Source organism: Deinococcus detaillensis (genome assembly GCF_007280555.1).
GTDB lineage: Bacteria > Deinococcota > Deinococci > Deinococcales > Deinococcaceae > Deinococcus > Deinococcus detaillensis.
In genome coordinates this window covers 1-47,547 of record NZ_VKDB01000024.1, presented here as the reverse complement: position 1 = coordinate 47,547, position 47,547 = coordinate 1, and the positions used below count along the sequence as shown (strand labels likewise).

The window sequence follows — 47,547 nt, the reverse complement described above, 5'->3', positions numbered from 1 at the left end:
GGCCTTTTCGCTGGAGTAGCGCAGCTCGTATTCACCCGCAACGAGCGGCACAGTAAGGCTGCCCGGATTGCCATTTTTAGTGTAAAAGTAATCCTTGTATTGACCGATGGGCGCACCCTTAGGCACGATAGTCACGTAATCGCCCTCGTTATTCGGCCCCGTCCACTTGATGGCAATGTTGCTGCCTGCTCCAGCAGTTTTAGGGCCTGAGACAGCGTACTTGCCCGTTTGAGCGCTGGCCGTCGCGCGGTTCAGTGCCTCACCGAGTTCCCTGCCACTGCGGGCATTTTCGAAAGTTCCTACACATTCAAAACTCTTGCGGGCCTTTTCGTTGAGGTCAATGCCGATGATGCGGACATCTACGTCAATGCCCAGTTTTTTGAAGAGGGCCACGGCATCATTGAGCTTGCCGCCGCAGGACTCTTCACCGTCCGTCACCAAAACAATGACTTTTTGGCTGTTGTCTTTCGGAAAATCGGCAGCCGCTTGCATCAGCGAATACACAATCGGAGTAGCACCTTTAGGCTTGGCGGCGTTGACCTGCGCTTGCAGGGCCGTTTTGTCAAAGCCCTTCATCGGCGTCACGAGTACCGAGTCTTCGCACTGCTGGCCCGCTTTGAGGCCCGCGCCGTAAATCCGCATCCCCACATTCAAGCCGGAATCGGCGTTGAGGCCCGAGAGAAACTGGGTCAAGGTGGATTGAGCCGAAGCGATGCGGGTTTGGCCGTCCGGCAGTTTGCCCGACATACTGCCCGAGGCGTCCAAAATCAGTTGAATGTTGGTGGCGCTCTGGGCAGCAGCCCAGCCTGACAAGAGACTTGATGTCAGCACCAAAAAAGGAAAAATCGGTCTAGGCATAGGGCACCTCCGCAAGGTGTTTGCTTATTGAGCGTGTTTCTCTGACCTCACCTTACCGAGGAAGCGTAGGCAGAGCGTAGGCCAGCGCCGTAAATGCCAGCCACCTCAAACGCCAGCCGCCTCTCACTCAAGGTTGCCGACACGCGCAGCGCAACCACACTCATCTGTAGGCTTTTGTGCATATTGAGCAGGTGAGGGCGAACATGCTAGGCTCAGAGCCGAAGGTGCGTGGGAGATCAGCCCCCAGCTCAGGAGTATCAATGCCCAAAAAGGAACGCAAGCGGTTACAAGTGGTCATCAGCGAGGAGCAAGACGCTTTGCTGACCAAAACCGCCTATGAACTCTCCAGCCCTGAGCGCCTGATTTCTAAGAGCGAAGTGGTGCGGCTGGCCATCGAAAAAATTGCCAAAGAACTGGGCGACGGTGAGCCGATAGATGAATACCGGGCACTGCTCGACGCCAACGATCTGCGCGACGACTGAGATCTGGACACCCTGAGCCTTCAAGCTGGGGACTGTGAAAAACCGCGCTGCCGACACCGACTTTCCTGACAGAGTGTGCCTTATTACATTCTGAGTTCAGAGCGCCCACTTCTCTCCCGAACAAGCTAGACTCGGCCCCTATGCCGCTGAGCGCAGGCCAAACTCTAACTGGACGTTATTTGCTGCACGAAATGATCGGCGAGGGCGGCAGCGCTTTGGTGTACCGCGCCACCGATTTGCACCTCGGGCGCGACGTGGCCCTCAAAGTGCTGCACGAACAAGTCCACTTTCTAGACCGGGAGCGGTTTTTGCGCGAAGTCAGGATACTGGCGCGGCTCTCACACCCCGGCGTGGTGGCCATTCACGACCTGGGACAAGATCTCGGGCGCGACTTTTTTACCATGCCGCTGCTGACCGGCGGCCCGATCAGCCTCCTCGGCCCGCTGGAAGACGCGCCGGGCAGCTTGGAGCGCTTCTTGACAGCCGCCGCCTTTGTTTCGAAAGCGCTGGCGCATATTCACGACGAGGGGCTGGTTCACCGCGACCTGACGCCGGGCAATGTGCTGCTCGGCGCAGACGGCTTGCCGCGCATCATGGATTTCGGGCTGGTTTCGATGAGCGAACACACCCGCCACCTGACCCGCAGCGGAGTGACGCTGGGCACGCCGCAGTACATGGCCCCCGAGCAAGCACGCGGCAGCGGTGTGGGGCCGAGCAGCGACCTTTACGCGCTGGGCGCAGTGCTTTACCGGGTGGCCTGCGGCTCGCCGCCGTTCGTGGGCGACAATGACCAGAGCGTGCTGTTTCAGCATGTCTATGAGCACGTGCCCGATCCACGCGAACTCAATCCGGCCATACCCGACCACGTGGCAACGATTTTGCTGCACCTGCTGGCCAAAAAGCCCGAGAACCGCCCGCCCCACGCCCGCGCTCTGGCCGAGTTGTGGGTACAGGCCCGTTTTGAGGCCCGCGCCGGAGCGTCCGCACAGTACCGGGGAGGCCGCAGCCGCAGCGGCGTACACCTCGGCGGCCCAGCTTGGCCGAGCGAACTGCGCGAGCGCTGGAACATCAGCTTGCCCGGCGAAGTGACCTGGCCCTCGGCGGTGGTGGGGCATCAGGGCCTGCTGGCCGTCGGCACCCGCAGCGGCCAACTGGCTCTGGTCAGCAGCAGCGGTGATCTTCACGCTACCCTCGGCGCAAACGACGAAGTGACTGCCCCCGCCACTTTGCTCGGCAACGGCGTGATCTACGGCGCGTGGGACGGAGCGCTGCGGCGAGCCAGCTTAGACGGCAGTCTGATTTGGACGCACCAAACCCGCGCCGAGCTGACCGGCGCACCGACCCTCTGGGGCGATCGGGTGCTGGTCACCTCACGCGACGGGCACTTACACGCCGTCAACGCCCAAACCGGTGAGCTGGCCTGGGCCTACCGCACCGACGGCCCCATCGCCGCCTCACCGCTGATCTGGGGCGGCGCGGCCCTGATTGCTGACGAAAACGGCTGGCTCCACGCCCTCGACGCCCTGACCGGCAGTCAACTCTGGAAAGTCGAAGTGGGCGTCACCCACGCCACGCCGGCGCTGAGCCCACTGGGAAGAGGCGAAGCGGCCTTGATCGTGGCGACCTGGAAAGGCGAAGTTCACGCCCTGCACCTTCAGATCAAAGCGGGCCGGGCGGCTTTGGCCAGTGACGCGGTGCTGTGGAGCTACGACCTCGAAGATGAGGTGTGGGCCGCGCCCGCCGTGCAAGAAGACGTGGTGGTGGTGGCGGGCTGGGGCGGCCAAGTGCGGGCGCTGACTTTGGCCGGCGGCGACGACATTTGGATGCACCAACTCGGAGGACGGGTCACGGCCAGCCCGGTTATCAGCGGCTCTTACGTCTACCTCGCTTCCGAGTTGGGCGAGCTGTCTGCGCTGGGTCTGCACAGTGGGCGCTCAGTCTGGTCGCAGCGCGAAGCCCAGGGCGTGCAGGCTACTCCGCTGGCCGACGGTGGCAGCCTTTACGTCGCCTTCATGGACGGCACCTTACGGGCTTACCGCTGAGGTTTCTTACATCTAAAAGCGCCGCCAAGAGCGTATATCTAGGTGTAAAGACCGCTTGCCCTCTTCCGCGCCCCTCACCGCGTCCGGCCCAGTTTCATCTGGAACCGAATTCACCTGTCTACACTCAAATAAACGGAGGAACACCACCATGCCCAATTTAGGAATGCCCGAAATCCTGCTGATTCTCGTCGCCGCCCTGCTCGTGTTTGGCCCCAAAAAGTTGCCTGATCTGGGCAAATCGCTCGGCAACGGCATCCGCGAGTTCCGCAAAGGCACGCAAGGCCTCAAAGACGAGTTGGAAGGCAGCTTCAAAGAAGAGAGCGCTCCAGTGGTCGCCGCCGCCAACGCCCAGACCATCCTGGCCCCGAGTGCTCCCGCTGCGGTGGTCAGTGCCGCCAGCGCCGTGACGCCCGCTCCGGTGGCCGCCGCACCTGTCAGCCTCAGCAAAGAAACGGCGGAAGTTCACCAAGCCTGAGCAAGTCTAAAAATTTGTTTCAAGGTGGAGGGTCTAAGCGAAACTGGCTTAGACCCTCCATTTTTTGGAAGCCGCCGCTTATTTCACCGTGAACGGCAAGCTGTAAAGCGTCGGGTTGGGGCTGGCCTGCTCGGTGGAGTAGCGCAGTTCGTACTGCCCCGCTTCGGCGGGCAAAGGCAAGCTGCCGGGGTTGCCAGCGGCGGTGTAGAAGTATTCGGTATACGTGCCGGTAGGCGCACCCGCTTTGACGATGGTGACGTAATCACCGGGATTGTTCGGCCCCGTCCACTTGATTTGCAGCGTGCCGCCGCGCGGGCCACTGCTGGGCGCTTCGAGCTTGTAGCTGGCGGCCGTGAGTTGGAGTGGGCGGCTGGCCAGCGTCGGATTTGGACTGACCCCTTCGGTGGAGTAGCGCAGCTCATAGTCGCCCACCACCAGCGGCGTTTGAAGTGCGCCGGGATTGCCGTCACGGGTATAAAAATACTGGGTATAGGTGCCGACCGGATCGCCCCTTTTGACGATGGTCACGTAATCGCCAGGATTGTTTGGCCCTGTCCACTTGACGCTGAGTTTGCTTCCAGCCACCGCAGTCGCGGGCGCGTCCAAGTTGTACTGATTGGACGTCAAGGTGATCGGCACGCTGGTCAAAGTCGGGTTGGGACTGGCTCCCTCGGTGGAGTAGCGCACTTCGTAGTCGCCCGCTTCCGGCGGAGTTTGCAGCTTGCCGGGGTTGCCGTCACGGGTGTAGAAGTATTTATTAAATGTTCCGAGCGGCGCACCTTTCTTGACGATGGTGACGTACTCGCCGGGATTGTTTGGCCCCGTCCACTTGACTGAAATTTGACTGCCCGCGCTGGCCGTTTGGGGCGCTTCCAGCGCGTAGCTGCCCGCCTTGACCGTGACTGGGCGGCTGGCCATCGTCCGCGCCGAGTTGTCGCTGCTGTATCTCAGCTCATAGTCACCGGGAGTGATCGGCACATCGATTTTGCCGGGGTTGGCGTCTTTGGTATAAAAATAACTGGTGTACGTGCCCTCGGCGGCTCCCTTGGGCACGATGGTCACGTAATCACGGTCATTGTTAGGCCCCGTCCAGTTGACTTGAATCTGGCTGCCGCCCACTGCGCTCGCCGGACCGTCCAAGCTGGCCGCGACGCGCCTCGGCGTGAAGGGGGCACTGCGCCCCACCACCCGCGTGGAGCCGTCAGGGTTGGCGAGGTGGTAACGCACTTCGTACTCTATTTCTTCATCGGGAACATTGAGTTCCACGCTGCCCGACGCCGCGTTGACAAACTGGTAATCCAAGTAAACGCTGTCGGCGTCAGTTTTCTGGGCGATGGTGATCCAGTTGCGCTCTCCGGCGGGCGCACCTGAGAACGTCACCTTGAGTTTGCCGCCAGCCGTGGGCGGCAAGGGAGCAACTTCCAGCTTGACGGCCCCGACTTGGCCGACTTCAAAGCTGAAGGTATTGGCCGCGCCCACCGCCACGCTGAGGCCGCCAAACATCTGGATGCCGGACTCGGCGCTGCTCACTTGAGCCGAGTACACGCCCGGCGCGAGGCTGGCCTGATACGCGCCGCTCCCACTCTGGAAATCGGTTTTGAGGCCGCCCAGCGCCGCTTCAAAGCGGATGGTCGCGCCGCTGGCGAGCGGCTGACCGCCCGAGGTGAGATTAACGGTCACGGGCAACAAGGTTTGCACTGGCTGGACGACTTGCTGGGTGGCGCGGCCCAGCGCCGAGGCCAGTTGCGCTCCCGACTGCACATTTTCAAAAGTGCCGACGCCGTTAAAGCTCTTTTTGGCCGTGTCACTGAGGTCAATCCCGATGATCCGCAAATCCACGTCGATGCCCAGCGCCTTAAATTTGTCGAGCACGCCGCTGAGTTTGCCGCCGCAGGATTCCTGACCGTCGGTGACAAGGACGATCAGCTTTTTGCCACTGTCTTTGGGAAAGTCGCTGGCGGCCTGCTGCAGCGAGTAGGCAATCGGGGTGGCCCCCTTGGGGCGGGTCTGGGCCACCTGAGCTTGCAGGGCGGCGCGGCTGACGCCCTGCATCGGCAACACCAGCGCCGAATCGGTGCAGGCCGCCGCGCCCGAGGCCACCTGAGCGCCGTAAATCCTGAGGCCCACATTCAAGCCAGGATCATCCGGCAAGCTGGCAATAAAACTTTGCAGCACGTCTTTGGCGACGTTGATTCGGCTCTGACCGTCAGGCAAGCGGCTGAACATACTGCCGGAAGCGTCCAGAATCAGCTCGACGTGTGTGGTGGCTTGGGCCTGCGCCAAACCCACGCTCAGGCCCAAGCTGAGAAGAAAGGTGCTGAGTGCCGAACTTGGACGCAGACGCATGGTCATAAGCAAAACCTCCAACAGCAGCGGGCCAGAGCGTGAAGCGGGCAGACAACTGAACGACAGACAAGGACGCAAACGAAAGCACTGAACTGGAGAGCCTTCAGCTTAGCAGTAAGCAAGTTCGCACACAATATGAAGGCCGCTTCGGCGCACTTTGCGGCTTCATGAGCGAGAATGACCCAATGGCTTCTGCGCTCCCCCAGCAAACCGCACCGCTGTCTGCCGACCTGAAGCGCTGGCTCGACCAAACGCAGCAGCGCTTTGCCGATTTAGGCGACGCCGAGCGCAATACTTTGGTGTTCGTGCTGGGCATTCACCCTTACCGCGCCCGCCGTTTGGGACTGGCGATTCGGGTGCGCCGTGCCGTGCGTGAAGGCGAGGATTTCCGGCTGGGCAGCGTGTTCAAGTTGCCTTACGCCCTGCGCTACGACCTCGCCGGAAGCGCCCGCGACTTGCCCGTCTACGCCCGGCGCGACCACGCCGCCCTGCGGCTGCTGGCCAGCAGCGCTCAGGGCGGACTGATCGGCAGTGACGAAGCGCTGTTTTTGGAAGGGACGCCGCTGGGCAGCGTCATTTTGGAAACCCTGCTGGCAACGGGCCGGCTGCTGTGGGAAGAAGGCCTGCCAGTTTTGGCGCTCGGCCCTAACCTCACCGACGCGCTGGAGTGGCAATTTGACGAAGGGGGAGCGCAGCGGCCGGTGCGGCAGCTCCCAGCGGGCGTGGAAATTTTGCCGATCACGCCCGCGTGGTACAAGCGCGGCGATCAGCTCGGTCACCTTGAAGCCAGCTTGCCGCCCGAGCTTGAAGAAGCCTTCCTGAGTATTCCGCCGGTGCCGCCGCAGGAAGCCGTAGCGCTGGCCCGCGCCCTCGAGCCGCTGGGTGAGCGGTTGCCCGCGCCGCGCCCGGTGGAGATTCAAAGCCGTCCGCTGCCATATCAGGCCCGGTTGCGCCTCGATTACCGCCCGGTTGTCGCCCAGCGCAAACACGCTTATGGCCCGATGCCGAGCCGAGCGCCGCTGGGAGTGGCGGAGGTGACGCACCTCTACGGCGATCAGCCCTGGTACGCCGCCAAACCTCAGTTTGAAGCTGGCCCGAACGGCGGCATCTTGACGCTGACCGCCCGCGACCTCGCCGCCGAGCGCCGCGCCGCTGGGCTGCTGACCCGTGCCGGACTCAAGAAAATCGGCAAGCTGCTGCCGCCCAACCAGCGCTTGATATTCAGCGCCGACGGCGGCTCGCTGGGCTTTGCGACCGAGACCGAGTGGTTTACCTTTGTGCGCGAGCAGGTGCCGCTGCTGCGCGAAAAGGGCATTGATGTGGAGATCACCTCCGCCTTTCCCTACAACTTGGCCGAAATCGAAGACTGGTACGGCGAAACCGAGCAAGACGGCGGCTGGTTCACGCTGGATTTGGGCGTGATCGTGGGCGGTGAGCGGCTGAGCCTGCTGCCGATTTTGGTCGATTTGATCGCCACCCGCAGCGACCTGCTCAGCTCCGAGGCGCTGGCGCAGCTTTCAGACGACGAATTGCTTTACGCCGCTCTGCCAGATGGCCGCCGCTTGCCGCTGCCCGCCGGACGGGTCAAGGCGATTTTAGGCGTGCTAGTCGAACTCAATTTACGCGACCTCCCGGCTGGGCCACTGCGGCTACCGCTCCTTGACGCCGCCCGACTCGCCCAGCTCGAAGAAGCCCTCCGGGGGCGCTGGGTCGGCGCGGAGCAGCTTCTGGCACTGGGTCAGCGGCTGCGCGACTTTGCCGGAATTACGCCGGTAGCGCCTCCCGCTGGCCTTAACGCCGACCTGCGGCCTTATCAGGTGCAGGGGCTGAGCTGGTTGCAATTTCTGCGCGAATATGGGTTGAGCGGGATTCTGGCCGACGACATGGGGCTTGGCAAGGCGCAACCGCTAGACGCTGGTGTGCTGACCCCACACGGCTGGCAAACGATGGGTCAGCTTCAGATCGGCGATTACGTGATGGGACGGGATGGACAGCCCACTCAGGTCATAGGCGTTTATCCGCAGGGATTACGTCCAATTTACCAGCTCACGCTGACCGACGGAGCCAGCGTGGAAGCGGACGCCGAGCATCTCTGGGCCGTCAACACGCCGGTACGCAAACGGCGCGGCTTGCCTGAGAGAGTGCTCAGCACCGAGCAGATCATGGCTGACCTCACGGACGCTGCCGGAAATCTCAAGCATTACCTGCCGGTGGTGCAGCCAGTGGCCTTTGCTCCACGCTCCTTGCCGGTTGATCCGTACACCCTCGGGGCACTGCTCGGCGACGGCAGCTTGACCCACGGCGTCAACATCACGTCCGAAGACGAATTGGTGGGTGCGCTGATTCTCCCTGCTGGCGTCTATGCTCAACATGCTGAGCGGTTGACCGCCAAAGTCAGCACCTCCCGCTTGGTGAGTGCCGGCCAGTGGACGCCTAACCCACTCAAAGACGCTTTACGCAAGTTAGGGCTTCACGGCGTCAAGGGACGTGACAAGTTTATCCCGCCAGACTATCTGCTGGGCAGCACTGAGCAGCGCCTTTCTCTGCTGCAAGGCTTGCTTGACACTGATGGACACGCGGGAGTCGTCGTGGAATACACCAGCGTCTCGGAGCGCTTGGCACGCGGCGTAGTGGAGTTGGTGCAGTCGCTAGGCGGCACAGCCCGTATCCGGCTCAGGAAGACCAGTCATGTTTACAAGGGAGAGCGGCGCAGCGGCACAGCATGGCGCGTGACCCTAAAACTCCTGCCCCAGCTCAGCCCATTCCGCTTGGTAGAAAAACTCGCGGCTTACCACCGTCCATCCAAGTACCCACCGAGTCGGGGGATTAAACGGGTGGAGTATGTCGGCCTTAAGGAAGCGCAGTGCATCCGAGTAGCAGCCGCAGACCACTTGTACCTTACTGAGCAGTACATCGTGACCCATAACACGGTTCAGGCCCTTGCTCACCTCCTCACTGAGAAACAGGCGGGCCGGGCTGACCGACCCAGCCTAGTCATTGCGCCGACCTCGGTGCTGGGCAACTGGCGTAGCGAGGCGGCCCGCTTTGCACCGGATCTCAGAGTGCTGACCCTCCACGGCCCGCAGCGCAAAGCTGACTTTGAGCGGATCGGCGACTTCGATGTGATCCTCAGCACGTATCCACTCTTGCCCCGCGACCTCGATCAGCTGAGCGTCCACGAGTACCACCTGATCATTTTGGATGAAGCCCAGAACATCAAAAATGCCCGCAGCGCTTCGGCCAAAGCCGCCAGCAGCTTAACAGCCCGCCACCGCCTGTGCTTGACCGGCACGCCCTTAGAAAACCACCTCGGTGAATTGTGGTCACAGTTTAATTTTCTGATGCCGGGGCTGCTCTACACCGAAAAGATCTTCGGGCAGCTCTACCGCACCCCGATTGAAAAGCAGGGCGACTTGCACCGCCGCGCCGCGCTGGCCGCCCGTGTCCGGCCCTTTTTGCTGCGGCGCGAGAAAAGTGAAGTGGCCAAAGAGCTGCCGCCCAAAACCGAAATTCCGGTGCGGCTGAGTTTGGAAAACGACCAGCGCGACCTCTACGAGACCGTGCGCGTGACCATGCAGGAGCGGGTGCGCGAGGAACTGGCGGCAAGGGGCTTAGGCCGCAGCACCATCGCCGTGCTGGACGCACTGCTCAAGCTGCGTCAGGCCGTGACCGATCCGAGGCTGGTCAAGCTGGAGGTGGCCCGCAAAGTCAGGAGCAATGCCAAACTCGACTGGCTTTCAGGCAATTTGCCGCAGATGATCGAGGAAGGCCGCCGGGTGCTGATTTTCAGCGCCTTTGCCACCTTGCTGGGCCTGCTGGAAGACACCCTGAACGAACTGGGCATCCCATACGCCAAGCTGACTGGACAGACCAAAAACCGCGCCGCCCAGATTGAGGCTTTTCAGGGCGGCGAAAAGCCGGTCTTTCTGATCAGCCTCAAGGCCGGTGGGGTGGGCCTAAACCTCACGGCTGCCGACACGGTGATTCACTACGATCCGTGGTGGAATCCCGCCGCCGAGAATCAGGCGACTGACCGGGCTTACCGCATCGGGCAGGACAAGCCGGTCTTCGTCTACAAGCTGATCGCCTCGGGCAGCGTCGAGGAGCGGATTCTGGAGATGCAGGCCCGCAAGGCCGCGCTCTCTCAGGGCATCCTGGGCGCGGGCCTCAGCGACGCGGGGCAGCTCAGCACCCAAGACCTCGACAAGTTGTTCGCTCCGCTGGAAGAAGCGCCGGAGCAGGAGCAAGCGGGGGAAAGCTGACCATTGCCGGGAGGCGCGGCCCTTTAGACTTCTGCGCATGACCCTCTCCCCCGCCGCGACCCTGCCCACCCGCCAGCAAACCCCCGAGCAGGTTCGCGCTTTTTTTGCAGCCCACCGCACCGTGCGCCACTACCAAGCTGGGCCGATGCCCGCCGAGCATCTCGACACCATTTTGTACGCCGCTCAGCACGCCCCCACCGACGCCACCGCCCAGCTGTATTCGTTCGTGCGGCTGACCGGCGAGGCCAAACAGAAAGTGGCCGAGCTGACGACCAACGCCCATATCGCCCTGGCCGCCGAGAGCTTCGTGATCTGCTCGGACACCCGCCGCGTCAGGCAACTGATCGAGGTGGCCGGGTACGAGCCGGGGCAGTCGCCCGCCATCGACCTTCACTTCGGCATCGGTGACGCGGTGCTGGCGGGCCAGAACATGCTGCTGGCCGCCGAAATGCTGGGCTATCAGGGCTGCTGGATTGGCGGGGTGATGAACGGGCTGGCCGAGATAATCGAGCTGCTGGAATTGCCCGACAAGGTGCTGCCGTTTGCGGCGTTGACCATCGGCAAGAGCGCCGAGGACGTGGCGCAGCGCCCCCGCCTGCCGCGCCCACTGGTGATCCATGAAAACACGTACAAAGACGGCAGCGCCGAGCAGCTCAGGGCCGCCACCGAGCAGATGAACCCAATTGCCGCCAGACCCGGCAAAGAAGGCGACTGGGCGCGGCTGCTCAACGCTTACTTCGGCGAAGGCGGCAGCATGGAAAAGCGGGAGGAAACGCTGCAAGGAGCACTCAAAACGCAGGGGCTGAGCCGGGGGGAGTAAGCCAAGCGGCGGGAGAAGCACTATCCTGGCGGTATGTCTGATGCTCACCGCACCAACTACGATCTGACCACCCTCGCCGCCCGCTCCGGTGAGGAAGCCCGCCCCAACGCGTCCGTCCCGCTGGCCGAGCCGATCTATCAGAGCACCGTCTACGCCTACCCAGACTTGAACGCGCTGGAAGAAAGCATGAGTGGCAGGGAGCCGAGCGCCTTTTATTACCGCAACGGCACGCCCAACGCGGCCACGCTGGAACGGGCCATGAGCATCTTGGAAAATACGGAGGCGTCTCTGGTGGCGGGCAGCGGCATGGCGGCGATCAGCGCTTCTCTGCTGGGAGTGCTGAAGTCCGGCGACCACGTCGTCACCGACGCCCGCGTGTACGGCATCAGCTACGCGCTGCTGGGTGAGGAGTTTCCAAGGCTGGGCATCGAAGTCAGCTTCGTGGACGCCTGCAACCTGGAAGAAGTGCAGGCTGCCATGAAGGCCAACACCAAAGTGATTCACGTCGAAAGTCTGACCAACCCCCTGCTGACGGTGCCGGATGTGCCCGCGCTGGCTGAGCTGGCTCACGCCCACGGAGCCATCCTGAGCGTGGACAACACCTTCGCCAGCCCCGCCGTGTTCCGGCCCGCCGATCACGGAGCCGATCTGGTGACGCACTCGCTGAGCAAGTACCTGAGCGGCCACAGCACCGCCTTTGGTGGCGTGGCCTGCGGGCGGGCCGATCTGATCGCCGCCGCGCGAACCCGCTTGCTGCGGCTGGGCGGCACCATCAGCGCCTTCGACGCCTGGATGACCATGCAGGGCCTCAAAACGCTGGGCCTGAGAATGCGGGCGCACTCCGGCAACGCGCAGGCGGTGGCCGACGTGCTATCCAATCACCCCCGCGTCAGCCGGGTCTACCATCCGGGCCTGAGTTCTCATCCGCAGTTCGTTCGTGCCGCCGAACTTTTCCCCAACGGCTTTGGCGGAATGCTCAGCGCCGATATCGACGACGCGCCGAGCTTCGTGAAAGCGCTGGCCGGAAAAATCCCGCTGGCCCCCAGCCTGGCGGACGTCCAGAGCACCTTGTCCTGGCCCTGGGGCACTTCGCACCGGGCACTGAGTGAAACCGAGCGCAGGCGGCTGGGCATCACGCCGGGGCTGCTGCGAATCTCGATTGGCATTGAGGACGTGAACGACATTCTGGGGGATATCGAGGGGGCGTTGGAGTAGGGAGAGCAAGTTCGCGTTGCCGACCCACCTTCTCTACAACTGCGCCACCGGACTTTGCCGCGCCGCGCCGAATGCCGGAGGCAAAGCCGCCAACACGCCCAGCGGAAACAGCGCCGCGACCCTGAGCAGCAAGGCCCAGTCCAGCACCGGCGCGGGCAGGGAAAAACCGAGGCGGCCACCCAGCAGTTGGCCGCCCAACACGCTGACGCCGTACGACAACCCCACGCCCAGCAGGAGTCCCAGCAGCACCGTCACGGCAGTTTCGAGCAGCACCACGCCAAAAACCGTGCCGCGCCCTGCGCCGAGCGCCCGCAGGAGCGCCACACTGCGGGCGCGGTCTAAGCTGGCGGCGTAGACACTCAGCCAGATGGTCAGCGCGGCCAGCAGCAGCACCAGCACGCTGAGGGCCGCATACGCCGCCTGGCCTTGCAGCACGAACGAGCGCACATTGGCAAAGACCTGACCCGGAAAGACCGCCTGTGCGCTCGGCGTGGCGTTCATCTGGCTGGACACCGAGTACAGATCGCCCAGCTTGGCCGCCGTGTACAGCACCGCCGTCACGCCGCGAGACTCGGGGGTGAATTGACCGTGAACATCCCACAAGTTTTGAATATCGGTCACGATGGCGCGGTCGACCGGCCCGCCTGTGGCCGCCAGAATGCCCACCACCTTGTATTCGGCAGCGTGTTCTTCCTCTTCCGCGCCAGCGTGTTCTTCCGAGCCGTGGGCGCTCCTAAACTGATCGCCCAGCTTGAGGCCGGTTTGCCGCGCCGCCGCTTGCCCGATCACCACTTCAAGGGGGCCGGCAAATAAGCGCCCCGACTCCACATGAAAGTACGGCGGCAAGGTCGGCTTGAGGCGCTGCTCAAAAAAGCGGGCATTGGTGCCGACCACCGGCAGGCCGTGATAATTGTCGCCGAAGCCCAGCGGCACGGCCCGCAGGGTGCGCTTGTCGTCGGCCAGCTTCTGGTAAGTGGCATACGGAATGTTGCCAATCGGCACGTCCAGATAAAAAAGACTGCTCAGCACCGCCTGGGTGGGGCTGCCTTTGGCGGTAATCAGCAGATCAAACACCTGAGCCGCGTCCGCCGCACCGCGCTCCACCTGTTTGCTGACCAGCGGCACCACCAGAGCGGTTGCGGTTGCCAGCGCCACTGCCAGCACTGTCAGAAAGGTGGCCCAGCCGCGCACCCGCAGATTGCGCAGCGTGATCCAGAGCGTCATCCCAACCCCCCTGTCATACCAGCACCGCTTCTTTGCCTGAGGCTGGCCGCTGTGAGACTGGCTGCTGGGACACCGCACCGACTTCGATCAAGCGCTCAAACGCGTCCATGACGAGGGGATCATGCGTGACGACCACCAAAGTGGCCCCCAGCGCAGCGGCGGTGTCTTGCAGAAGTTTAAGGGCCTGCACGCCTCTGGCACGGTCTAAATGGGCGGTGGGTTCATCGGCCAGCAGCAAAGCGGGGCGGTGCGCGACTGCGCGGGCGAGCGCCACCCGTTGCCGCTCGCCCGTCGACAATTGGCGCGGGGTGTGGCGCAGGCGAGCGCCGAGGCCCAACTCAGTCAGCACTTCGGCGGCGCGTTCTCTGGCCTGCGGGCCGCGCATTCCCGATAAACCGAGGCCCAGCAGCACGTTTTCGAGGGCGCTGTAGCCGGGCATCAGGTGAAAGTCCTGAAACACGTAGCCGACGCTGCGGGCGCGGTAAGCGTCGCGGCCACTTTCACTCAGCGCACTGATGATTTGGCCGTCAAAGCGGATGTGCCCGCTCTCGGGGCGCAGCAGGCCAGCGATCAAGTGCAGCAGCGTGGTTTTGCCCGCACCGCTGGGGCCGATGAGGGCCAGTTGCTCACCCTTGCCGACTTCAAAACTGGGAAACGTCAGCGCCACTTCTGGGCCGTGCCGGTAAGTGACGTTTTGTACCGCCAGTCGGGTCACTGATTCTCCACTTTGTCGGCGTAAAGACGCATCAAGCTGACAAAGCCGGTCTGGTCGTCTTTTTTGATGCCGTACTCCAAGCGACCGGTGACTTTCAGCGCTCCGGTGCTGGGGTCGAGCAACTTGCCATCCGGCATGATGACCAACACGATGTCAGGCGGCCAATCGGCCACCGTGCTGCAAAACGGACACGAACTCATCGGGGCTTTGGTCAGCACGAAAAAGTCCAGCTTGGGCTTGAGCGGCGGGGCCATAAAGCCCACCATACTGACGCTTTTGCCGCTCAGGCCCTGCACCTTGGGGCTGAACTCGATGCCGCGCACCGTCACTTTGCTGTACATCTCGCTGAATTTGAGGCTGCTCTGGGCCTGCGCCGCCGAGAGCAGCAGCGCTGCCCAGAGCGCGAAAAGGGCGGGTTTCATCACTGAAGTATTTCAGGGGATTGTCAGGGCAGTGGTATGGGGCAGGCTCAAAAACCCCCCGCCCGCGAAGGGAGGGGGGTGTTGTAAAGCGCTCAATCTAATCTTGCTCTGAGCCGTTCGTCAGAGGCTTATTTGCCCGCGTCTTTCGTCGCGTCTACGCCCATCGCTTTGGCAATCGCAAAAAAGATGTCGGTTTGATCCATCATGCCCACGAAGTTTTGAGCGCCCGGCCCGAAGGAAAACAGCGGCACGGGGTCGGCGGAGTGAACGCCCTGATTGGTGTTGCGCGGCAAGTTGCCGGTGCGGAAGTATGCGCCTTCTTCTTTGCAGATGTCGGGGTTGGGCGCGTAGCCGCCGCTGCCGTCACTGATGGTGGGATCTTTGTAAATAGGGCGGGCCGTGAAGGTTTCGCAGTAGTCCGGCACGCCCGCAAAGCCCACTGCCAGGCCGCGTGTCGGCGTCACCATCGGAATGCCGTTGACATCTTTTTTGTCGCTGTAGGTCGGGAATTTGCCGTCTTGGTAGACCAGCACGGCGTCGCGGTTGCCCGGGCCTTTGGTGTGGTCATAGCCCGCGTAAGTGCTGATCGAGTGGGCGTGATCCGCCGTGACCAGCACCAAGGTGTCGGGGTGGGTCTTTTGGTAGTCCTTGGCCCACGCCACCGCTTTGTCCATTTCCAGCACGTCCCAGACGCCGCGCTGCCAGTCGAGCGGGTGCTCGAACTTGTCGATCATGCCGCCTTCCACCATCAAGAAAAAGCCGTTGGGGTTTTTGTCCAGGGTTTCCACGGCTTTTTGGGTCATGTCCCACAAGTACGGCTGGTCTTTGAAATCGCCCAAGACGCTGGGGTCTTTAAACTGCACCCGGTCGAGGTAGCTATTGAAATTGCTGAGGTTAAACAGCCCGAACAGCTTGGTGGTGTTGGCTTTCATCAGTTCGGCGCGGCTGCTGACAAAGGTAAAGCCCATTTTCTGCGAGCCGTCGATCCAGTTGGTGGCGTCTTTGCGGCGGCTGCCCGGCACAGTCTGGGAAATGAAGTCGTTGCTGCCGCCGAACAGCAGCACGTCGGGCTTGGCACTGCCCTTAAAGTATTGGTCGGCCACCGCCGAGTAATCGCCGCGCAACCGGGTGTGGGCGGCAAAAGCGGCGGGCGTGGCGTCGGTGCCAAAGGCGGTGCTGACCAGACCGATGCCCATATTTTTGCTGCGCTTCAAAATTTCGGCGATGGTTTCGATGCGCGGGTTGTCCAGCGAGTCTTTGGTGTTGTCGGGGTAGACGCTCAGGGCGTTGACCAAGACTTTTTGGCCGGTAGCGATGGACGAAGCGGTGTTGGCACTGTCAGTCAAAAATGAGTCGTAGCTGGAGTTGGTGACCGTCGCCAGTCCGCTCAGGCCGGTTTCCATTTCCAAGCGGCCCAGCGGCATGCCGTTGTCGGGGTTGTAGCCGTGCGCCACGAGTTCGGCGGCGCGGACGGTGTTCCAGCCCATGCCGTCACCGATAAACAAAATCACTTTTTTGGCCTGCGCGACGGTGGCGGGCGCTTCGGCAATCATGGTCGCCTGTCCGGTTGCCGCTCCGGTCACGGTCACGGTGTGGCTTCCGGCAATCAGCGACACGCCGCGCAGGGTGTATTCCACCGTGTCGGCGGCGCTGTTGGTTTTGATGAGGCCCGCAACGGGCTTGCCGTCCAGCATCACGCTGGCTTCCGCGCCCGCCGCGACGCCGCTGACTTCCACCCGCAAATCAAACTTCTGGCCGGCCAGAACGTGAGCGCCGCTATACGGGTAAATCTTGACCTCGGCGGCGGCGGCGCTGGATAAGGCGAGGAGCGTACCGAGGAGCAGAGAAGCTTTAACCAAAGATGGGGTTTTCATACGCCTTTCATTGAATCGGCTAAGTGTCAGGTGGGTTTAAGGCTTTGGTCAGCTTTGTGTCAGCTTTTGAGCAGGTAAGTCTAGAGGCGTCCGTTCAAAATAAACTGAAACAGTAGCGCGGCTGACCCGACTTCAGGCACAGTAAGGGCATGTTCGCCGCCCTGTTTACCCTGCTGACTTTACCCGCGCTGGCGGTGGGAAGCGCCGCGCCGCCACTGACGCTGAGTGATTCGCAGGGCCATGTCAGCCGCTTCAAACCCGCCGCCAAGGGCGTGACCTTGCTCAACTTCTGGGCGACGTGGTGCCCGCCCTGCCGCGAAGAGTTGCCACGTCTGGACGCTGCCCAGCGCTCCGGCAAGCTGAAAGTGGTGGCGGTGAATGTGGGCGAATCACCGGCAGGCGTGCTGAACTTCTGGAAGGAAAACCAACTGGGAGGCCTGCCGCTGGCGTTTGCCCACACCGCAGATTTGCGCGGCTGGCCGCTACCCGGACTGCCCACCAGCGTACTGCTGGACGCGGGCGGCAAAGTGCGGGCGCTTAAGTTTGGGCCGCTGACAGCAGCGGAGTTGGAGAAGTGGCGGAAGTAGGAATCTGAGCTGTGGGAATTTGAAACGCCGACGAGGGCAGCGTTAGCAGTATCCCATCCCACTTACCTTCCTACAACATCGGCAGGGCAGACAAATCGGAAAACGCGTCGGGGGCGGGCAGACCAGCGCCGAAGCTCGGCGGCACGAAGAAGCTGCCCTCGGTGCTGCCGCCGCCGACCAGCGCCAAGCGGCTGTCCAGTTCGGCGGGACTGAGCTTGCCCGCAAAGAAGGCGCGGTGAGCAGCCACCACCTCGCGCACGTCGTCGGCGCTCTCGTGGACGAACTCCAAGCGGAAGTCGCGCAGGCCACCCTCCAGCCAGGTGAGGAGGTGGGCGGCCCCCGTCTGGGCGCGGCCCTCGAAAACGGTGTTGCGGCAACCCACGTCGGCCATCACTGGATGCAGGCGGCCCCGCTCATCGCGCAGGGCCAGCTGATGGCTCTCACAGGGATGGCCGCAGTTGGTGTAATCGGTGCCGTCGCTCAGGAAACGGCAAAAGACGCAGTGCTCGGTGTGAAAGACCGGCAGGTGGCCGTAAGCGATAATTTCGAGCTTGTCCGGCCCGATCAGCGCGGCGAGGTCGCTGATCTGCTGGGCGTTGAGGTCGTGGGTCGGAGTGATGCGGTTCAGGCCCAGCGCCAGCAGAGCGCGGCTGCTCAGGGCGTTGGCGGCGTTGAGGCTGAAATCGCCGACCAAATCGGGTCGATTCGGCACATCTTGGAGGCTTTCCAGCAACCCGCCAGAGCGTACCAGCAGCTCAGCGTTCAGTGACAGCAAGAACTTTTGCAGCTTTTGTTCGGTGGGCTTGAGAATACGCGGACTGGCCACCCGCACCGTGATGCCCGCGTTCTGAACTTGCTCCACGCTGGGCCGCAGGCCGTAGAGTTCAAGGTAATCCAGCGTGATGCTCTCGGGATACGCCGCGATGGCAGCTTCCAGTTGCTCCGGCGTGCGAACCAGCAGGTGCAGGCGCGGAGCCGACTGGGGAGCGGCGGCCAGATCGGCTGAACCGCTGCTGGCCTCCAACAGCGGCTGGGCGCGGCGCTCTGGGACTTGCCCTCTCAGCGCGGTGAGCTGGGTGGTGGCGTCGCGGCGCAGAGCGTTCAGGGCGCTGACGGGCAAAAATCCCGCGCCGACCAGCTCTATGTCCAAGTCGGCCAAGTGGTACGGCGTGCCGCCCAGCTTGCCGAGTTGCTCACGCAGAGTTTGTTCGTCGAGGGCGCGGTTGCGAGCCTCGGAGAGCGGAGCCTCGCCGGTGGCCATCACCGTGCGGCCCGCTTCGTCGGTCAGGATCAGGCGCGGAGCCTCGCCCACCTTGCCCACAAACTGCATCGTCACGGGCCGGGTGTACAGCGGGTCGGCGCTGTCGAGGAGCGGGCGTACGCGGGCGTCGAGGGCGGGATCGTGGGTGCGCCAGACCCAGTCGCCGGAGCGCACCCGATCAGGATTGACAGCTCCTTTGGCAAAGCGCAGCTCGATTTCTTGCCCAGACTTGAGCGCTTCGAGCGGCTGATTGTTTTGCCCTGCGCCGTAACCCCAGCCGCCATACAAAAATCCGCCTTCCTCGCGGCCTTCCGGCGCTCGCCAGTTGGCCGCGTCGAACACCAGGCCGTCGCCAGCCTTGAGGTCTTCGCTGAGCTTAACGACCACGCCGCGTCCGGTCAGAGCCGTCACCGTGCCGACCCGCACCCCCCGGTGGCGCGGCGCACGGCCCCGCACGACGGTCTGATGGTTGGTTCCGGCCATGAAGTGCGGCCCCAGGCCCCGCGAGTAGACCTGCGCCAGGTCGCGCTCGTCTTGCGGCGTGATGCTGAGTGGTAGCTCGGCCCAGGCCTCATCCACGGCCTTGCGGTAGGCGGCGGTGGTCAGCGCCACAAATTCGGCGTCCTTGTAACGGCCTTCAATTTTGAGGCAATGCACCCCGATACTGATGAGTTCGGGAACCTGATGCAGCGCGTAGAGGTCGCCGGGCGAGAGCAGATAACGGGCATCGCCGAGGTCGCGCTGGAGGCCGTCCACGAAGAGGTCGTAAGGCAGGCGGCAGGCCTGAGCGCACTGGCCCCGGTTGGCGCTGCGCCCGCCCCAAGCCTCGCTGGAAAAGCACTGCCCCGAATAGCTGACGCACAGCGCCCCGTGAACGAACGTTTCCAGCTCAACGTCGGTGGCGGCGCGGATGCGGGCAATATCGGGCAGACTCAGTTCGCGGCCCAGCACCACCCGGCTCGCCCCGAAGCGGTGGGCGAGCTGTGCGCCCTCAGCGGAAGTGATGCTCATCTGAGTGGAGCCGTGAATCGGCAGATCCGGCACCACCTCGGCGGCCAGCCGCGCCACGCCGATGTCCTGCACGATGATGGCGTCTACTCCACAGGCAGATAGGTGCAGCAGTTGCTGCTCGGCTTCACGCAGCTCTCGGTCAAACACCAGCACGTTGAAGGTCACGTAACCTTTGATGCCGCGCTCATGCAGGTAACGCATAATCTCGGGCAATTCTTCGTTGCTGAAGCCCACCTTGGCCCGCGCATGAAAGGCCTCCACCCCAAAAAACACCGCGTCAGCCCCGGCGTTGGCGGCGGCACGGAGCTGCGGCCAGCCGCCCACCGGGCTCATGACTTCGGGTTTGAAGCGCGGTTTGAGGCTGAGCTGTTCGGGGGCCGACTGGGCAGAGGTAGAGCGGGCATCACTGGACATAACGGATCAGTGTAGCGAAATGGTGAAGGCCGCAGGGTGAGCAAGTGGACGAAGAGATGAGGGGGCGGTAGGCGAGGCCAACAGGTTGGCGTCACTCTGGCGTCAGGTCGGAGCGCTACACTGAGAAGTATGAAAAAGCCTGCTGTGGCTCTTTTAACGCTCCTAGCACTTTCTGCGGCCCAAGCGCTGACCCTTCAAGGCAGCGTCGTCGGGGGCGCGGGCCTGCCACCGTCGGCGCGGCTGGGCCTGTGGAGCGTGCAGCCTTCGGGCGCAGCGGGCAGCGAGTTGTCCAGCACGGCGATTACTGGCGGCAGCTTCATCCTGACTTGGCCCGACGAGCCGCCGCCCAGCCGCGCTCAGTTTCCGCTGCGCCCCGAAGCCATCGGCTGGCCTGGCGTAATTGGAGACGTGCAGCTCAGCGCCCCCGTTCAAAGCGCCGCCACCAACTTGTTTGTCTATAACGACGCCAACGGCAACGGCAAGCGAGACGACAACGAAGCGCTTTTCGACGCTTTTCCTGAGGCACAGCGCGAACCGCTCATCACGGTGTGGGTCAGCGGTGCAGTGACCATCAAAGCGGGACGCGGGTTTAGCGCCACCTTGAAAAGCGGCTGGAACACCTTTTTAGTGGATTTAGGCCGCAGCGCCGCCGTCAGCAGCTACAGCGGACAGCCCATCAGTGTGCGGGTACAACGCTAAGAAGAAAGTCCGTGAGAGGGCAATAGGGGCAGCGTAAGAAGCTGATTCTGGCTGTGATTCGCGCTCCCACCGCACTTAGCCGGGGGCTTTTGTGACGCCCAGCCTTGCCCCTGAGCCCCCGATGCGTTAAGAATGCACTTTATGCGAGAAGCTGTCCTTGAAGTCCTGCGCTCAGTCAACGATCCCGAACTGCACCGCGACCTGGTGTCGCTGGGGATGATTGAACGTATTGATGTGGCCGGCAGCGACATCACCGTTAAAGTCAACTTGACCACTCCGGCTTGCCCTCTCAAAGCCACCATCGAGCGCGACGTGCGGGAAGCCGTGATGTCGGTTACGGGCGTCGAAACGGTCACGGTCGAGTTTGGCGCACAAGTCAGAATGCCCAGCACCCCACCGATGCCCGGCGTCAAAAACGTGCTGCTGATAGGCAGCGGCAAAGGCGGCGTGGGCAAGTCGTCGGTGGCGGTCAACATCGCCTGCGCTCTGGCCCAGTCCGGCGCGAGCGTGGGCCTCATGGACGCCGACGTGTACGGCCCTTCGGTGGCGCACATGTTGGGCAAAAGCAGCGCCAAACTCACCGGCAACGCCGAGCGCAAAATGATGCCGCTCGAAGCGCACGGCATCCGCTTCATCAGCATGGCCAACCTCTCCCCCGCCGGTCAGGCGCTGGTCTGGCGCGGGCCGATGCTGCACTCGGCCATTCAGCAGTTTCTCAAAGACGCGGCCTGGGGCGAACTCGATTACCTGATCGTGGATCTTCCGCCCGGCACCGGCGACGTGCAGCTCTCGCTGACCCAGAGCGTGCAAGTCACCGGAGCGGTGATCGTAACCACGCCGCAGGACGTGGCCCTGATCGACGCCGCCCGCGCCATCGATATGTTCCGCAAAGCCAACGTGCCGATTTTGGGCATCATCGAGAATATGAGTTACTTCGAAGCCCCCGACACCGGCCATATCTACGACTTATTCGGGCGTGGCGGAGCCAGCAAGCTCGGCAATTATCCGATTCTGGGTGAAGTGCCGCTGGATACCGATGTCAGGCAAGACGCCGACAACGGCACGCCCGCCGTGATCTCGCATCCGCAGGCGGCGGCTTCGATTGCCCTTAAGCAAATCGCCCAGAACCTTGCCGGACGGGTCAGTGTGCAGACCCTTACCGAGTTGCCGATGGCACAACTGGCGTAAGGGCCGTGACTGTCGTTGCCGCCATTCCTGCCGCCAGTTTGCCGGAGCGCACCCCAGAGCGCACCAAAGACAAGTTGCTGGAAGCGGTCAAGGAATGCGACTGCGCCACTGCCCAGACCCTTGCCGACAAACTCGGCCTGAGCGTCCCGGCGATTCGGCGGCATTTACAAGACCTGCAAGACGCCGGACACTTAGACGTCCGCAGCGAAAAACCCGGCGGGCGGGGCCGTCCACAGCACGTGTATGTGCTGACGGAAGCGGGCGAGGCGACCTTTCCTAAAGCCTACGCTTCGCTGTGTGTGGACGTGCTCAGGCATGTAGATACCCTGTTTGGCGAGGGCGCGGTGATGCGGGTATTGGACGCCCGGCAACTGGATTTGTATGAGCTGCTCGCTCCGCTGCTCAGTCAGCACGGCGACCTCGGCAGCAAGCTGGAAGCACTGACAGAGGCGCTGTGCCAGCACGGTTACGCTGCCCGCGCTTACCAAGAACGCGGGCAGTGGTACCTTTCGCAGCGCAACTGCCCCGCACCTGCCGTCGCCAAAGCTTTTCCCGAACTGTGCCAGACCGAGCTGAGCCTCTACCGCGAACTGCTGGGCGTGCCGATCAGCCGTGAATCGCGGCTCTCCTGCGGCGCGGCGGAGTGCCGCTACAAGGTCGGCTGAGCAGGCGTGGGCCTTTACAGTGTGGTGGCGTGGCCCACCGCCGAACTCGCCGAGTGGCTCAGCGCTTTGCAGCGGCGGCTGGGCGTGCGCAGTTACGGCGAGGCGCACCTGAATTTACGCGCTCCCTTCGAATACGCGGGCGACCCTAATGAACTCATTTGCGATGTGCGCCGCAGCTTGGCAGGCGTGCCGCCGTTTCAGGTGGAATTTTTGCACTGGCGGCGCTTCCCGCACGTCATCTTTTTGGAATACGCTCTCAGCGTGCCGCTACACGGCCTCCACCAGCGCCTCATTCAGGTGCCGGGCGCTCCGCCGAGCAGCTACGACGGTGAGCGCTTCATTCCGCATGTCTCGCTGGCCATCGGAGTGGTGGACTGGGCCGAGGAAAGCATCTGGAACGCACTTAAAGACCTCCGCCCGCCGCAGGGCAGCTTTGAAGTGCAGGCCGCTTCACTGACCAAGGAAGCGAGCGGAGAGCTGCGTGAGGTGCGAACTTTTCCGCTGGGCTACAGCGCGGTAAGTCAGCGCGAGCAAGAGCAGTGAGGTCAGATGATAATCAAATTTCGGCAGCGCGAGCTTGAGGTGAGGGAGCGCGGCTGCCGGTAGTGGGGGCCGATAGACATCAAGGATTCGGTGAACCCGTAGACCGCTTCTCCGGCCAGTCCATCAGGGCCACCAGCAGCGCGTGAGGCCCAGTCAGCGCAGCGATCAGCGCCAGATACAGAGCGGCGAAAGTCTCCGCGTCGTGGATTCGCGGGGCGGCCCACAAGTACAGCCCCAGCAGCAGCAGCAGCGCCAGCAGCGTGATCGGCAGCAAGTGCAGGGCGAGGCGGCGCAGCTCGCGGTGAGAGGTGATACGGCCTGCGGCCATGGTGTCCTCTTTCGGAAGAACGCCGAAGGACAACTCCATTCTGGAATCCGTATTTTTTTCTCCTCCCGCCGTCTTGGGCAGAGCGGGCAGGCCAGCGGGCAGAGCCAGCAGTCGCCCCAGATGCCGCCAAGCGTGCCAGAGGCAAAAGTAACTGCCTATAGCCAGTGGCGGCGGCACAGTTGCAAACAGCGCCAGCAACAACCCCACCTCACCGAGTTCGAGCAGCCGCTTGGGACTGCTGCGCCAAGTATCCAGGCAAGCCGCCAGCAGGAGGGCGGCAAACAGCACCCACAACGCGGCTGTCCAGCTTGCGGGCAGCAGCGGCCCAGCAGCCAGCGGCGTGCCAAAAGCTCTGGCCGCACCGTCCCCGAGCCGTTGAAACCATTCAGGAAAAATCAGCAGCGGAAGCACGACTGTCAGACTGCCGCGCAGCAGCAGGGTCAACGGAGCGCTTAAAACGTTGGTTCGGCGGCGGCCCAGCGACGTTTCCAGAAAATGCAAATCACCTTGGCCCCAGTGCAGCACCGTTACCACCAAAAAGCCCCAGAACGCCCACATCGGCCAGACTTTCCAGCACAGCAGCAGCGCTCCCGCCAGCCCAGCGTAAAGCAAGTTGTAACCCAGCACCGGCCAGAACCGCTGTGCCCAGCGCCATCCCAAACGGGTGGGCACCAGATGATCCAGCGCACCGTGCGGCAAGCCCAGCAGCACCACGCTCAGGAGCAGCGGCGCGTAGATAAATCTGCTCAGTAGACCCGGCGCGAGCTGCCAGCCCACGATCAGCAGGCCGGTGGCCAGCCAGGGCAGCAGCAGCAGCGCCAAAGCAAAGCGGCCTTCGCGCTCGCCGGTGAGCGCCGGTATATTCAGGGGTTGTGCTTGTCTGAGCATAGACTGACCTCATCTGAACCGAATAGTAGACCTGAAAACACTGCCGGCCGCTCACAGATGGCCCGCCTCTGACTCGCTTTTACCTCTGGTCAACTGGACTTGTAGGGTATAGGCGATTCCATAAAATTCGTTGGAGCATTTATGACAGTGCGGTGGGGTGGGTTGAAAAGAACCAAGTTTTCAGGGATTGGTACGAATCAGCGCCAAACTTCCACTGCTCGCCGCACAGAGGCCCGCAAGTCATTGGCGGAGCGGCCCATTCTATCCTCAACGGTAATGCGCACCGCTCTGCTCAACCGCGCTCTCACGGGGAGAAACGGTCCCATACAGGCGGCCTACAGTGACATTCTGTTCACGACAAGGGGCCGCTTTGCTCAAGACGGCCCCTACTCTGCCCGGAATGACTACTCGTTTGACAACTGCTCTAAAACGCCGCCACCTGTCCGTCGGCGCGGCTTTCGCTGCCGCCCATCAACACGCCCTCCGGAGTGCGCCAGATGATCTGGCCGCGCCCGAAACTGGCCTTCTCGGTTTGCACCCGCACGGTGTGGCCCATCCGAATCAGTTCGCGGATCACCGGCTGACCCATTTCGTATTCCACTTCAATTTCCTTGCCGGCCAGCCACTGCCAGCGCGGGGCGTCGATGGCCGCCTGAGGATTGAGGCCGCTGCGAACGGTATTGAGAACGACTTGCACGTGGCCTTGCGGCTGCATAAACCCGCCCATCACCCCGAACGGCCCCACCGCTTGGCCCTGCCGGGTCAGGAAGCCGGGAATGATGGTGTGGTAGGGGCGCTTGCCGGGCGCGAGGCGATTGGCGTGTCCTTCTTCCACATTGAAGTTGTGACCACGGTTGTGAAGCGCCACGCCGGTGCCGGGCACCACCACGCCGCTGCCAAAGCCCATGTAATTGCTCTGAATAAAGCTGACCATGTTGCCCTCACCGTCTGCCGTCGCCAGATAGACCGTACCGCCGCTACTGGGGGGGCGGGTTTGGGGATCGTGGGCGGTGTCGGTGATGGACTGACGCAGCATTTGGCGGTGGGCTTCGGAGAGCAAAAACTCCACCGGCACCTCGCTGTGGCGCTGATCGGCCACCAACTTGTGGGCGTCAGCAAAAGCCAGTTTGATGGCTTCTATTTGGGCGTGCAGGGCGCGGGGATCGTCCCGCTGCGGAGGCAAATCCATGCCGTCGAGCAGCCGCAGGGCGATCAAAGCGGCGATGCCTTGCCCGCTCGGCGGAATTTCCCAGACTTCGTGGTCTTGGTAAGCGGCGCTGATTGGCGTGACCCACTCGGAAGCGTGCTGGGCGAGATCGTCGGCGCTCAGAAAGCCGCCCACTTGCCGGCTGGCGTCGTCTATGGCTCGGGCGGTGTGGCCGTCGTAGAAGTCGGCTCCGTGACTCTCGGCAATCCGCTCGAGGGTGCGGGCGTGGTCTTCAGAAGCCCACACCGCTCCGGCAACGGGCGTGAAGCCCTGCGGCATGAACACCTTGAACCACTCGGCAAATTCCGGGCCTTTCAGCAAACAGTAAGACTGCGCCGCCCGCGCCCAGTGGCGGGCCACTTCGGGGCTGAGCGGATAGCCACGGCGGGCATACTGAATGGCAGGCTCAAGCAAGCGGGCAAACGGCAGCTTGCCGAACTCGGCGTGCAGGTCGGCCCAGCCGCGCACCCCGCCCGGTACGGTGACGGGCGTCCAGCCGTGACGGGGAATTGGATTGCCGCCGAGGGTCTCCATGTTCCAGCGGGCCGGAGCCGCGCCGCTGGCGTTCAGGCCGTGAAGCTCGCCGCCGCGCCAAGCCAAAGCGAAAACGTCGCCGCCGAGGCCGTTGCTGGTCGGCTCGAGTACGGTCAGGGCGGCGGCGGTGGCGATGGCGGCGTCAGCGGCGCTTCCGCCTTCCCGCAGCACAAACAAACCCGCTTGTGCGGCGAGGGGCTGCGAAGTGGCGACCATGCCGCCACGTGCCAAAACAGGTTGACGGGTGGAGGGATAGGGATTATTGGGGTTCATGCCTCAGTCTAGGGAGTTGGAACTGAGCAAATTAAAAATGATTAAGGTTTGCTGCATGTACAAGTGCTGCCAGCGACAGCGATCCATGCTGCGCTCAGCATAACCACTTGAAAGCGTCCGGATAACTCGGTTATTTGGACGCTGAGAAGCGGACAAACGCAGCGTTTTTGATTTTTCTACCTTTGCGGTACTCGGAAAACTGCCAAGCAGAGGGCTTTGGCAGGAGATGAACCGAAACGCACTCTCCCACTGAGCTTTCCAACTCCCAGCACCATTTGACGGCCACAGCTTCAAAAGGGTGTTCACTCTTCAAGCAAACGCGGCTCCAATAACCTCGCAATCGGCCCAAACGTGCGGCGGTGAACGGCGCTGACGCCCAACTCGGCCAGTGCTCGTCGGTGCTGCGAGGTGCCATAGCCCTTGTGCGCCGCGAAGCCGTAGCCCGGATACTCGGCGTCCAGCCCCAGCATCAGCGCGTCGCGCTCCGTTTTGGCGAGCAGCGAGGCCGCCGCCACCGAATAGCTCAGCGCGTCGGCGCGGGCCGGGGCCGAGTACGGTAAGTCGGTGGGAAGCTTGAGGTAATCGGTGACGAGCGCCTGCGGCTTGGGACCAAGGCGGGCAATGGCCCGCATGGCGGCGGCGTGGGTGGCTCCCAGCACGTTGAGGCGGTCAATTTCTTCGGGCGCGGCGTGTTCGACGGCGTAGGCCAGCGCCACGCGGCGCACCTCAGTGGCCAGTTCCTCGCGCTCGGCGGGGCGAAGCTGCTTGCTATCGCGGAACGGCAAATCGCCCAGGTTATTCGGCAAAATCACCGCCGCCACCGTCAACGGGCCAGCCCACGCGCCGCGCCCGGCTTCGTCTACACCAGCCACCCGGAAAAAGCCGCGCCGCCAGTGGGTACGCTCATAGCTCCAGTCGGGGGTGACGGGCGGGTAAGCAGGCACCGCTAATGGCTCTCCACGCCGGTGCCCAGCGACCCGGCCACCGCCTGTGCAGCTTCCAGTTGACTGTCTTTGACCCCAACGTCGACTGTTTCACCGCCGTCCAGATCCACCACGAAATGATCACTCTCTAAGCGAACCCGGCTGACGATCTGCTCGTCTCCCTGCGGGCGGGTGCGGGCGTGCAGCTCCACATACTTGCTCAGCGGCGTGCGAATGACTTTGGGGGCCAACACTTCTTCCACCTGAAAAATGCCGCCGGAGTTGTTCATGGTCACGTTGATCCGCACGGGCTTGTTCTGCCCGCGCTCGATGACGACCTGATCGACGGCCAAAGCGCTGATCGAGTGAATGTCCACGCTGCCCAGCGCAAAAGCCTTGCGCCCGCGCCCCTTGGTGATGTCGGTGCCGTCGGCCACTGCTGTGATACCTGCTTCGATGGTCAGCGGCGGCGGGTTGAGGTCGTGGCAATTGACGCAGCCCAGAATAAAGCTGCGAATCTTGGTGCGTTTGAACACGTCTTCGTAAATCGGTTTCAGGATGCGGTCGATGATCGGCAGCGCCAGCATCACGCCGTGCTGCTCGTGCGCGGCGCGGTGAATCTGGTTGCCGATGTCGTGCAGCATGGTGCCGAGAATGATGGTTAGGTACACGTCGTCCACTTCGCCGATGCCGCTCTCGATGATGTCGGGCTTGACGCCGCCTTCGAGCAGCAGTTCCAGGATGGCGAGGCTGGCCGCGCCGGTGATAAAAGCGTGAACCCGCCCGTGATCGTTGTAGCCGAGCTTGCGCATGGTGATGTAATTGGCCATGTCCCAATCGGCCAGCGCTTCGGGGTCGCTTTGCAAAGCGTCGTAAGCGGCCAAAGCGCGGGGAAACTCGGCGAGGTCGGCGCGAATGGCGCGGTCGGCTTCTTCGATCAGCTTGGCGCGGGGCGTGGCAAATTCAACGGCCCTGGGCGCAGCTTTGCGGCGGGTTGCCACGTCATGCAGCGCACCGCCGCTGACGTTGAGGGTAAATTTCTGGTCGCTCATACGGACTCCTGCTGGGGAGGGAAAATAGATGCGGAAAAAGGCAAGCCCCCGAACTCTAGCGCCCGGGAGCTTGTTTTATGCTGACTTTCACCGTACTCGGCTTGTCGGCTTCAGCGGTTATTTGCTCCTACTTACTCGCCTTGAAAGTTGGCTTTGCGCTTGGCCAAGAAAGCCGCCGTGCCTTCTTTGAAATCGGCAGTGGCCGCCGCCATCCCGAACAAGTCCGCTTCGATTTCCAAGCCTTCTTCCAAGCTGCCGGTCAAGCCGCGCCGCACCGCTTCTTTGATGAGCGAGAGGGCAATCGGCGCATTTTTGGTCATCATCTGAGCGACTTCGCGGGCTTTTTCCAGTGGGTTTTCGGCCAGATAATTCACCAGACCCATCTGCAGGGCTTCGTCGGCCCCGACCTGGCGGCCCGTCATCATCATGTCGAGCGCCCGGCCCGGCCCCACCAAGCGGGCGAGGCGCTGGGTGCCGCCGTAGCCGGGAATCAGGCCCAGCGTGACTTCCGGCAACCCCAACTTGGCCGTGTGCGAAGCCACCCGCACGTCGCAGGCCAGCGCCAGTTCCAAGCCGCCGCCCAGCGCGTAGCCATTGATGGCCGCAATCGTCGGAAACGGCAGCGAGGCAATTTCGTGCATCACGTTTTGCCCGCCTAGCGAGGCTTCGCGCCCGGCGTAAACGCCTTCCAAGCGGCTCAGTTCGCCGATGTCGGCTCCGGCCACGAACGCCTTGTCGCCGCCGCCAGTGATGATGAGAGCGGCAATCTCCGCGTTTTCGGCAATGGCTTCTACCGCTTCGACGAGTTCGATCAGGGTTTCGCCGCTGAGGGCGTTGAGCGCCTGCGGGCGGTTGATGGTCAGCACCGCGAGGTCGCCGTGTTGGTCGATCACCAGCGTATTAAAATCCAGTTCATCTAGCATGCCTGCTATCTTCTCACAGCCTTCCTCGCAAATTCAGTCGCCGCCGATTCGGCTGGCCTGACCAGACAAGAGCGTGAGATTCGTCGTAGGACTTTGCACATCTCCCGTCAGATTCAGTCTCTGGTACAGGCTCTCCTGAGCAGGTCAAGCGAGCGCCACAAAGCGCAAAACGCCGTCTCACAAGAGATAGAGCGTGTGCCTTACACCAAACCGTCCGCCGCTGAGGTAAGTGAGACGGCCAAACACGGTCAGCTCATGGTTAGGCCATGAACAGCGCAGATTCACTGGCCGCTCATAGAACCTGACTACGGTAAAGAGCGAGATCGTGAGCTGAAAAGCAAACACGACGAAGCTACTCGAGGAGAGAAGATGAAAAAATTTGTAATGATTGCTGCAACGATGGCCCTCGCTTTGGGAGTCGCCGGCGCACAAGACACCGCGCCCGTGACCAGCGCGACGGTGACCAACTTCACCGACATCCCCGCCGGCCACTGGGCCAAAGACGCCGTCGACCTGATTACCCAAAAGGGCCTGATTCAGGGCTTCCCCGACGGCACCTTCCGGGGCAATGAAAACCTGACCCGTTATCAGGCCGCTCTGATCTTCGCCCGCTTGCTGCAAACCGGCGCACTGACTCAGGCCGCTCCCGCACTGAGCGCCGCAGACTTGGCCACCATCACCAAAGGCATGCAGGACGTCTCCACCGAGTTGGCCGCCATTGGCAGCCGCGTGGACGACCTCGAAAAAGCCTCTACCGATCAGCAGGGCCGCGTCACCGCGCTCGAAGATAAAATCGCAGCGATGGGCAGCGCAACGATGGATACCAGCAACGTGGATGAACTGACCTCGCGCATCGACGCGCTGGAAACTGCCATGCAGAACATGCCTGAAGGCCCGGCTGGCCCCGCTGGCGCTGACGGCGCAGCTGGCCCCGTCGGCCCGGCTGGCCCTGCCGGAGCGCAAGGCCCCGCTGGCGCACAAGGCCCGGCTGGCCCCGCTGGCAGCACCGCCAACGTGGACGCCCTGACCGCCCGCGTTTCCGCGCTGGAAGCACGCGGCACCACCAGCACCACCACCAACAGCACCGTGACCACCACGCCCGCCACCCCGGCGACCACCGTCGTGATCGGCGACACCATGGGCAGCGGCATGACCATGATGGCCGACGATCAGAGCAACAGCGGCTTATATGTGGGCGTCAGCACCGGCGCAACCTTCAGCGGCGAGAAAGGCAAGGCCTTTGGCCAGAGCGTACCGTTTGTCAGTAGCTTCGGCGCGACCGTCGGCGCGAGCAAAGTCCTCTTTGGGCTGGGCGTGCGGGCCAACGTGGACTATGTTCCCCAGACCCAGGCCATTCAGGCTGATGTCAACGCCATGTACGCCTTGGGCGTGGGCCGCTTGTCGCCCTACGTCGGCGCGGGCTTCGGCCTGAGCAGCAGTGCGGTCAGCCCCACCGACAGCACCAAGGCCACCGATTACTACGTCAACGGCATCATCGGAGCCGATTTCAAAGTCGTCGGCAACTTGAGCGCTTTCGGCGAGTTTGACGGCAAGTACTACCTGAGCAATAAGGGCAGCGGCACCAACAACACCGACGCAGCAGCCACGTCGACCAGCAAGTCCTTCTCGCCCGCCGCCAAAATCGGCCTGAAGTACTACTTCTAAACCTAGCTTTTTCACGCGCTCCTACTCAACGCTGAGCAGGAGCGAGCCGGAGCGCCGCCCTTACAGGCCGCTCCGGTTTTTGCTGCCTGCGGTTGGTAACGCTGTTCATCCGCCGCCCTTGGCATAATCAGGTTTGCCGAGCTGCCTAGCCCCCTACCTTCTGAGATCATTTTCCCTTGAGATTTGCCGGAGGTTTTACGTTCATGACCCGCATTCTTGCCGCCGCGTTGCTGGCCCTGCTGACTCAGGCCGCCGCCCAAACCATACCGACTCAAAACACCTCCTCCACGCCGCTTCCCGTGTTCAATTCAACCAATCAGGCCGCGCCCGCTCTGCCACCCGTGCCGCCGCCCGCGCCGCTGAGCAGCCGCTTGTATGCGGGGGCCAGCATCGCGCCTTCGTTGAGCGGCGGCGGCACAGCTTACGGCATCGTAGTGGGAAGTTCGCAAGTCTTTGGCCCGTTTGGCGCACAGGCCAGCGTGGACTACGCGACTAAGTCAGGGGCCCTCTCAGTGGATACGCTGCTGCTCTACCGGCCCAAACTGGAGAGCAAATTTCAGCCGTATCTGGGCGCGGGCTTGGGCCTGACCAGCAGCGCCATTTCGGGAGCAGCTCCCGTCCCGCCCCCGACCACAGGAGGCACCACCGTTCCGGCTCCCACCAACGCCACCGATTACGCTGCTCAACTCGTACTGGGCAGCGATTACCTGCTGACCGACAGCATCGCCGCTTACGCCGAGGTCAGTTACCGCTCACCGTTCAGCAGCAAAGGCAGTGCCAACGGCGCGGGCGCACGCGGGCGCTTGGGAGTCAAATTTTTGTTTTAGAGCATTTGTCCGAATGGATGGCTGAGCAAAAAGCACGCTCAGCCATCCATCCTCCCAAATACTCTCTCTACTCCACTCCCGTTGGTCGGTCAAAAAAGAGCTTCCTTTTTGACAAATGCTCTAAGTACGCCAATGTTTATCTTTAAATAAACCGAGCGGAGCGGGCAGGCCCGAGAGGTGCGGCCAAGCGTCGTCATCGGCGCTGCTCTGGTCAAGACGCGGAATCCCGGAACGGTAATCTTGCTGTACTTAGACTCCTGACTCCTCTGTTTTGCGCTCCGCCAACTGAGCGCGTACCGCTTCTGAGAGCGCCCGAACGTGCGGTAAAGCGGCGCGTCCCGGCCTGATGACCAGCCCGATGACCCGTTCGAGCGGTTCGGGCAGGGCGGCAGTCATGAGCGAGCGGCTGAGTGTGCCAATCGCCAAGCGCGGAAAAATAGTGATGCCCAGCCCGTACTCGACCATCGAGAGAATCACATCGTCTTCGTCGACTTCGGTGATGTTACGGCTGAGCGCTTGGTGCCGCCTCAAAAATGCCAACACCGGTTGATTGGCCGGACTGCTGAGCGGCGGCAGCAGCAGCGGCTGGGACTTGAGACTTTCCCAGGTCAGCGGCCCAGCCTGCTTGGCAGGCAGCACGGCGAGGTAAGGATCGCGCAGCAAGGCTTCGAAGAGCAGTCCAGGGTCGCTGGGCGCTTCGATCAGGCCCACGTCGGCCTCACCGCTGCTGATGAATTTGACGCCGCCCGCGCCGTCGCGCACCGCGTCCAGCACCCGAATATGCAAATCGGGGTGGGCAGTGTGCAAACGGCCCAGCGCCGGAGCCAACAGCTGCTGACCGATGCTGCGGTAAGTCGTGACCGTCAGTTGACCGCTGAGGGTGCGCGAGGGATTGGCCGCCAGTTGCAAATCTTGCACCGCCATCAGCGCGTCGCGGGCGTAGCCGATCACCTGCTGCCCAGCAGGCGTCAGGGTCACGCCGCTGCGGGTTCGTAGCAAGACGCTGTGGCCCAGCGCCGCTTCCAGCGCCCTGACGCCTTCGCTGAGGCTGCTTTGCGACATGCCCAAGCCCGCTGCCGCCGCCGAGAAACTGCCCTCGTCCGAGACGGCCACGAACAGCCGCAATTGCGCCAAAGTGATGGCGGAGCGGCCCTCGGTAGGCAGTTCGGCAAAACGCGGGGCGGCTTTGGGCAGTTTCTCGTTGGACACCTGCTTACTTTACGGTCTTGGCTGATCAATTTGACTGGTCAATTCGGCTGGGGTGCTTAAACTGGAAGCATGACCCCGATGATCACTTTTCCTGCCCCCGCCAGCCTGCCTTATCTGGGCGGCTGCTCCAGCGAACCGGCCTTTTTTGCACTCGACTCCTTGGTGCATTACCGCGCCGATATGGTGGTGGGCGCTCAGCACTTGCCGCAAGTGGTGGTGCTGGACACGCTACGGGCGGTGCTGGCCGACCCTGCCGCTTACGGCGTGACCCGCGAAGCCGCCGAAGAAGCACGGCAATCTTTTTTGGAACTGGCCGGCCAAGCCTTGACGGCGCAGGGTGGTCAAGTCGCGTGGCTGGAACGAGAGTTTCAGCGCTAGATTCTTCTCTCTTCGACCGGCACTTTATTTGACCGGCACTTGAATAGAGCGGTAGACGATCAGGCGCTGCACTTTGCCCAGCACTTCTTCAAGCTGCGGAGTGATCAGAGCGCGGTTGTACTGATCGAGCGCGTAACCGACCCCTCCATTTTCCAGGCCGTAACTTTGATCGCCCGTTCGCCACGACTGCTTCTTGACCACATCATGAATGAGGCTGTAAACCACGTTATCCACCCGTTTGACCATACTGGTCAGGCCGTGATTGAGCGTCTTGGGATTGCGGTCGGTGTCGCCCAAATAATTCTGGTTGCTGTCCACCCCGATAAAAAAGGCGGGGCGGGTGTTTCCGGCGCAGCTTGAGGTGTAGCTGGCCGATTTGGCCACCGCTGCGAACAAATCGCTCTTAAAAGTGACGCCCGCCGGTAAAGCGCTGGCTTTGAGACACTGGGCAGCGTTGACCTGCGCCACCACGCCCGCTCCGCTTCCACCAGCGGCGGCAAAGATGATGTCCGCGCCTCGCCGCTGCATAGACGCGGCTAGCGCCTTAGCCGTTGCCGGATCATTCCAAGCAGCAGGCGTTTTGCCGATGTAAGCCGAGATGACTTGGCAGTTGGGGCAGACGAACTTCACCCCAGCCGTGAATCCCGCTTGAAATTTGTGAATCACCGGCACGTCTTGGCCGCCAACAAAACCCACCACGCCGGTGCTGCTGGATTTGGCAGCAATGTAGCCCACCAAAAACGAGCCTTCCTGCTCACGGAAGCGCAGGCCGACGGTATTGGGGCCGCTGGGCAGATCATCCACAACCGCGAACTTAGCAGCGCTGTAGTTTTTGGCAGCCTGCTCCACACTGTCTTTGTTGGCAAATCCAACGCCGACCACCAAATTGGCTCCAGCTTGGGCCAGCGGTTCCGCGCCCCGACCGGCTAAACCCTGCGCGTCCTCTTTGGGAGCGAACAAGCTCACCTTGACGCCGAAGTCTTTGGCGGCCCGCTGCGCTCCCTCCCAAGCCGCTTGGTTAAACGAATGGTCATTTTTGCCGCCGGTATCCAGCGCGATGCCGACACTCAGAGGAGCGGACTGAGCAGCGGCAGATAAAGCAAGGAGCGAGAAAGCAGCGATCAAACGGGGAAAGAGAGCCATCTGCGCATCTTCACGGAGTTTGTCTGACAAGCTTGTGACGGAGAGCGACCATGAAGTGGACTGAAATCAAGTATTGCGCCGCCCAGCGGGCCGAAATACTCAACACAACCCCAAACTCCACCGAGAGAAACCTGAACGCTTGTGAGAAAGGAGGCTGGCTCCTTCAGCGTGGGATTTTCAGCAGGCGCTAAAGGAAGCCAAGCAGCAAGGCAAGTAGGCCGGTAAGTCTTTGGCAGCCTGACCATACGCCTGTCACCTCAAAGCCAGCGCCAGACGCTCCACACCCTGCCGAATTGTTGCCGGGGTCAGGTGAGCGAAGGCCAGCAAGAGGGCTTCTTCTCCGGCCCTGAGGCGGTACTCGCCTGCCCGGCTGAGGCCCACGCCCGCCTCAGCCGCTCGGCGCTGAAGGTCTTGCTCGTGCCAGCCGGGTGGCAGCGGCAAGTACAAATGGGTTCCGGCGGTGGCGGGACGTGGGCGCAGCGCCGGGAGACCTTCACGCAGCGCCGAGAGCAGCGCTTCATGGCGGCAGTTGAGTTCGCTGCGGGCGCGGCGCAGGTGTTTGGCATAACCGCCGCCCGACAAAAATTCAGCCAGTGCCAGCGCATCGAGGGTGGGCGGAGTGCGCTGGGTCACCGGACGGGTGCGGGTCAGCACTTCGATCAGGTGCGCCGGAGCGACCAGATACCCGCTTCTGAGCGCGGGCGCGAGACTTTGGCTAAAGCTGCCCAGCAGCAGCACCCGCTCCGGCGCTTGGCCTTGCAGCGAGGCGGGCGGGCGGGCGGCGTAGTGCAAATCAGCGGCGTAATCGTCTTCGAGCAGCCACGCACCGCTGCGGCGCGACCACGCCAGCAGCGCCGAGCGCCGGGCCGCCGAAAGGGTCACGCCGCTGGGAAACTGACAGCCGGGGGTCAGGTAAGCCAGCACCGCCTGAGCAGGCAGGTCAGCCACAAAATCCTCTGCCGACGCGCCGTGAGTGTCCACCTCCAGCGGCCAGATGCTGGCTCCGCTGGCTGAGAAGGCGGCCCGCGCTCCGAGGTAGCCGGGGTCTTCCAGCACCGCCACCCGGCCCGCTTCCAGCAGCAGCCGCGAAAGGGCGTCGAGGGCTTCTTGCGCTCCGCCGGTCAGCAAAATCATCTCGGGCGTGACCCGCGCTCCGCGTTCTCGGCGCAGCCACTCGCACAGCGCCAGCCGCGTGATGAGCGGCCCGCGTGGGTCGGGCGGGGTGTGGGAAGCGTCGTGAGCCTGCTTGGAAAGCGACTGTGTCCAGAGGGACTGCGCCCACTGCGCCGAGGGGAAAAGCCCACTGGAATGCCGGCCGAGGCGGAAATCGATCCAGTCCAGCCCGCTGACCGGTGAAGAAACTGCGCCAGCACCCGCCGACCAGCGGCCCTGCCCTTCCAGCGTGCGCCGCGCCCAGGCGCTCAGCACCAGCGGCGGGCCAGCCGGAGCAAGTACGGCCGTGCCCGGCGGCAAGTCGGCCACGTAACAGCCGCTGCGCTGCCGAATCTCCAAGTAGCCCTCGGCGGCGAGCTGCTCCAGCGCGTCGGTGACAGTGTTGCGGGCCAGACTCCAAACACGGGCCAGTTCACGGCTGCCCGGCAGCTTTTGCCCCGGCAGCAGCCGCCCGTCCCGAACCGCTTCACGCAGAGCGCGGGCCACGCGGGCGTGCTGGGGTTCGGCGGGCAAAGCGGGAGGCAGCGGCCACACGGCTGCATGATAGAGAATGGGCCGACTCGGAAAGAAGCCCCGCTTGCGGTCGGCACCGCGTCCGGGTTGTGTTTAGGGAGAGCGGCCCAGAGAAGCTGCTCACGGCGTGGGCGGTCTTCAAGGTCAGTGCCACCAAAAAGTGGGCCAATGTGGGAGGTATCCGTGCTGACCAAGGCGGCCCTGCGTTCGGCCCACCAAGATCAGACTGCTGGGAATGACGGCTGGCCCGCATTCAGACTCGGTGGCGCTCACGGTTGGGTTGGCTGGTGCGCTCTACACTTTCTGACGTGCCTCCTTCCACACCGCGTCCGGTCAATGAATTGCTGCTCGAATATCAGCATTACCTGATGGCTTACCGGCTGCGGCAGCTGCTCGGCGAAGCGCTGCGGCCCGCCACGCTGCAACTGACGCTGGGGCAGTACGGCCTGGCCCGCAACGAGCGCCAGAGCCTGGCCCGCCAGATGATTTCGCGCTCCTGCCCGCCGGGAACGCTGACCCGCTTGGACACGCTGACCGATACTTTGATGTTCGGCTTTTGGCACAATCCGGCGCAGGTGGCCGACTTTATCCGCGCCGCCATTCGTCAGGGCGGGCATCCGGCTTTGGAGCAGCCTGACATTTTCATCACGCTGCTCAGCTCCGCCGAACGCGGCCGCTTGGGGCCAGTTGGCGTGCAGCGGGTGGTGCGGCATTACTACGCCTGCCTCGCCTTGGCCGCGCTGTATACCAGCCCGCACGGCTTTGACGAAGCGTGGAGCAAAATAGAAGCTGAGCCTGTGCCGCTGTTTGCCGACGAATTGAAAGCGGCGGGGCGGTTGACACAGGAGGAGTTTTGACGGGTGGGCTCCTCTCCACACTCCGGGCCTTGCTGCCGCGCCCTTGTCCAGGCTGCGCTCAGCCGCTGGGCAGTGAGGCGGGCCTGTGCCGAACCTGCCGCGCTGGACTGCACCCGCATTTGGAGCGGCACTCGATGCTGAGCAACGCCGTGACGCCGCATCTGGTGGTGCTGGGCGAACACAAAGCCGTGCTGCGCCGCGCCGCCCGCGAACTCAAATACAGCGGCCACCGCGACCTCGCTGCCGTGCTGGGGCAGGCCATTGCCAGCGGCGTGCCGAGCGAATGGAAGCTGCGGGCCGTCAGCGCCGTGCCGATGTCGGGGACGCGCCAACGCCAGCGGCATTTCAACCACGCCGAAGTGCTGGCCAGACAGGTGGCCGCCGAACTCGGCTTGCCGTATCAGGAAAGCTTGAAGCGCACTCGCCACACCACCCAGCAAGCCAAACTCAGCGGCGAGGCGCGGCTGAGCAACCTCATCGGCGCATTTGCGGCCCAGAGCAGCGGGCTGATGGTAAATGGGCAGATCACGCAACCCCTTTTACTGGTGGATGATGTAATGACAACCGGCTCAACACTTTCAGCTTGCCGAGACGCTTTAGCAGAGGGCGGCGTCGATCAGGTGTTTTACGCGGTCATCACGCGCTGAACGCCGTTCAGGAAGCCGATTCACCCGCCAACTTTTCGCCCGCTTCCACCGCGCCGCGCAGCCAGTTGGCAGCAGGCGGTAAAGGACACGTCCAAGCCTCACTGTAAGCACAAAACGGATGGTAACCGCGGTTGAAATCCAGCGTCACCTGATGACCTGACAGTGGCGCGTCGAGGTAGCGGCCCGCGCCGTAAGTTGCCTTTCCACTGGTGGCATCCCGAAAAGGAACAAACAGCGTGGCGGGTGCGTCGTCGCCTTCGCGGGCATAGAGGGTCAAGCGTTCGCCGTTGGGCAAGCCGACTTCGCCCCAAGTCACAAAGCGCTGCACCTCACCTTGAGTAGAGGTGGCCAGCTCAGCGGCTTCGGCGGGCAAGCGCTGCACTTCCAAGCTCAGATTCCAAGCGGGATCGGGGGCAAAATAGGTCAGGCCGTCAAAGCTGCCGTCCTTGGGCAAGGGGCCGCGCCCAGAAGCGAAATGAGCATCTTTGCGGGCGCGAAAAGAGAGCAGATCGTCAAGCCAAGCGCTCACCACTCTCCCCTTTTCACCAATCTACCGTGTGACTCGCGCCGTGGATCTCGACCACGTCGCCTCGGTGAAGCTTTTTGCGGCGGCGGGTTTCGGTGAGGCCGTTGAGCTTGACCTCGCCGCTTTGCACGCGGAATTTGGCTTCGCCGCCGGTATCCACCAAGCCTTCCAACTTGAGAAAGTCTTGCAAGTCAATGGTTTCGGGAAGGTCGGCAGTTTCAGTTTTGGGGGGCATGTTTTTGCTTGTGGGTTTCTGGCTCATGGGATGGAATACTCCTCTGTAAATAAGTTCAAATCGCTTTCGTCCACGCGGCCGTCGCGGTTGAGGTCGCCTGACAAGCCGCCACCGGTTTTGCCGTAATTGCCCATCAGCAGCGCCAAATCAGTCAAATCTACTTTGCCGTCGCCGTTGATGTCGGCTCCGCTGAGTTTGCGGCGAGCAGCCTGAGGGCTAAATTCGCTCAGGCCCAGCAAACTGCTGATTTCGGCCCGCACCGCCCCCGAGAGCGGCAGCGGGCCTTTGGGGTTGAGTTCGGTGCGGCGTACATTATTCACCGTCAGGGTGCGCGAAGACAAATCGGGGTTAAACGGCACGCTGCCGCCGAGCACCAAAACCGCTCCCCCGCCCTGAGCGCTGTCATCCAGCGTGATGGGAAAGTCGGGGGTGCTGAGCGCCGAGAGCGCCGAGAGCACTTCTTGGCGCAGCGCCGCGCCTTCGGGCCGCAGCGCCACACTGGCAAATGAGGGAGCGGCCTGCGCCGCACTCAGGCCAATAGTAGCCATAAAAAGCCCTGCCTGAAGCCGGGAGCGCTTCATTTACCCACCTTGGCCCGCGCTTCCAGCACCAGTTTGCGGAAGGCTTCCAGCGTCATCTGGCCGGGTTGCAGCGGCGCGGCGACGTTGGGGGCAGCAGGCGCGGCCGTTGAGGGAGTGGGCGCTGGACTATTGGGCACTGTGTTATTAGATGCTGGGTTATTGGACACCGGAACAGGCGTTGCGTCGGTGGTTTTGGCCTCGGCTGCTGGGGGCGGGGGCGGCGTCGGAGCGCTTGGCGTGGCCGCTGCCGGGGGCACTGCTGGAGACGCTGGCGCTTGACTTGCTGGAGCCGTACTGGGAGCGCTAGCCGTTGCCGAGCCTGCCGAAGCGGTGGCCGAAGACTCAGACATGGTGGGCACAACGGGGGACATGGTAGCAGTGCTGCTCGGAGCGGGGTCGCTGGATGGCGCGGACGCACTGGGCGCTGGTGCTGGTGGAGAAGCTGAAGCTGAAGCTTGGAGAGAATCACCTTGAGCAGAAGCGGCGGGCCCTGCACTGGCAGGAGCAGGGGGAGTGGGAGCCGCCGGAGCGACCACAGTGGGAACTGCTGGATCAACCACCGCCGGTGCAGCATTGGCAGCAACCGGCGCGGGAGGATTCGTGTTGAGCGCGGCACCAGTTGGAGCAGTCGTGACGGCTGGCAGCGTGCTTGATGGATTAGTGCCCACAGCCGGAATGCTGGACGTCACCCCCGGCGTGCCGTCCGGCAATCCGGTGACGACTTTGGCTGACGCGCCGCCCGCGCTTTGTAAGGTGTACTTGCCCTGATTAAATCCCACCAATGGGCTGTCGTAGCGCTCTTTGTAGAGCAGCAGCATGCTGTCGCCGCTGGGCAACACCGGCGCGTCCTGTACGCCGCTCAGCACCCACAGGCTGGGTTTGTTTTGATACTGGGGGAGGCTCTGGGCGTCGCCCGCCACCGTTTCCAAAATGGTCAGCGGATATACCGTCCAAGTCTGCCCGCTTTCCTGCACGCTGCTGGAGGCTTCCACAGTGGCCCGCACGATCACGTCGGCCCGCACAGCTTGCTGCTCCAAGCTGAGTTTTGGGGCGTTGGTGGCGGCGGCCAAGCTCAGCCCAGCCAACAACGCGGCGCTCAGAAGGTGGCGCTTCATTTGCCGTCTCCACTGGGTGCATCCGTTTTGGGCGCGTCTGTTTTGGGTGAGTCGGTCTTAGGCGGGTCGGCTTGAGGTGGGGTTGGCTTGGCCGGATCGCTGGGCGCTGGTTTCGCACCGGCTGGCTTTGTCGTATCTGGGCTTGTCTTGTCCGGGCTTGTGGTGTCCGGCTTCACGCTGGCCGGATCAGTGGTGGCTTTGTCGGTACTGGGTTTATCGGTAACGGGTTTATCTGTACTGGCGTTATCTGTGGCAGCTTTGTCTGAACCGGCCTTATCGCTGGCTGGCGCGGGCAGCGTGGGCGCGGCGACTGAACTCCCGGTTGCGCTGTCGGCGGCAGGGCTCACCGCAGGCGTCAGCGTCACCGGCTCAGGCGGCTTGACTTCGCGCAGGACTTTGCCGCTGCCGTCTTGGGCCAACAGGAAACTGGTGGTGGTGGGAACGAGGGTGGGCAGCGTCACCGCTTTGTCGTTCACCGGCTTGAGGCTAACCATCGCCACTTGCGAAGCGTTTTTGGGCGGCAGTCGGAAACCGAAATCCAGCGTCAGGTTGCGTCCGTTTTGTTTCCAGAACACCAAGGGGCGGCCCGCCTCTAGGCCGCCGAGCGACTGCACGCCGGTCACCAGGGTATTTTCGGGCAAGACCCAGGTGAAGCGGGCCGCCCGCACGCCACGGGGTCCCATCAACGTGATGGGAATGCGGGTTTCGCCGCGCACCTCGCCGCTGGGCAACTTGGGCACAAAGTCCAGTGGCGGCAAGTCGGCCACCGACAAATTAAAGGTCTGGGTCTTGATGCTGAGGTTGGCGTCCGTGACCTCTAAACTGAAAGTGGCGCTGCCGCTGGCCGTCGGCGTGCCGCTGATCGCCGCGCTGCTGCCGCCCGCAAACTTGAGTCCGGCAGGCAGGGTGCCGCTGGTCAACCGGACGCTGTAGGGGCCGGTGCCGCCCACCGGCGCGACGCTACCGCTGTAAGGCTCACCGACATAAGCGGTGCCCAGCGACGCGCTGCTGAAACTGAGGATATCTCGGCTGGAAGTGGGCGTAGCACTGGGTGTGGTGCTGCTGCCGCAGGCGCTCAGAAGCAGCGCGGCCCCGGCGAGGGCGGGGAACAGTCGGTTCATGGCAAGAGTTTAGCGGTTGCGGGTGAGAAGGGAAGACAACGCGGGCGCAGCGGTCGGGGCTTTTTGTAGACTCCGGCAGATTAACTTCTTCTCCCCCACTTCCACCACCCACCACCTTGAGGAAAAACCATGCCGACGAGTTCAGCTTCCAACCCGACTGCGCCCCACCAGAGCGCCACCGAAAATTTGCATGTCAGCGCTTTTGAAACGGTTCTGAGCCCACGCGAACTCAAAGACGCCTATCCGCTGAGCGCCGCCGCCGAGCGCACGGTTTTTGCCGCACGGCAAGCGGTGCGCGGCATTTTGCACGGCACCGATCCGCGCCTGCTGGTCATCGCTGGGCCGTGCAGCATTCACGACGCCGGGCAGGCCCTGGCCTACGCCCACAAGCTGGCGGCCCTGCGCAGCGAACTCAGCGGGCAACTCGAAATCGTGATGCGGGTCTACGTCGATAAGCCGCGCACCACCGTCGGCTGGCGCGGCTACCTGACTGATCCGCACCTCAACGGCGCTTACGACTTCAGCGGCGGGCTGAGCCGCACCCGTGAGCTGATGCTAGCCATCAACGACCTCGGCTTGCCGGTGGCCACCGAACTGCTCGATCCGTTCGTGCCGCAGTATTTGTTCGATTTGCTGAGCTGGGTGTGTATCGGGGCACGCACCGCCGAGTCGCAGACCCACCGCGTCATGGCCAGCGCGGTGTCAGCTCCGGTGGGTTTCAAGAACGGCACCAGCGGCAACCTCAAGATCGCGGTGGACGCGGCGGTGGCGGCCAAGGGCGCACACGCCTTTTTTACCATTACCGACGACGCCCGCGCCTGCATCGTGCATACGCGGGGCAACCCCGACGGCCACGTGGTGCTGCGCGGCGGCTCAGCTGGCCCCAATTACGGCGCAGACTCGGTCAGTGAGGCGGCCCGCCTGATGCAGCTCGCCCACCTGACGCCCGCCGTGGTCGTGGACTGCTCGCACGCCAACAGCGGCTCAGACCACACGCGCCAGCATCTGGTCTGGCAAGACGTTCTTGCCCAGCGCCGGAACAGTCAGGACAGCGGTGATCAAGACAGCAGTGATCAACGCACCGGCGCGGCCCTGCGCGGGGTGATGATCGAGAGCCATCTCAATGCCGGTAAACAGAGCATTCCCGCCGATTTGACCGACTTGCAGTACGGCGTCTCGGTGACAGACGCCTGCATCGGCTGGGATGAAACCGAGGCACTTCTGCGCGGCGCGGCGGTGGACGGACTGGGCGGTAAGCGCTAACTCGGCGCTTTGCCAACTCTGCTGACTTTGCCCAGCGTTTAACCAGTTGGCAGCTCCGTCTCACGGCGGCGTGATTGGATAAAGTCATGCTTCGTCAATCGATGAGAACCACGACTCAACTGGTCGCCTGCACGCTGCTGCTGAGCGTTTCAGCCTGCGCCCAGTCGACCGGCAACCAAGACGCCGTCAAAGCCCCCGTACCGATGGCTTCCAGCACCCAGTCCGGCGGCTTTACCGTGCCGAAAGGGTTCAGCGTCACCACCTACACCGACGGCTTTCAGCGCCCGCGTCTGATGGCTCTCGCGCCGGGCGGCGACATCTTTCTGAGCGACGCGGTAGCGGGCAAAGTTTACGTTATGCGCGGCAAGGACAAGGCCGAGAGCAAGAATGTCTTCGCTGCGGGCCTCAATCAGCCGCACGGCCTGGCCTTTCACGGCGGATACCTGTATGTAGCGACCACCGACGCGGTGCTGCGCTATCCCTACAAATCCGGCGAACAGAAGGCTACGGGGTCCGCCGAGAAACTGGTGGATCTGCCTAGCGGCGGCGGCCACTCCACCCGCACGGTGGTCTTCGGCCCCGACAACAAGATGTATGTCTCGGCGGGCAGCAGTTGCAACGTCTGCGAGGAGAGCAACGACAAACGCGCCGCCGTGTGGGTCTACGATGCGGACGGCAAGAACGGCAAGCCCTTTTCGACGGGCCTGCGAAACGCGGTGGGCCTGGAGTGGTATGACGGCACGCTTTATGCCACCAACAACGGGCGCGATGAGCTTGGCGACAACTACCCGCCGGAAGGTTTTTACAAACTGGCGGCGGGGCGCAACTTTGGCTGGCCGTACTGCTACACCACCGAGGCCGGGCAGCCCCAGGTCTGGGACAAAGACTTCGGCAAGAAGAACGCCGACGTTTGCAAGGCCACCACGCCCGCTTTTGCCCTCACCACCGCCCACAGCGCTCCGCTGGGCCTGGCCTTTTATAACGGCAAAACCTTTCCCAGTCAGTACCAGGGCCAGATGTTCGCCGCCCTGCACGGGAGCTGGAACCGCAGCGAGAAGAGCGGCTACCGGGTCGTGACCGTCGATCCCAAATCCGGCAAGGTGCAGGACTTCATGACCGGATTTCTGAATGGGCAGACCAGCAAGGGTCGCCCAGTGGGTTTGCTGACCCTGCCCGACGGCTCAATGCTGCTCACCGATGACGACACCGGCAAGGTGTACCGCATTACTTACCAGCCGTAATGCTGCCTGCCACTCGGTAAAGCACTCCGTAAGTTTTTAATTCATTCTGTGGTACGAGATTTTGAAGAGCAGATACGGCGAACAACCGCGCTGCCTCAAGCAGACGGCGCGACCAGCCAGACGTAGATATCCCCCAACGACGCGGCGCGTGAACGAGGAGGTCGGTCTGTTGTTGCGCGGTGGTGGACGAAGGAACATTGCCGATCCGGGCAGTCAGCCGAACTGCTGGCAACAATGGCTGGAATAAAGCGTGGGCGTCCCCGCTAGGCAAGACAAATGAGAATGCCTGCCTGGTAAGGGGCATTCTTATGCTTTTGTCAGGCCATCAGAGTGACCTCCCCCTTTTCCCAAGTGAATCTTCACGTACATTCAGCTTGAGGTCAGGCCCAGACCCTAAGCTCCTCTCATGAAAAAATTCATGCTTCCGCTCAGCTTGCTGCTGGCCGCTACTGGCAGTGTCTACGCTACGCCCACCATCAGTGCCCAGAGTATTATCGTCAACCCGGTGACCAGTGACGTGCAGGTTAAGGTCTGGACCGACCGCGACGCCACCGGCAAGAAGACCCCCAACTACGCCATCGATGACGCCATCCGGGTTTATACCAGCGTTGATCAGGACGCCTACGTCTACCTGTTCAGTGTGTCCTCGGACGGCAGCATCGATCAGATTTTGCCGAACAACTACACCAGCGGCGACAACTTCATTAAGGCGGGCAGCGTCAAGACTTTCCCCGATAAGGGCGACAAGTTCGTCTATAACATCGCCGGGCCGGTCGGCATCAGCAAGGTGCTGGCGCTGGCGAGCACCACCAAGCTCGACCTCGGTGGCCTGTCGAGCTTCAAGAGCGACCAGAAGCTCGCCACCGTGTCGGTCAAGGGCCAGCAGAACCTGGCGCAGGCGCTCTCGATTGTCGTCAACCCGGTGCCCGACAAGAGCTGGTCCACCGATGTGGCGCTGCTCAACGTGACGCCCAAGCCGGTGGCCCAGGCACCTGCGCCCGCCACCACCACGACGACCACCACGACCACCATCACCATCCGGCCTTACACCGACGCCAAGTACGCCCGGCCCACCAAGGTGGACAACGGTTCGGGCTACATCTTCCGTTCGAGCGCCCAGGTCGACGACCTACTCAAGTACTACAGTGCCCAGCTCATCAAGGCTGGATATGTGCAAGACGACCAGACCGTCAAGCGCGACTCGGCAGTGGCCCACTTCTCGCAGGGCAGCACCAAGACCACCCTGACCATTAAGAACACGGCAGGCAAGGTTGAAGTAAGTGTAGTCAGCTCGAACTAAAGCATTTAAATGCTGGAGACGGGGAATCCTTGAGAAGGGGTTCCCCTTTCTTGGTCGTCCCTGACTGAGCCACAAGACTTCATCAGCCGGAGATGAGTGGGCGTCAGCTTTGAGCCGTTACAGTCGGAAGATGCAAAGACGCGCCGCCTTACTGCTGGCCCTGAGTCTCAGTGCCCTGACCCTGAACTCTGCACAGGCCGGGCGACTCTCGCCCAAACTTCAGGAGAAAGCCAACCGCCATGACGCCGCCACCATCGGCGTGCTGGTGCGCTTCAAGGTTGACGCGCAGCCGGGCAAGAAGAGTGCCAAGGAACTGCGGAAGCAGCTCAAGAACACCCTCGGAAAACTCGGCTCAGCCAACGCCCTCCTCAACAAGCTGCTCAAAACCAAGGGCAAGGGCGCGGAGTTGTGGCTCGACCATTCGGTGTACCTCAAGATGACCCCCGCTCAAGCTCAGGCGCTGGCCAAGCTGCCGATGGTCGAGGAAGTCTTCGAGAACTTTCAAGTCACGGTGCCGCGTGCCAGCGCCCTGAGCGTGGCCGCCGCGCCTGCTGGCACACCCTGGCACCTTCAGGCCATCGGTGCGCCGCAGGCCTGGGCCGCCGGGTTTCGTGGGCAGGGCATCCGCATTGGGCACCTCGATACCGGCATTGACCCCAGCAACCCCGAACTGACCGGTAAGCTGCTGAGTTTTGCCGAGTTCGGGCCGGACGGCGAGCAGATCAGCAGTGAGCCGCACGATTCCGAGCAGCACGGCACCCACACCGCTGGTCTGCTGGTCGGCAAGAGCGTGGGCGTGGCTCCAGCGGCCAAGCTCATCAGCGCCCTGGTGTTGCCGAAGTCGCAGGGCACGTTTGCCCAGGTCATCGCCGGGATGCAGTGGGTCATCGACCCCGACGGCAACCCCGATACCCCCGACGGGGCCAACGTGGTCAGCATGAGTCTGGGGCTGCCCGGCACCTATCAGGAATTCGTGCAGCCGGTGCGGAACATGCTGGAAGCTGGGGTCATTCCAGTCTTCGCCATCGGCAACTTCGGCCCCGCAGCGGGGAGTACCGGCAGTCCCGGCAACATTCCTGACGTGATCGGGGTGGGGTCGGTCAACCAGGCGGGCGCTGTTTCATCCTTCAGCTCGCGTGGCCCAGTCACCTGGACGGGTGCGTACAGCGGCACCTTCATCAAGCCCGACATCGTGGCCCCCGGCGAGAACATCACGTCGAGCTATCCAGGCCAGGGCTACGGCTCACGTTCCGGCACCTCGCAGGCTGCCCCTATCGCGGCAGGTGCAGTGGCGGTGCTGCTGAGCGCCAAGCCCGGTCTAGGCATGGCTGCCCTCAAGAGCGCCCTGTTTCAGAGCGCCTCGAATAAGGGCAGCCGCAACAACACCAGCGGCTACGGCCTGATCAATCTGCCGGGAGCGCTCGCCCGCCTGGGGGTGCAGGTGGGCAGCCCGCCGAAGCCCCCAGCCCCGGTTCCCGTTCCGGTGAAGCCAGCCCCGACGCCGCAACCCAAGCCACCAGTCGCCGCCCCAACGCCAACTCCCAAGCCGCCAGTCGCCGCTCCCACTCCGGCACCCCCCGCCGACGGCAAGGATAAGAAGCCTAAAGGCCCCAAGCCGCCTAAAGGACCCAAAGACCCCAAAGACGGTAAAGATCACGGCAAGAAAGGCGGTAAAGACCACTGAGGCGACTGAAATACCCGCCTCGGTGGCCCGCTCCGGGTGAATTCGGAGGGACTCTGGCCGGAGAGGGGGGTTGAGACTGCTCCCTGAACTTACGATTCCAGTTGAGGAAACGCAACCAGCACGTCAACCTGTCAGCGCTCATCTCCCAATCTCAGATCAAGAACGGATCTGGAATCCCATGTTCTAATTGCTTCCATGACTTCTTCACCTTAAACGGCTTTTAGGAGTGCGCTCCTTGTCCTCAACCCTAAGAGTGGTCGGGGGGATAGTGGGATCGAAGAATTTACCAGGTATCTCCGGGACGCCGGGGTGCGGATCGAACTGCGCGAGACCACGCCTGAGAGCACCCCAGAAGAGGACATCAAGGGTCTGAAAGACTTCGATGCCCTGATCGGTGCGGGCGGCGACGGGACCGTCAGCAGCTTGGCCTACGCCGCCCGTACGTATCAGAAGGCTTACCCGCCGTATCCAGCAGGAACGGCCAATCTGATTGCTCAGAACCTCAATCTGCCGACTGACCCTCGGGAGCTGGCTGATCTGTTTCTGTCAGGTCAGACCGTGACACTCGACCTGGCTGAGCTTGAGGTGGACGGCAAGGTTCACGGGTTTGCTATGCTGGCGGGGCTGGGTCTCGACGCGGCCATGATCCGTGACAGTGAACACACCAAGGACCGCCTGGGAGTGGCGGCCTACGTGGCAAGCGCCCTGAAGCAGCTCCACCCACAGCACGCCCAGTTCAAGCTGTGGAGTGAACCCAAAGCGCAGGACCAGCAGGCAAGTCACTTCTAGGCTGGATGATAGCGGGCGGCGAACTCGGCAGGTGGGACGTAGCCGAGAC

Annotated in this window: 40 protein-coding genes and 1 pseudogene; 21 read left to right on the top strand and 20 right to left on the bottom strand. The window is 62.9% G+C overall.

Going from position 1 to position 47,547, the window contains the following annotated elements; all coding sequences use genetic code 11:
• The coding region (locus FNU79_RS15660; protein ID WP_143721735.1) for a VWA domain-containing protein at positions 1 to 858 on the bottom strand (858 nt) is incomplete at its 3' end.
• Positions 859 to 1,118: 260 nt separating this feature from the next.
• On the opposite strand from FNU79_RS15660, the gene FNU79_RS15655 reads away from it, so the two are divergent.
• From FNU79_RS15655 to tatA, 3 genes are all read left to right on the top strand, one after another.
• Positions 1,119 to 1,340, top strand: coding sequence for a transcriptional regulator (locus tag FNU79_RS15655; RefSeq protein ID WP_124868024.1), 222 nt, complete (start codon positions 1,119 to 1,121; stop codon positions 1,338 to 1,340).
• A gap of 140 nt (positions 1,341 to 1,480) precedes the next feature.
• Complete coding sequence (locus FNU79_RS15650; RefSeq protein WP_143721734.1) at positions 1,481 to 3,382, top strand: protein kinase domain-containing protein; 1,902 nt, start codon at positions 1,481 to 1,483, stop codon at positions 3,380 to 3,382.
• A gap of 148 nt (positions 3,383 to 3,530) precedes the next feature.
• A complete protein-coding gene (gene tatA, locus FNU79_RS15645) occupies positions 3,531 to 3,857 on the top strand; it encodes a twin-arginine translocase TatA/TatE family subunit (RefSeq protein WP_124868028.1) in 327 nt (108 codons plus the stop codon).
• A gap of 78 nt (positions 3,858 to 3,935) precedes the next feature.
• On the opposite strand, the gene FNU79_RS15640 is transcribed toward tatA, so the two are convergent.
• Positions 3,936 to 6,209: a vWA domain-containing protein gene (locus FNU79_RS15640; protein ID WP_225430118.1), complete on the bottom strand. Its 2,274-nt coding sequence runs from the start codon at positions 6,207 to 6,209 to the stop codon at positions 3,936 to 3,938.
• A 179-nt stretch (positions 6,210 to 6,388) separates the two neighbouring features.
• Between FNU79_RS15640 and FNU79_RS15635 the strand changes: the two genes are divergently transcribed.
• From FNU79_RS15635 to FNU79_RS15625, 3 genes are read left to right on the top strand one after another with little or no spacing between them, the layout of a single operon-like run.
• Entirely contained in the window at positions 6,389 to 10,465 is a 4,077-nt protein-coding gene (locus tag FNU79_RS15635; protein WP_185974751.1) for an SNF2-related protein, read from the top strand.
• 37 nt (positions 10,466 to 10,502) lie between these two features.
• Positions 10,503 to 11,285: a nitroreductase family protein gene (locus FNU79_RS15630; RefSeq protein ID WP_143721733.1), complete on the top strand. Its 783-nt coding sequence runs from the start codon at positions 10,503 to 10,505 to the stop codon at positions 11,283 to 11,285.
• Positions 11,286 to 11,318: 33 nt separating this feature from the next.
• The gene (locus FNU79_RS15625) at positions 11,319 to 12,500 is read left to right on the top strand and encodes a trans-sulfuration enzyme family protein (RefSeq protein ID WP_143721732.1); all 1,182 of its coding nucleotides are present in this window, start codon (positions 11,319 to 11,321) and stop codon (positions 12,498 to 12,500) included.
• A gap of 33 nt (positions 12,501 to 12,533) precedes the next feature.
• Here FNU79_RS15625 and FNU79_RS15620 read toward each other — a convergent pair whose 3' ends face one another.
• From FNU79_RS15620 to FNU79_RS15605, 4 genes are all read right to left on the bottom strand, one after another.
• Positions 12,534 to 13,724, bottom strand: coding sequence for an ABC transporter permease (locus FNU79_RS15620; protein WP_143721731.1), 1,191 nt, complete (start codon positions 13,722 to 13,724; stop codon positions 12,534 to 12,536).
• A 13-nt stretch (positions 13,725 to 13,737) separates the two neighbouring features.
• The gene (locus FNU79_RS15615; RefSeq protein ID WP_143721730.1) at positions 13,738 to 14,439 is read right to left on the bottom strand and encodes an ABC transporter ATP-binding protein; all 702 of its coding nucleotides are present in this window, start codon (positions 14,437 to 14,439) and stop codon (positions 13,738 to 13,740) included.
• Entirely contained in the window at positions 14,436 to 14,861 is a 426-nt protein-coding gene (locus FNU79_RS15610) for a hypothetical protein (RefSeq protein WP_143721729.1), read from the bottom strand. Before FNU79_RS15610 ends, FNU79_RS15615 begins: the two co-directional genes overlap by 4 nt.
• Before the next feature lie 128 nt (positions 14,862 to 14,989).
• A complete protein-coding gene (locus FNU79_RS15605) occupies positions 14,990 to 16,735 on the bottom strand; it encodes an alkaline phosphatase (RefSeq protein WP_143721728.1) in 1,746 nt (581 codons plus the stop codon).
• 149 nt (positions 16,736 to 16,884) lie between these two features.
• On the opposite strand from FNU79_RS15605, the gene FNU79_RS15600 reads away from it, so the two are divergent.
• Positions 16,885 to 17,322: a TlpA family protein disulfide reductase gene (locus FNU79_RS15600; protein WP_143721727.1), complete on the top strand. Its 438-nt coding sequence runs from the start codon at positions 16,885 to 16,887 to the stop codon at positions 17,320 to 17,322.
• A gap of 70 nt (positions 17,323 to 17,392) precedes the next feature.
• On the opposite strand, the gene FNU79_RS15595 is transcribed toward FNU79_RS15600, so the two are convergent.
• Complete coding sequence (locus tag FNU79_RS15595; protein ID WP_449757695.1) at positions 17,393 to 20,008, bottom strand: DUF3656 domain-containing U32 family peptidase; 2,616 nt, start codon at positions 20,006 to 20,008, stop codon at positions 17,393 to 17,395.
• A gap of 129 nt (positions 20,009 to 20,137) precedes the next feature.
• Here FNU79_RS15595 and FNU79_RS15590 point away from each other — a divergent pair, with 129 nt between their 5' ends.
• The 4 genes from FNU79_RS15590 to FNU79_RS15575 all read left to right on the top strand — a co-directional run bounded on the left by FNU79_RS15590 (position 20,138) and on the right by FNU79_RS15575 (position 23,103).
• Positions 20,138 to 20,707 carry a hypothetical protein gene (locus FNU79_RS15590; protein WP_143721726.1) on the top strand — a complete coding sequence of 190 codons (570 nt, stop codon included), beginning with the start codon at positions 20,138 to 20,140 and terminating at the stop codon, positions 20,705 to 20,707.
• Positions 20,708 to 20,848: 141 nt separating this feature from the next.
• A complete protein-coding gene (locus FNU79_RS15585) occupies positions 20,849 to 21,895 on the top strand; it encodes an Mrp/NBP35 family ATP-binding protein (protein WP_143721725.1) in 1,047 nt (348 codons plus the stop codon).
• A gap of 5 nt (positions 21,896 to 21,900) precedes the next feature.
• Positions 21,901 to 22,560 (top strand): helix-turn-helix transcriptional regulator, encoded by a 660-nt coding sequence (locus FNU79_RS15580; protein ID WP_143721724.1) that lies wholly within the window; start codon positions 21,901 to 21,903, stop codon positions 22,558 to 22,560.
• A 6-nt stretch (positions 22,561 to 22,566) separates the two neighbouring features.
• The gene (locus FNU79_RS15575) at positions 22,567 to 23,103 is read left to right on the top strand and encodes a 2'-5' RNA ligase family protein (RefSeq protein ID WP_143721723.1); all 537 of its coding nucleotides are present in this window, start codon (positions 22,567 to 22,569) and stop codon (positions 23,101 to 23,103) included.
• A 79-nt stretch (positions 23,104 to 23,182) separates the two neighbouring features.
• Here the strand turns inward: FNU79_RS15575 and FNU79_RS15570 are convergent, their stop codons facing one another.
• The 5 genes from FNU79_RS15570 to FNU79_RS15550 form a co-directional block, all read right to left on the bottom strand.
• On the bottom strand, positions 23,183 to 24,319 hold the full coding sequence (locus tag FNU79_RS15570) for a Brp/Blh family beta-carotene 15,15'-dioxygenase (protein ID WP_143721722.1): 1,137 nt from the start codon (positions 24,317 to 24,319) through the stop codon (positions 23,183 to 23,185).
• Positions 24,320 to 24,743: 424 nt separating this feature from the next.
• On the bottom strand, positions 24,744 to 26,333 hold the full coding sequence (locus FNU79_RS15565) for a gamma-glutamyltransferase family protein (RefSeq protein ID WP_225430117.1): 1,590 nt from the start codon (positions 26,331 to 26,333) through the stop codon (positions 24,744 to 24,746).
• A 302-nt stretch (positions 26,334 to 26,635) separates the two neighbouring features.
• Entirely contained in the window at positions 26,636 to 27,277 is a 642-nt protein-coding gene (locus tag FNU79_RS15560; protein ID WP_143721721.1) for a ribonuclease HII, read from the bottom strand.
• Between the two features lie 2 nt (positions 27,278 to 27,279).
• Complete coding sequence (locus FNU79_RS15555) at positions 27,280 to 28,308, bottom strand: phosphohydrolase (protein ID WP_143721720.1); 1,029 nt, start codon at positions 28,306 to 28,308, stop codon at positions 27,280 to 27,282.
• Between the two features lie 131 nt (positions 28,309 to 28,439).
• Positions 28,440 to 29,231: an enoyl-CoA hydratase/isomerase family protein gene (locus FNU79_RS15550; protein ID WP_124868060.1), complete on the bottom strand. Its 792-nt coding sequence runs from the start codon at positions 29,229 to 29,231 to the stop codon at positions 28,440 to 28,442.
• 369 nt (positions 29,232 to 29,600) lie between these two features.
• On the opposite strand from FNU79_RS15550, the gene FNU79_RS15545 reads away from it, so the two are divergent.
• Both FNU79_RS15545 and FNU79_RS15540 read left to right on the top strand, forming a co-directional pair.
• Positions 29,601 to 30,896: a collagen-like triple helix repeat-containing protein gene (locus FNU79_RS15545; RefSeq protein WP_143721719.1), complete on the top strand. Its 1,296-nt coding sequence runs from the start codon at positions 29,601 to 29,603 to the stop codon at positions 30,894 to 30,896.
• 203 nt (positions 30,897 to 31,099) lie between these two features.
• Complete coding sequence (locus FNU79_RS15540; protein WP_143721718.1) at positions 31,100 to 31,723, top strand: hypothetical protein; 624 nt, start codon at positions 31,100 to 31,102, stop codon at positions 31,721 to 31,723.
• A 249-nt stretch (positions 31,724 to 31,972) separates the two neighbouring features.
• Here FNU79_RS15540 and FNU79_RS15535 read toward each other — a convergent pair whose 3' ends face one another.
• The gene (locus FNU79_RS15535; protein ID WP_225430116.1) at positions 31,973 to 32,932 is read right to left on the bottom strand and encodes a LysR family transcriptional regulator; all 960 of its coding nucleotides are present in this window, start codon (positions 32,930 to 32,932) and stop codon (positions 31,973 to 31,975) included.
• A 69-nt stretch (positions 32,933 to 33,001) separates the two neighbouring features.
• On the opposite strand from FNU79_RS15535, the gene FNU79_RS15530 reads away from it, so the two are divergent.
• On the top strand, positions 33,002 to 33,310 hold the full coding sequence (locus tag FNU79_RS15530; protein WP_143721717.1) for a hypothetical protein: 309 nt from the start codon (positions 33,002 to 33,004) through the stop codon (positions 33,308 to 33,310).
• A gap of 24 nt (positions 33,311 to 33,334) precedes the next feature.
• Here the strand turns inward: FNU79_RS15530 and FNU79_RS15525 are convergent, their stop codons facing one another.
• Together FNU79_RS15525 and pdxR are read right to left on the bottom strand one after the other, a co-directional pair.
• Complete coding sequence (locus FNU79_RS15525; protein ID WP_143721716.1) at positions 33,335 to 34,453, bottom strand: BMP family lipoprotein; 1,119 nt, start codon at positions 34,451 to 34,453, stop codon at positions 33,335 to 33,337.
• A 252-nt stretch (positions 34,454 to 34,705) separates the two neighbouring features.
• Entirely contained in the window at positions 34,706 to 36,160 is a 1,455-nt protein-coding gene (gene pdxR, locus FNU79_RS15520) for a MocR-like pyridoxine biosynthesis transcription factor PdxR (protein WP_143721715.1), read from the bottom strand.
• Between the two features lie 287 nt (positions 36,161 to 36,447).
• On the opposite strand from pdxR, the gene FNU79_RS15515 reads away from it, so the two are divergent.
• A complete protein-coding gene (locus FNU79_RS15515; RefSeq protein ID WP_225430115.1) occupies positions 36,448 to 36,996 on the top strand; it encodes a hypothetical protein in 549 nt (182 codons plus the stop codon).
• Between the two features lie 29 nt (positions 36,997 to 37,025).
• Positions 37,026 to 37,643, top strand: a complete 618-nt coding sequence (locus FNU79_RS15510; protein ID WP_143721714.1) for a ComF family protein — start codon at positions 37,026 to 37,028, stop codon at positions 37,641 to 37,643.
• Between the two features lie 7 nt (positions 37,644 to 37,650).
• Here the strand turns inward: FNU79_RS15510 and FNU79_RS15505 are convergent, their stop codons facing one another.
• From FNU79_RS15505 to FNU79_RS15485, 5 genes are read right to left on the bottom strand one after another with little or no spacing between them, the layout of a single operon-like run.
• Positions 37,651 to 38,172 (bottom strand): DUF1684 domain-containing protein, encoded by a 522-nt coding sequence (locus tag FNU79_RS15505; protein WP_143721713.1) that lies wholly within the window; start codon positions 38,170 to 38,172, stop codon positions 37,651 to 37,653.
• A 13-nt stretch (positions 38,173 to 38,185) separates the two neighbouring features.
• Positions 38,186 to 38,404, bottom strand: coding sequence for an RNA-binding S4 domain-containing protein (locus FNU79_RS15500; protein ID WP_225430114.1), 219 nt, complete (start codon positions 38,402 to 38,404; stop codon positions 38,186 to 38,188).
• A gap of 23 nt (positions 38,405 to 38,427) precedes the next feature.
• Complete coding sequence (locus FNU79_RS15495) at positions 38,428 to 38,952, bottom strand: dockerin type I domain-containing protein (RefSeq protein ID WP_143721711.1); 525 nt, start codon at positions 38,950 to 38,952, stop codon at positions 38,428 to 38,430.
• Between the two features lie 29 nt (positions 38,953 to 38,981).
• Positions 38,982 to 40,100: a hypothetical protein gene (locus FNU79_RS19205; protein ID WP_185974749.1), complete on the bottom strand. Its 1,119-nt coding sequence runs from the start codon at positions 40,098 to 40,100 to the stop codon at positions 38,982 to 38,984.
• Positions 40,097 to 41,221: a putative Ig domain-containing protein gene (locus FNU79_RS15485; protein WP_143721710.1), complete on the bottom strand. Its 1,125-nt coding sequence runs from the start codon at positions 41,219 to 41,221 to the stop codon at positions 40,097 to 40,099. The genes FNU79_RS19205 and FNU79_RS15485 overlap by 4 nt, the downstream gene beginning before the upstream one ends.
• A gap of 129 nt (positions 41,222 to 41,350) precedes the next feature.
• Between FNU79_RS15485 and FNU79_RS15480 the strand changes: the two genes are divergently transcribed.
• From FNU79_RS15480 to FNU79_RS15460, 5 genes and pseudogenes are all read left to right on the top strand, one after another.
• Entirely contained in the window at positions 41,351 to 42,484 is a 1,134-nt protein-coding gene (locus FNU79_RS15480) for a 3-deoxy-7-phosphoheptulonate synthase (protein WP_143721709.1), read from the top strand.
• A 101-nt stretch (positions 42,485 to 42,585) separates the two neighbouring features.
• Positions 42,586 to 43,725 carry a PQQ-dependent sugar dehydrogenase gene (locus FNU79_RS15475; RefSeq protein ID WP_404825802.1) on the top strand — a complete coding sequence of 380 codons (1,140 nt, stop codon included), beginning with the start codon at positions 42,586 to 42,588 and terminating at the stop codon, positions 43,723 to 43,725.
• Positions 43,726 to 44,131: 406 nt separating this feature from the next.
• Positions 44,132 to 45,025, top strand: coding sequence for a DUF4384 domain-containing protein (locus FNU79_RS15470; protein ID WP_143721708.1), 894 nt, complete (start codon positions 44,132 to 44,134; stop codon positions 45,023 to 45,025).
• A gap of 130 nt (positions 45,026 to 45,155) precedes the next feature.
• Positions 45,156 to 46,709, top strand: a complete 1,554-nt coding sequence (locus tag FNU79_RS15465) for a S8 family peptidase (protein ID WP_143721707.1) — start codon at positions 45,156 to 45,158, stop codon at positions 46,707 to 46,709.
• Between the two features lie 240 nt (positions 46,710 to 46,949).
• Positions 46,950 to 47,498: pseudogene (locus tag FNU79_RS15460) on the top strand (diacylglycerol/lipid kinase family protein); the annotation flags it as partial.
• Positions 47,499 to 47,547: the final 49 nt, after the last annotated feature.

Bases quoted from the DNA above. Each gene is read 5' to 3' on its own strand.
- FNU79_RS15480 (WP_143721709.1), top strand. From the start codon at position 41,351: ATGCCGACGAGTTCAGCTTCCAACCCGACTGCGCCCCACCAGAGCGCC.
- FNU79_RS15650 (WP_143721734.1), top strand. From the start codon at position 1,481: ATGCCGCTGAGCGCAGGCCAAACTCTAACTGGACGTTATTTGCTGCAC.
- FNU79_RS15605 (WP_143721728.1), bottom strand. From the start codon at position 16,735: ATGAAAACCCCATCTTTGGTTAAAGCTTCTCTGCTCCTCGGTACGCTC.
- FNU79_RS15555 (WP_143721720.1), bottom strand. From the start codon at position 28,308: ATGAGCGACCAGAAATTTACCCTCAACGTCAGCGGCGGTGCGCTGCAT.
- FNU79_RS15600 (WP_143721727.1), top strand. From the start codon at position 16,885: ATGTTCGCCGCCCTGTTTACCCTGCTGACTTTACCCGCGCTGGCGGTG.
- FNU79_RS15500 (WP_225430114.1), bottom strand. From the start codon at position 38,404: ATGCCCCCCAAAACTGAAACTGCCGACCTTCCCGAAACCATTGACTTG.
- FNU79_RS15475 (WP_404825802.1), top strand. From the start codon at position 42,586: ATGAGAACCACGACTCAACTGGTCGCCTGCACGCTGCTGCTGAGCGTT.
- FNU79_RS15620 (WP_143721731.1), bottom strand. From the start codon at position 13,724: ATGACGCTCTGGATCACGCTGCGCAATCTGCGGGTGCGCGGCTGGGCC.
- FNU79_RS15525 (WP_143721716.1), bottom strand. From the start codon at position 34,453: ATGGCTCTCTTTCCCCGTTTGATCGCTGCTTTCTCGCTCCTTGCTTTA.
- FNU79_RS15545 (WP_143721719.1), top strand. From the start codon at position 29,601: ATGAAAAAATTTGTAATGATTGCTGCAACGATGGCCCTCGCTTTGGGA.
- FNU79_RS15565 (WP_225430117.1), bottom strand. From the start codon at position 26,333: ATGAACCCCAATAATCCCTATCCCTCCACCCGTCAACCTGTTTTGGCA.
- FNU79_RS15495 (WP_143721711.1), bottom strand. From the start codon at position 38,952: ATGGCTACTATTGGCCTGAGTGCGGCGCAGGCCGCTCCCTCATTTGCC.
- FNU79_RS15625 (WP_143721732.1), top strand. From the start codon at position 11,319: ATGTCTGATGCTCACCGCACCAACTACGATCTGACCACCCTCGCCGCC.
- FNU79_RS15640 (WP_225430118.1), bottom strand. From the start codon at position 6,209: ATGACCATGCGTCTGCGTCCAAGTTCGGCACTCAGCACCTTTCTTCTC.
- FNU79_RS15550 (WP_124868060.1), bottom strand. From the start codon at position 29,231: ATGCTAGATGAACTGGATTTTAATACGCTGGTGATCGACCAACACGGC.
- tatA (WP_124868028.1), top strand. From the start codon at position 3,531: ATGCCCAATTTAGGAATGCCCGAAATCCTGCTGATTCTCGTCGCCGCC.
- FNU79_RS15530 (WP_143721717.1), top strand. From the start codon at position 33,002: ATGACCCCGATGATCACTTTTCCTGCCCCCGCCAGCCTGCCTTATCTG.
- FNU79_RS19205 (WP_185974749.1), bottom strand. From the start codon at position 40,100: ATGAAGCGCCACCTTCTGAGCGCCGCGTTGTTGGCTGGGCTGAGCTTG.
- FNU79_RS15630 (WP_143721733.1), top strand. From the start codon at position 10,503: ATGACCCTCTCCCCCGCCGCGACCCTGCCCACCCGCCAGCAAACCCCC.
- FNU79_RS15485 (WP_143721710.1), bottom strand. From the start codon at position 41,221: ATGAACCGACTGTTCCCCGCCCTCGCCGGGGCCGCGCTGCTTCTGAGC.
- FNU79_RS15465 (WP_143721707.1), top strand. From the start codon at position 45,156: ATGCAAAGACGCGCCGCCTTACTGCTGGCCCTGAGTCTCAGTGCCCTG.
- FNU79_RS15595 (WP_449757695.1), bottom strand. From the start codon at position 20,008: ATGTCCAGTGATGCCCGCTCTACCTCTGCCCAGTCGGCCCCCGAACAG.
- FNU79_RS15570 (WP_143721722.1), bottom strand. From the start codon at position 24,319: ATGCTCAGACAAGCACAACCCCTGAATATACCGGCGCTCACCGGCGAG.
- FNU79_RS15540 (WP_143721718.1), top strand. From the start codon at position 31,100: ATGACCCGCATTCTTGCCGCCGCGTTGCTGGCCCTGCTGACTCAGGCC.
- FNU79_RS15590 (WP_143721726.1), top strand. From the start codon at position 20,138: ATGAAAAAGCCTGCTGTGGCTCTTTTAACGCTCCTAGCACTTTCTGCG.
- FNU79_RS15610 (WP_143721729.1), bottom strand. From the start codon at position 14,861: ATGAAACCCGCCCTTTTCGCGCTCTGGGCAGCGCTGCTGCTCTCGGCG.
- FNU79_RS15655 (WP_124868024.1), top strand. From the start codon at position 1,119: ATGCCCAAAAAGGAACGCAAGCGGTTACAAGTGGTCATCAGCGAGGAG.
- FNU79_RS15470 (WP_143721708.1), top strand. From the start codon at position 44,132: ATGAAAAAATTCATGCTTCCGCTCAGCTTGCTGCTGGCCGCTACTGGC.
- FNU79_RS15585 (WP_143721725.1), top strand. From the start codon at position 20,849: ATGCGAGAAGCTGTCCTTGAAGTCCTGCGCTCAGTCAACGATCCCGAA.
- FNU79_RS15635 (WP_185974751.1), top strand. From the start codon at position 6,389: ATGGCTTCTGCGCTCCCCCAGCAAACCGCACCGCTGTCTGCCGACCTG.